We start from the raw sequence: 48370 nt of genomic DNA on the forward strand, positions 1-48370 counted from the left end.
GCGAAACACCGCGTCGCACATTCCGCAGCAGAGTCCGCAGCCAATGCAGGTATCCTGATCTACAAATGCTTTCACATCAATCGCTCCTTTTTTAAAATACGACTACCAGAAGCATCTTGAATGCTTCTTCTCCGTATACAGCGTGGGGGTGCCCGGCGGGCATGACAATGGACTCGCCTTCGTGCAGAAGGTAATCAACACTGTCGATTGTGATTCTGCCCACTCCGTCCAGGAAGGTAACAAAGGCATCTCCACCGGATTCATGGGTACTGATCTCCTCGCCCTTGGCAAAGGAGAACAAGGTGATGCTCAGGGCATCGTTCTGCGCCAGTGTTTTGCTGACCACTTGTCCTTCCTGGTAGGCGATCTGATCCTTCAAAACCAGCACCTCTGCCTGGGGGATGTTTTTCATTTTCATGTTCATTATTGTACCTCCTTAATGATAATTATGCGATAGTCTGTGGCTCCTAATACGCCTTCATATCTAGCGCTGTTGGGGAGGTGATCGAAAAATCCACATAGCCACACTTATTTCCCGGCTATTGAAATGATCTCCCCAAAGAGATAGATTTTACGTGTATTATTATATTACCTTATCCATAAGTTGTATGTTGTATTTACAACAAATTATTTTCTTATCCAAATCATCAGTGGGTGCTCGAACGGGTAAAATCCCTTGCATCCCCCCGGGATTTCTGCTAGAATCTTGGGTGATGACGGAGAAGGGAAGTGACTGCTGTGGTGCTTACCATCGATATTGATAATTCTACCACCAATGTGGGGCTTTTTGATCCGAATGGAAAGCTTCGCTTCCGTTCCGGTCTCACCACCAGCCGCAATCCTACCCGGGATCAGTGCGCCATCAGCCTAATGAACCTCTTTACACTCTATCACGCCGATTTGAGAGAGGTTTCTGGGGCAGTGATTTCCAGTGTGGTACCGTCTGTGACGGCTCACATGTCGGGCGCGGTGGAGCTTCTCACCGGAAAGGCGCCTATGCTCATGGGGCCTGGCATCAAAACAGGGCTCAATATCAAATCCGATCTCCATAATCAGTTGGGCTCTGATATTGTAGCCTGTTCTGTAGCTGCTATAGATCAATACCCCACTCCCATCATCATTATCGATATGGGGACAGCAGTCACCATGTCCTATCTTCACGACCGCACTTATGAAGGTTGCATGATCTTTCCCGGTGTTCTGGTGGCCCTGGATGCCTTGTCCGAGCGAGCGGCAGCCCTGCCGCATATCTCAGTAGAGCCCCCTGCTTCCATTTTCGGGCACAACACCGTGGATGCCATGCGCTCCGGAGTGATCTACGGCAACGCCAGTATGATTGACGGCATGATCGCCCGCATTGAGGAGCATGGCCAGCCTGCCGCTACTGTGGTGGCCACCGGTGACAGTGCACCGGAGATCCTCCATTTCTGCAAGCACTCCATTACATATAACGCCGACTTACTTCTCCAAGGTCTTTATCTCATCTACCGGAAGAATACCGAGGGGCGGCGGCGTTCCTGAAACGCACCTATTGTGGCGCCCACGTCCGGTCTCCGGATGGCGGGCGCCTCCGCATGTGTGGCCTTTTTTCCCAGAGCCCTTGCAATTCCAAAGCGGTCACTTTATAATGTTTCCAGTTAAGATGCAACTGGATTGGGAGGAGTCAGTCATGAAAGAATTGTCACAGATCGCATCTGCTGTACGGGCCTCAACTACATTGGCCATTGATGCCATGTTCAAACAGATGAAGGCCGACGGTATCGATGTGATCGGATTCGGCGCCGGAGAGCCCGATTTCCACACGCCGGATAACATAAAAGAGGCGGGCTATGCTGCCATTCGGGACAATTTTACCTGTTATACTCCCACTGCCGGCATCCCTGAACTGCGCAAGGCAGCCTGCATCCGTTTAAAAGAAGACTGTGGCTTGGACTATGCCCCGGCTCAAATCGTGATGGCTAGCGGCGCCAAGCACGCCCTCTATGGTGCCCTACATGCATTGGTGGACCCCGGCGACGAGGTCATCATCCCAGCTCCCTTCTGGGTGACCTATTTTGAGATGGTCCGTATGCTGGGCGCAATACCCGTTATCGTCACCGCAGAGGAATCCGCCGGCTTCAAGATCACCCCAGAGCAGCTGGCCGCTGCCGTCACCTCCAAGACCAAGGCTGTCCTCCTCAACAACCCCTCCAATCCCACCGGCATGGTGTACAGCAGGGAGGAGCTGCGGGCTCTGGCCAATGTGTGCGTGGAAAAGGACCTCTACATTGTCGCCGATGAGATTTACTACCGCCTGGTATACGACGGACGGACCTTCACCAGCATCGCCTCCCTGGGAGAGGATGTAAAGGAGCGGACCATCATCATCAACGGCGTCTCCAAATCCTATGCCATGACCGGCTGGCGGGTGGGCTATGCCGCTGCCCCTGAGCACATCGCCAAGGTCATGTCCAACTACCTCAGCCACTCCACCGGCGCCCCTTGCTCCATTGCCCAGAAGGCGGCCGCTGTGGCCTTGGGCGGACCGCAGGAGACGGTAGAGGAGATGCGCAAGGCCTTTGAGGCGCGCCGGAACCACCTGGTGGAGCGCATGAATGCCATTCCACGGGTAAGCTGCCTCAAGCCAGAGGGAGCCTTCTATGTGATGATGAATCTGAAGGAGCTACTGGGCAAGACCATTCATGGCGTGACCATCCAAGATGCTGACGACTTTGCCGACGCCTTCCTCAAATATGGCCTGGTAGCCACGGTACCCTGCACCGGCTTTGGCGCTCCGGACTTCGTCCGCTGGTCCTATGCCACCTCAATGGAGAACATCGACGCCGGTCTAGACCGGCTGGAGGAATTCCTGGCGGAATAAGCCGTTTCCACGCCCGACAGACGGGGAAACAATCAAACCAATGACTGGAGGTATGGCCAATGGGCCAGACAAATCGATACGAAAGTCCCCTTTCTTCCCGCTATGCCAGTGACGAGATGCTCTATCTCTTCTCTGCGGATAAGAAGTTCACCACCTGGCGCCGCCTGTGGGTGGCTCTGGCCCGGGCCGAAATGGAGCTGGGTCTGCCCGTGACGGAGGAGCAGGTGGCTGAGCTGGAGAGCCACATCAACGACATCAACTACGATGTGGCAGCCGCTGAGGAGAAGAAGCTCCGCCATGACGTCATGGCCCACGTCCACGCCTACGGTGCCCAGTGTCCCAAGGCCATGCCCATCATCCACCTCGGCGCCACCAGCTGCTATGTGGGCGACAATACAGACGTCATCCTCATGCGGGAGGGACTCCTCCTCATTCGGGACAAGCTGGTGCGTGTCCTCCACACTCTCTCCACTTTTGCTGACAAGTATAAAGCCCTGCCTATCCTTGGATTTACACATTTTCAGCCGGCACAGCTGGTGACAGTGGGGAAGCGGGCCACCCTCTGGATGAATGAGCTGCTCATGGATCTGGAGGAGGTGGAGCACCGCATCTCCACCCTGAAACTCCTGGGCTCCAAGGGAACCACCGGGACCCAAGCCAGCTTTTTGGAGCTCTTCGACGGCGATCACGAAAAGGTCAAGCTGCTAGAGGAAAAGATTGCGAAGGAAATGGGCTTTACAGCTGTTGTGCCCGTAAGCGGGCAGACCTATTCGCGGAAAATGGATGCCAATGTGTTGGCCACGCTCTCCGGCATCGCCCAGTCCGCCAGCAAGTTCGCCACCGACATGCGTCTGCTGTGCCACCTCAAGGAGGTGGAGGAGCCCTTTGAGAAGAACCAGATCGGATCTTCCGCCATGCCCTATAAGCGCAATCCCATGCGCTGTGAGCGGATCTGCTCCCTGGCCCGCTATGTAGTGGTGGACGCCCAGAACCCGGCCATCACTTCTGCCACCCAGTGGTTTGAGCGCACTCTGGATGACTCGGCCAACAAGCGTATCTCCATCCCGGAGGCCTTCTTGGCGGTAGACGCCATCCTCAACATCTATGAAAACGTCTGCGCAGGACTGGTGGTCCATGAGAAGGTGATTCACCGGCATATCATGGAGGAGCTGCCCTTCATGGCCAGCGAGAATATCATGATGGATGCGGTAAAGCGGGGAGGAGACCGCCAGCAGCTCCACGAGCGTATCCGGGTCCTTTCTCAGGAGGCCGGGAAGAATGTAAAGGATCTTGGCCTTACCAATAACCTCATCGATCTTATTGCAAATGACCCCCTCTTCGGCATGAGCCGGGAGGAGCTCACCGCCCATCTGGAGCCGGAGCGGTACATTGGCCGGTGCCCGGAACAGGTCGAGGAGTTTCTTCAGCATGATATCGCCCCCGTGCTGGCCAAATATCCGGAGGCCCTTCAGGGCAGCGATGTGGAGCTGAAGGTCTAATTTTTTAGGAAGGGGAATACTCTTATGGCTAATGCTGTGCGCCGGATTGGCGTCTTTACCAGCGGCGGCGATGCCCCTGGTATGAACGCTGTAATTCGTTCCGTAGTCCGTACCTCCATCCACATGGGCATTGAGTGTATCGGGATCCGCCGAGGCTACAACGGTCTGGTCCACGGAGACTTCGTGCCTTTGGATTTTGAGAGCGTCAGCGGCCTGAGCCGACGGGGCGGCACCATGCTCTACTCAGCCCGTAGCGAGGACTTCCGTGGAGAGGCCGGCCAGGAAAAAGCTGTGGCCACCTGCAAGCTCTTGGGTTTGGAGGGTGTCGTAGGCATCGGCGGCGATGGTACCTTCCGCGGCCTTCTGGAGCTCTCCCGCCGGGGGGTGGCTGTAGTGGGTGTCCCGGGCACCATTGACAACGACATTGCCTGCTCCACCTATACTATCGGCTTTGATACCGCCTGCAACACGGCGCTAGATTCCATCGACAAACTCCGGGACACCATGCAGTCCCATGAGCGGTGCTCGGTGGTGGAGGTCATGGGCCGCCATGCCGGACACCTTGCCATGTATGTGGGTGTAGCTTGCGGCGCCACCTGTGTGCTGGTTCCAGAGCGGGAGATTGACTTTGAGCGAGATGTCATCGAACCCATTCGTACCGCCCGGTTGGGTGGGCGGACCCATTTTATGGTCATCGTGGCCGAGGGTGTAGGCAGCGCCTATGACGTGGCCAAGAAAATTACCGAGGCTACAGCATTGGATACCAGAGTGACAGTCCTGGGCCATGTGCAGCGTGGCGGTGCCCCCACCGCCCGGGACCGTGTGGCGGCCACTTATATGGGCTATGAAGCTGTCCGTCTGCTGGCGGAGGGCAAGACCAATCGTGTGGTCTGTGTTCAGGGTGATACTTATGTTGACTACGACATCACAGAGGCCCTAAAGATGAAAAAGGGCCTTGATGAGCAAACCTATACCGTTATGCGTACCCTCACCGGGGTGGAATAAGCCTTCGGACCAAGACAAAACTGGACAATACAGCGGCGGATGGGACCGGAGAGGTCTCATCTGTCGCTGTTTTATTTTGGAAGGAGAGATGATCCCCTATGTTGGAGTTCAGCCTCAAACAACTGGAGGTCTTTGCAACTGTGGCCAGGGTAGGCAGCTTTACGAGGGCTGCTCAGGAGCTCTACCTGACCCAGTCCACTGTCAGCGCCCATGTCCAGGCGTTGGAGCATGCCCTGGGAGGTCCACTTTTCCAGCGCAACGCCCGCCGGCAGGTCTGCCTCACCTGGCAGGGAGAGTCTGCACTGCCCGTCGCGCGGGAGATCCTGGACCTCTGCCGCACCTTGGAAGGAATCATCCAGCCATATGAGGAAGGGGAGACCCTGCATCTGGCGGCCTCCACAGTGCCTGCCCAATGTCTGCTTCCCGGACTGATGGCTGGCTTCTCTAAAAAACGGCCGGGGTGCAGATTTCGTCTCCGGAAAGGGGATAGCGACCAGGTCCACAGGCTTTTGGAGGAGGGGAGCGTAGCCATCGGCTTTGCTGGCGCTGCTTTGGACTCGGAACGTTTTCTCTATGAACCTGTGCTGAGAGACAGGCTGGTGCTCATCACCGCAAACACACCCCGGTTCCGTACCCTGCGGGATCAGGGCGCGCTGGGAAGAGAACTGCTGGGGGAACCCATGCTCTGTCGGGAAGCCGGTTCCGGGACCCGACAACGCTTTGACGCCTATCTGACACAGATCGGGATAGAACCGGATGCACTCCATGTGGTGGCTCAGATCGACCAACCGGATGTCATCCTGGGCGCCGTGGCCTCCGGCCTCGGCGTATCGGTCTGCTCTGCGCTGGTGGCTCGGGATCGGCTGGAGCAGGGGAGTCTGCTCTCCTTCGAACTGGAGGATGAGGGGTGCTGCCGCAGCCTGTATCTGGTGACCCGTCGGGATCATGTCCTCACGGATCTGGAAACGTGCTTCTGCCGCTTTGTACGTGAAGGCGATTGGGATCGGCCCAATAATCGCTTATAACGATAAGATCCCCGCTCACTTCGTGTAAAAAACGATTGGCTATTTCCCGGTGCAATCAGTATAATGAGACTAGCGTTATTCTCGCAAAAGAATTGCGAAGAGAGTGAGGAGTGTATGAAAAAAATCAACTGGCTGGTGATATGCACCGGCGCCGTGGTGGGGCTGGCGGCTCTGCTGCTGACCGCTCTGGGCAACCCCGGCAACATGGGCTTCTGCATCGCCTGCTTCCTCCGGGACATTTCCGGCGCCCTGGGGCTCCACAGCGCGGCAAAGGTCCAGTACATCCGTCCCGAGATCATTGGTCTGGTGCTGGGTGCCGCCATCATGGCCCTGGCCGGCGGAGAATTCAAGGCTCGGGCTGGTTCCGCACCCGCCCTGCGCTTCCTGCTGGGCGGTATTGTCATGGTGGGGGCACTGGCCTTCCTGGGATGCCCTTTACGGATGGTCCTGCGGTTGGGCGGCGGAGACGTGACCGCCATTGCAGGTCTTCTCGGCTTTGTGGCAGGTATCCTGGCCGGTGTGGCCTGTCTGAAGAAGGGCTTCTCCCTGGGCCGGGCCTACAAAGTGAAAAAGCCGGAAGGCTTTGTCCTGCCCGGCATTATGGTGGGACTGTTGCTCCTGCTGCTGTTGGCTCCCGGACTGCTGAGGTTCTCTCAGGAGGGGCCCGGCGCCAGCCACGCCTTTTGGGCCATTGCTCTGTGTGCCGGGCTGATCTGCGGCGCTCTGGCACAGAAGAGCCGCCTGTGCATGGCCGGAGGCATCCGGGATACCGTGCTCTTCCGGGATTTCCACCTGCTCAGCGGCTTTGTCGCTATTTTCCTGGTGGTGCTGGTTGGGAACCTCCTGCGGGGCAGCTTCCAGCCGGGTCTGGCAGTGCAGCCGGTGGCCCATCACGACTATCTCTGGAGTTTTCTGGGCATGGCAGCCGCTGGCTGGGGCTCCATCCTGCTGGGCGGTTGTCCCCTGCGGCAGCTCATCCTGGCGGGGGAGGGCAATGGCGACAGCGCGGTCACCGTCCTGGGTATGATGGTGGGTGCCGCACTCTCCCACAACTTCGGCATGGCCGGCAACGCCGATGCCATGACGGACGGCGTATTCACCCCCGGCGGAGTGGGCATGGCCGGACGCATCGGTGTGGTGATCTGCCTGGTGCTGCTGGCAGTCATCTCGTTTGTCAATCTGCATAAGGAGGAGAAAGCATGATCGATGCCAGAGGATACGCCTGCCCCATGCCGGTGGTCATGGTGCAGAAGGCGGTGAAGGATGGAACTCCACAGCAGTTGGAGGTGCTGTTGGACAACCCCTGTTCCGTGGAGAATGTCACACGGTTTGCCGGCAACAACGGCTATGAGGTGGAGGTCCGTCCGGCGGACGATGACGAATACACCCTGGTGCTCACCCGAAAGTCATGAGCGTCTATGTGGCCACCTTCTATACCCACCTCAGTGCTCAACTGAGCAGCAAACGGCTCCGGAGTGCCGGATACAAAACGCGGATGATGCCGGTGCCCAGAGCCCTGAGCTCCTCCTGCGGTACCTGTGTTTGCTATGAGGGGGACGGGGGGCACCGGGAACTGCTGGATGCCGATGCCGAGGCGCTCTATGAGCTTCTACCATCTGGAGAATACAGCGTGCTCTGGCAGGATGAGGCACATATATAGAAAAATGGCGCTCTGCATCATACAGAGCGCCATTTTCTATATTGATTACATATCGGTGGTAAGGACTTTCTTCAGGCGGGCAAAGCGAGGGAGCGCGCTCTCCTTGGGACGGTCAGGTTCGCCCTGGATGAGGGGCAGAGCATAGTCAATGAAGGCCTGCTCTACACCGTTGCCGGCGGCGTTGATCCACTCCCGGGGTACCTTCTTCTCAAAGTTAGCCACGATGTCCAGGGGCTCCAGCACTGTCTCACAGGTGTACTTGCCACCGTCACGGGTGCACTTGAAGGCCACCATCTTGTCGGTGTTGCCAGCCACGGCGGCCTCCACGGCTACGCGGCCGGCCATTTTGGCCTCTGCCACGTCCACGTGGGAGGCCAGGTGGGCGCCACAGCGCTGGAGGAGGGAGAGCTCGATGCCACGGACCTTGGCGCCGGTCTTCTGCTTGATGATGTCGGCCAGCTTTACGGCCAGACCACCCAGCTGGGCATGGCCGAAGCCGTCAGTGGCAGAGGTCTCCGCCTCGGAAACGAAGCGACCGTCGGCGTAGTGGATGCCCTCCGACACAGCCACCAAGCACTTACCGGTCTTGTTGTAGATATCAGTGACATCGGCGATGAACTTGTCCATGTCGAAGTCCACCTCGGGCAGGTAAAGAAGGTCGGGGCCGCAGCCGGTGAGAGAAGCCAAGGCGGCGGAGGCGGCCAGCCAGCCGGCGTGACGGCCCATAATCTCGATGACGGTCACCATGCCGGTGTCATAAACATGAGCGTCCTGCCACACCTCAGCGCAGGAGGTGGCGATATACTTGGCGGCGCTGGCGAAGCCGGGGCAGTGATCGGTGCCGTTGAGGTCGTTGTCAATGGTCTTGGGGATACCCATGATGCGGCACTCGTAACCCACCTTCTGCATATACTTGGAGATCTTGTTGCAGGTGTCCATGGAGTCATTGCCGCCGTTGTAGAAGAAGTAGTGGACATCATACTTCTTAAAGATCTCCAGGATGCGCTGATAATCGGTGTCGTCCTTGTCGGGGTCAGCCAGTTTGTACCGGCAGGAGCCCAGGGCGGAGGAGGGGGTATTCTGGAGCAGCTCCAGCTCGGCGGGGTCCTCCTGGCCCATGTCATAGAGCTTATCGTCCAGCACACCCTTGATACCGTGGGCGGCACCCAGCACTCTGGTGATGCAGTCCGCCTTTAGGGCCGCCTGGATGGCACCCTGTGCGCTGGCGTTGATGACCGACGTAGGACCGCCGGACTGGCCGATGATACATGCTCCTCGAAGTTCGCTCATGTTTGGTCCTCCAATCATGAATTTTATCTGCTTTCTCGAAAAAACTTTCATCTGAAAGCTGTTTCGCCTGGAATATAATATCATAACCTCTTGCATTTATCAACTGTTGCTGGTAAAATCAATGTTGAAAAGAGAAGGGGAGTGCTTCCTCTTTTCCTGAACAATGATTTAAGGAGATGAGTCGTATGCCTCTGGTCACTTCCAAGGAAATGTTCGAGAAGGCCTACAACGGTGGTTATGCCATCGGCGCGTTCAACGTCAATAACATGGAGATCGTGCAGGGCATTACTGAGGCCGCCCGTGACCTAAACGCCCCCCTGATCCTCCAGGTGTCCAAGGGTGCCCGTGCCTACGCCAACCACACCTATCTGGTGAAGCTGGTGGAGGCTGCTGTTATCGAGTGCCCCAACATCCCCATCGTGCTCCACCTGGATCACGGTCCAGACTTTGAGACCTGTAAGTCCTGCATCGACGGAGGCTTTACCTCCGTCATGATCGACGCCTCCTCCAAGCCTTTCGAGGAGAATGTGGAGATCACCAAGAAGGTGGTCGAGTACGCCCACGACCACGGCGTGGTGGTGGAGGCCGAACTGGGCACCCTGGCTGGCATTGAGGACGATGTGAAGGTGGCCGCCCATGCCGCTTCTTACACCCGTCCCGAAGAGGTGGAGGAGTTCGTCTCCAAGACCGGCTGTGACTCTCTGGCCATCGCCATCGGCACCAGCCACGGCGCCTATAAGTTCACCCCCGAGCAGTGCACCCGGAATGAGAAGGGCGTCCTGGTTCCCCCTCCGTTGCGCTTCGACGTGCTGGAGGAGGTCTCTAAGCGCCTGCCCGGCTTCCCCATTGTGCTCCACGGCTCCTCCAGCGTGCCCCAGGAGTATGTGAAGATGATTAACGAGAATGGTGGAAAGATGCCCGACGCCGTGGGCATCCCCGAGGAGCAGCTGCGCAAGGCCGCTTCCATGTCCGTGTGTAAGATTAACATCGACTCCGACCTGCGTCTGGCCATGACCGGCACTATCCGTCAGTTCTTCAATGAGCATCCTGACAAGTTCGACCCCCGCGAGTACCTGAAGCCCGCCCGCGCCAACATCAAGGCTCTGGTGGCCCACAAGATCGTGGACGTGCTTGGCTGCGATGGCAAGGCCTGATCTATAAATTTCAAACGTAGAAGGAGGGAGGCGCACAGCGCCTCCCCCTTTCTTTAACATGAAAAGAGGGGGAGGCCGCCATGAGCGCAGCCCAGTTGAAGCATTATCTGAATGCCACCGGTATCCTGGCTTGCAACACCGACATCCACCTGCGCTGTCTGGAGGATATTGGCTGCTCCTGGGCTGACGCTGTGGAGCTGATTGAGAAAAAGGAGATCTTCCTCAGCAAAGTCTATCGGAAGCGCACGGTCTATTTGTCGCCCAAGGTCTACCACCTGTTCAAACAGTGTAGAGCACAGCGCCCCATGCCGGGGCCAGCACGGCGGCTCTATGAGATTCTCCAGGGCATTCCGTGCGGACTGGAGACCGGCGAGCTGCGGGAATTGGCCCAGATGGACCAGCGCACTCTCCTCACGGCTATGGATTTCCTGTTGGAGGAGCTCTACATCACCGCCGTGGGCAATGGCCGCTGGCTCAATCCCAACTGGTCTACCTACCGATACGGGACGGCGGAGCACTGGGAGGCTGCCGCCGAGCCCCGGTCGGAGGTGGAGGACCCCAGAGGGACCCTGATGGAATTCCTATCTTGGAGCATGCCGGAGGAGGAAATCCGTCGGCTAATCCGGTAAAATGAAAACGAGAGCACTGCGGGTCAAAACCGCAGTGCTCTCGTTTTTTGTCATTATAAGGCGCGGAACAGGTCCTCTGGGGTATCTATGATGGCAGAGGCGCCGTGCGCCATCAGAAAATCACGGCTCCGAAAGCCCCAGGAGACCGACAGGCAGGGGAGCCCGGCGTTGGCCGCCGTCTGGATATCCACGTCGGAATCCCCCACATAGACGCAGTGGTCCGGATGAACGCCCAATTCCGCAACACACAGGTCCACCAGATCCCGGGCGGGCTTCTTCTGCGCTCCGGGACGCTCGCCGATGGCAACAGGGAGGAGGCCACCAAAGTGCTCCCGGCAGAGCTCCTTTACCGCACCGTCGAATTTATTGGATACCACTCCCACTTTACAGTCATTGTTTTGCAGCTGTTTGAGTAGCTTCAGGATACCAGGATAGGGGGCGGTCTGATCCCGCATATGTACCATATAGTCTTTCTTGAACCACTCCAAGCAGTCCAGGGTCAGTGTTTCATCAGTGCCGGCTGGTACAGCCCGGCGGATGAGCTTCTCCACACCGTTTCCCACAAATTGTCGGACCTCATCCAGGGACCGTTGAGGCAGATCAAAGTGTGTCAGAGCCCGATTGGTACTGGCCGCCAGGTCATCCAGAGTGTTGAGCAGAGTACCATCCAAATCAAAAATCACTGCTTCGTAACGCATTGTGTTTCATTTCTCCTTTGTTGTGGCCCGGGTCAGCACTGGCGCATAGCATGATACAGCAATGAGAAAGGGTGAATGCCATGCCGTTGCCTATACTCCCATATGACAGGGAGGCTGCGCTCCGATATGCCCATCGCTGGGCGTACAGCCGGAACCCGGCCTATTATGATTATGAAAACCTGGGAGGAGACTGTACCAACTTTGCCTCCCAGTGTTTGTATGCCGGTACAGGCATCATGAATCTTACGCCCACCTATGGGTGGTACTACATCGACGCCAATCAGAAATCACCTTCCTGGACGGGTGTGCCTTATTTCTATAACTTCATTACCCGGAAGGAGGAGAGCAGGGGGCCGTTTGGAGTAGAGACCACCATTGACGGCATTGAGCCGGCGGATTTTGTCCAACTGCGATTTCGGGGCACCACCTTTGGACACACTCCGGTGGTGGTGGAGGTGGGTGACCCGCCCACGTTGGAAAATATCCTGGTGGCCGCCCATAGCTATGACGCCGACTTCCGGCCGCTGAGTACCTATTTCTTTGAGGAGATCCGGTATCTCCACATTTTAGGGGCTTATCCGCCAGAGTTCGCGCCGCCGCCCGGCCCGCCCGTACCCTGACCGCCGGCCTGTGGTTGTTTTTTCCGACGGACCTTGGAGAGTGGTGTGGCACTGGCCGCCATGCGCAACTCGGCGTTGTCTACGTGTGTGTAGATCTGGGTGGTGTTCAGGTTCTCGTGGCCCAGTACCTCCTGAAGGGTGCGCACATCCACGCCGTTCTGAAGCATCAGGGTGGCCGCCGTGTGGCGGAGCTTGTGGCTGGAGTAAAGGGATGCGTCCAGCCCGGCCTTTTTCAGGCGTTGTTTGACCATGTAATGGACGGCATCGGTGGTCATACGGGTGTGGCGGCGGGTCAGGAACAGAGCGTTCCGATCCACTGCGGCGCTCTGGCTGCGCTCGGCCAGCCAGTCATCCAGCGCGTCCCGACAAGCACCATTCAGGAAGATCATCCGCTCCTTGTTGCCCTTGCCCAGCACCCGTAGCTGCTCCTCGCGTACATCGGTTAGGTTGAGGCCCACCAGCTCCGAGATACGAAGTCCGCAGTTGAGGAACAGCGTCAATATACAGTAATCCCTGGCCCGGTTTGGCTCGTCCACAGCTTCCAGAAGCTGGATGCTCTCGTCCAGACTCAGATACCGGGGCAGTGATTTTTTGAGCCGGGGGGCGTCCAGGTCCTGCATGGGATTTTCACTGATGAGCTTGGCCTTGCTGGAGAGGTATTTGTAAAAGGAGCGGATGGCAGCGATTTTGCGGGCCCGGGCGGAGGGCTCTAGCCCAAAGCCGGAAGAGGGACTGTTGGCGTGCTTGAGCCGGTCACGGCTGAGGTAGCTCATGTAGCTGTATACGTCGCTGAGGGTGACGGAACGAGCCAGTTCCAAGTCCAGATCGTCGATGGAGATCTGGTCCAGTTCGGTGGTCCTGGGCACCAGACCACGTTCCAGTTTGATGTAACGGAAGAAGTTACGCAGGTCTAGATAGTATTCATCCACGGTTTTTTTGGAATGGCCCTGGATGGTCTCATGGTAGACCAGGAAGTCCCGCAGCAGCTTGGGTGCGTCCAATTTATAGTCATTTCGGTCCATAGCCTCCCTCCAACTCAACAAAATTTTTATTTTGTTGAGTATAGAGTAGACCCCCCTTTCGGTAGATGGCCCAGGAGACTTTTTGGCCTCCTGGGCCTGATGCTGTTGATTTCATGATCGTCTGTTGTTGGTGTTACATATTTTTTGATTGTGTTAGTCGTTTACGGTCCGTCTCAGGTCAGGACGGCGGCCAGGGCCTCCCGGATGTTTTTCACCCGGATGAGTTGCAGGCCGTCCGGCTCCTGGAACCGGGCGCTGTTCCGGGCCGGAATCAAACACTGTGTGAATCCCAGTCGGCACACTTCGCTGAGCCGTTGTCCAAGCGCGCTCACGGACCTCAGCTCGCCGGTCAGGCCCACCTCGCCGATGGCCGCCAAACTGCCCGGTACGCTCTTATCCCGAAAGCTGGACGCCATGGCGATGATGGCCGCCAGGTCGGCGGCTGGCTCGTCCAGGCTCAGGCCGCCGATGACGTTGATATAGGCGTCACAGCCGCTGACCATGAGCCCGCCCCGCTTTTCCAGCACCGCCAGGAGCAGCATAGCCCGGTTGTAGTCAAAGCCGTTGCTGGTCCGCCGAGCATTGCCGTAGCCACTGGGCGCCAGCAGAGCCTGGACCTCGGCCAAAATGGGTCGTACGCCCTCCATGACACAGGTAACGCAGGTCCCTGGTGTGTCCAGGGGACGCCCGGCCAGCAGGGTTTCCGACGGATTGGGCACCTGGGTAAGGCCGCTGTCGGCCATCTCAAAGACACCGATTTCATTGGTAGCACCAAAACGGTTTTTTGCCGCCCGCAGGATGCGGTAGGACATGTGGGGCTCCCCTTCAAAGTAGAGCACGCAGTCCACCATATGCTCCAGCACCTTGGGCCCCGCGATGGAACCCTCTTTGTTCACATGGCCGATGACAAAGACGGTGACCCCCTGCCCTTTTGCCAGCTGCATGAGAGCCATGGTGCACTCCTTGACCTGGGCCACGCTGCCCGGAGCGCTGGTGTTCTCCCCATGGTACATGGTTTGGATAGAGTCCACAATGAGCACGTCGGGCCGCAGCTCGGTCACCGATTCAAAGATGTCCTCCAGATCGGTCTCAGCCAGCAGATAGAGCTCGTCGCTCTCCACGCCCAGGCGGTCGGCCCGGAGCTTGATCTGCCTTTCCGACTCCTCGCCAGAGACGTAGAGCACTTTGGAGCTCTGGCACAGACTCTGGCAGATCTGGAGCATCAGGGTGGACTTGCCGATGCCGGGGGCGCCGCCCACCAACACCAGAGAGCCCTGGACCGCTCCCCCACCTAGTACCCGGTCCAGTTCGCTCAGTCCAGTCCGGAACCGAAGCTCGTCGGTAGTCTCTACCTCCCGGATGGGCTTTGGGCGGTTCAACGGCACGCCCCGGACGGCGCTTCTGGCCTGGGCCGGAGTGGAGCGCTTCTTGGGCTCTGCGGGCTGCTCCACCACGGTGTTCCAGCTACCGCAGGCGGGGCACTTCCCTACCCATTTTGGGGTCTCGTTTCCGCATTCTGTACAGTAAAAAACGGTTTTTGACTTCAAGATCGGTCCACTTCCCTTTCTATGCCCCCTCCTCAGGGACAGGTGACAAAAGAGCGCTGGCCAGAGCGGCGGCCAGCTTGGTCTGGTATCCGGGGTTACGCAGCAGAGCGTCCTCCTCCGCATTAGACAAGAACCCACACTCTACCAGAATGGCAGGACAGGTGACGTGGTCCATCAGATAGACGGCGCCGGGCAGCTTGGCCGCCTGCCTGGTATTCCCCGGATCCAACGCCCGGCGCAGGATCTCCTGAGTGTGCCGGGCCAGGGGCTGGCTGCTTTCTGCGTCGGCATAAAAGACCTGGGCACCGTGATAGCGGCCGCTGCCAGTATAGGTATTTTGGTGAATGCTTATCAGCAGCGCGTTCGGGATGGCCTCCACCCGCTCCACACGGTTGCGTAAATCAGAGGCCTTCTTCTCCCGCAGGGTCTGGGCCTCGGGATCGTGGAGGGAGATGTCTTCGGTGCGGAGAAGCACGGTATCTGCGCCATAAAGGCCCAGAACAGTGTCTAGCCGCAGGGCGATCTCCAGGTTGACGCCGCTCTCCACGGTTCCAGCAGGGGAAACGGCCCCTCCGTCCTCCCCGCCGTGTCCGGCGTCGATGACCACAGTGGTACCCCGGAGCTGAGCCGGCCCAGCCAGCGTGGGCACCGATGGCCCCGGCCGGAGCAGGAGACAAGCTGTCCCGGCGGCCAGCAGAAGGGCCGCCAGGCCGAAGATTGTCCTTCTACCCCACCAACGCGAAATTCTTCCCTCCATCTTCTTCATGATCGTACCCCCCCTCCCGGCAGTGTATGCCCGGAAAGGCGGCGGCATGTGTCAGGCAGGCTCGATAGCAACCGGTGCCGCCCGCTTGTTCAGGATTCGTTTAATGGTCAGAAGGTAAACCAGGACCGATACGGCCGTACCACCAAAGTCGGAGATGGGCCCAGTGAAAAAGACAGCCTGGGCACCAAAGTGTGCAGGAAGGACGAAGAGACTCACGAAATAGAGGCCCTTTCGCCAAAAAGACAAGGGCAGAGAGGCCCGGACCACACCCATGCCGGTAAAACCGTCCACAATGGTATACTGGACACCCAACGGAATCACACCCAAGGTAAAGATTCGGATGGCCCGGGAGGCCATGGCCACATATTCTGGATCACGGGTGAAAACGAGGACAAAGACCTGGGGGATCAGCTGGGCTACCAGGAAAAACACGGTGGTAAAGAGGATACATATCAGAACGATATATTTCTGAGCTTCCAGCACCCGGTCGGGGCGGCGGGCACCGTAATTGAAGCCCAAGATGCTCTGGGTCCCTCCAGTGATGCCGCCCAGGGGCATGGTGATCATCAGCATAAAGCTCTGCATGATGGTGGCGCAGGTGACCAGCATATCCCCCTCCCCTGCTCCTCCATAACGCTGGAGGATGGTATTCATGGCAATGATCATTACATTGTCCATAGCGATGATGATAAAGGAGGTTAACCCTACAGTTAGGATGGCACGAACCGTCCTGATGCGGTAACTGCCGAATGTGATGCGAACTGGAGGACGATGACCAAAGAGAAACAGGAGCACATAGGCGCAGGAGGCTATCTGGGAGAGCACTGTAGCCAAGGCCGCACCTTGAACCCCCATATCCAAGAGGAAGATAAAGACAGGGTCCAGCACGATATTGAGTACCGCACCCAGAAGAACGGAACGCATACCGGCGTTGGCAAAGCCCTGACATACGATAAACTGGTTGAGTCCGGAGGACATAAGAGCGAATACGGTACCCATAAGGTAGATGGTGATATAGGCGTCAGCATAGGGAAAGGTAACCGTACTAGCGCCAAACCACATGAGCAGATGTTCCCGAATGAGGAGGGATACAACGGTCAGGAAAGCCGATAGAACAAGCAGCATCAAAAAGCAGTTGGCAAGAATCCGTTCCGCTGCATCCCGATCTCCCTCTCCCAGCTTGATACTCATGAGAGGTGCACCGCCCACACCTACCAGGAAGGCAAAAGCCCCTACAACGGTTACGATAGGACCGCAGATTCCCACTCCGGCCAGGGCTGTGTCGCCAATCTCCGGAATGTTGCCGATATACATTCGGTCAACAATGCTATAGAACACACTGACGAACTGGGCCAGCATAGAGGGCAGAGCAACCCGCAGTACCAGGGGACGGATTGGATCTCTGCCCAGGTCATTTTCACGCTTCAAATCTCTCTCTCCTAAGTGAGTTTCTGGGACACTCCATTGAGCGGACCCCATTATACCATAGGCGGTCTGAAAAAGTAAACAGGGGCCAAGTGTAACTCTGGTGCATAGGATGGGATGGCGGGTTTTCCCGTCAAAGCGGGAGCCGCCAAAATCCAGCGAGGAGGAACATCCCGTGTACCCTGAACATGGAACTGAACCCGTACCCTGCGGGGATGCCTGTGGCATTCTGCCGTCCTGTGCGCCTCTGGCAGTACCCTATGTGCCGTTCCAGCAGACCGGCGCCAAGCGCTATGAGCAGATGGAAGCTTTAAGCAGTGGCACCCTCTACCCTGGTTTGGACCTTCCCTTCCGGGCAAAAAAGACCGCTGCCGCCGTGGCCGAGAGCCCTCTCACTCAGCTCCAGGCTCTGGAGTTTGTGGTCCAGGAGCTGGCCCTTTATCTAGACACCCATCCCTCTGATGGGGAAGCCTTTGCTCTCTTCCAAAAGTACACCGCTATGGAGCAGGAGGCCCGTGCTTCCTACGCAGCCGCTAACGGTCCTGTAATGAGGAGCGATGCTGCAGCCAGCAAGACCTATACCTGGCCTAAGGAGCCGTGGCCCTGGAATTCGGACGAAGGGAGAGGCTGACATGTTTTCTTATGAAAAAAAGCTGCAATACCCTGTGCATATCAAAAATCCCAATCCGAAGCTGGCCTCCTTTATCATCAGCCAGTATGGCGGACCGGATGGAGAACTGGGCGCATCTCTGCGCTACCTGAGCCAACGCTACGCCATGCCCTATCCGGAGCTCAAAGCTCTCCTCACCGATATTGGTACTGAGGAGCTGGGCCACCTGGAGATGATCGGCGCCATTGTCCACCAGCTCACCCGGGAACTCACCGACGAGGAGGTCCGGAACTGCCCCTCCTTTGCCCCTTATTTTGTGGACCACACCACTGGCATCTATCCCACAGCTGCCTCTGGAGCTCCCTGGAACGCTGCCGGTATCGGCGTGAAAGGCGATGTCATCGCCGACCTCACCGAAAACATGGCTGCCGAGCAGAAGGCCCGGGTCACCTATGACAACATTCTCCGTCTCAGCGACGATCCCGACGTCAATGACGTCATCCGTTTCCTCCGGGAGCGGGAGATCGTCCACTTCCAGCGCTTTGGCGAGGCAGTGCGCCTGGCCAAGGAGAAAATGGACCAGAAGAACGTCTACTTTACTAATCCAGCTTTCGATCGCTGAGAAATGGCACAGGCGGTGCGGAATATTTCCGCGCCGCCTGCTCTTTTATTGTTATTCTGGTACAACCGTCACATTTCTGGAACCTTCACTAGAGCCGCCACCACCACCGTAACTGCTACCGGAGGGCGGCGCAGTCGGCGGCGTGACAGACTCCGGATAGGCGGTGTGGATCTGACTGATCTTAGGCCCAGAACTCCATTATATTGTTATGATAGTTCCAAGGCAAACAGGGCCGCACCTAAAGCACCGTTGAGCTGTGCCTCACTAGAGATTTGTAGGGGTGCACCCAAAAGGCGCTGGATGGCTTCCGCTACGCCCTTGTTCTTGGAGACGCCGCCCGTCATCATATAAGTGGGCTCCCCGCCCAGCCGCTTGCACAGGGCGCAAGTCTTGGCCGCCACCGCCTCATTGAGACCGTGGATAATGTCGGCGGTGCTCTTGTTCTGGGCGATGAGGGAGACCACCTCCGACTCAGCGAAGACAGTACACATGCTGGAGATGGTAATGTCCTCTTTCCAGCTCAGACCAGCGGTGCTCATCTCATCCAGCGAGAGCTCCAGGGTCCGGGCCATGAGCTCCAGAAAACGGCCAGTTCCAGCGGCACACTTGTCGTTCATGATAAAATTCACCACGTTGCCGGTCTCGTCCACCCGAATGACCTTGCTGTCCTGACCGCCGATGTCGATGATTGTGCGCACCGTGGGGTCCAGGAAGAAGGCACCCTTGGCATGACAGGTGATCTCGGTGATCGACTTGTCACCCAGCTGGATAGCAGAGCGGCCATAGCCGGTGGTGACGGTAGCGGTGATGTCCTCCGGCTTCAGTCCAGCCTGGGTCAGGGCCGCCTCCATAGCCCGCTCTGCGCCCGCCGCGGCGCCAGCGCCGGTGGGCAGGATGACTTGCGCAACCAGATGCTTGTCCTGATCCAGAATAGCCACATCCGTACTGGTGGACCCGCTGTCGATCCCTGCAAAATATCCCTTCTTCACTTGTCCTCTCCCCTTCCTGGTCAGTGTGGTCTCCGGTGATAGGCTCTCCGCAAAGGCCTCCAGCCGGGTGCGGAGCTGCCCGCTGCTCTGTATGGTATAGTCGGACTCCAGCTTCAGCAGCGGCACGCCGCAGTCCTTGCGGAGCTTGGAGTACTCGAAGCCATAGTAGTCGCAGAACTTCACTGTATGATAGATGATGCCCCGCAGATCGGGCGACCGCCGTAGGCTCTCCCGGCCGGTCACATCGGTCATACGCATGCAGGGGACCTGCTCCAACAGGGCCTCGGCGTAGGGCTCCATGAGGGCCTCCAGGTCCGTTTCCTCCCCCTCTGGCGGCGGCACAAAACGGTCGTGGACACAGGTGTCGTTGCACACCGGCAGCGGCATAGACTCCGCCATGGTCTGGAAGAGCCTGTCCCCTACCCTGCCACCCATGACACTGAGGTAGGGGCCATCTGGACGCTCCGACGGGTGGAAGGCGGCTCGGAACCGATTGGGATCAAAGGTCGTTCCTTTATAAGTTGCGTAGGCCTCGGCCAGTCGGAGCAACTCCGCCTTTGTGCGGGCGGTAGCTCTGGGACCGCTGGTGTGGAGCATGTCCAGCAGGAACAAGAAGTCCATCTCACCCTTGGCGGCCAGAATGTCATAGACGCTGCGGATGGTGTCGCAGCAATTGACCAGCACCAGCTCCTTCACTTGCCCGGAGAAGCAGGCTTCTAGCACAGACTTGCCGAAGCCGCAGAGATTGGGATGCCCCATCTGGTCACTGAGAGAAAAGTTGTCCGGCATCTCGTCCAGGACCTGGCAGGTACCGCCCAAAGCCTCCAGCAGCTCCACCGGGGTGTATTTGCAGATATAATAGGTGGTGCTCATTCCTTGGACCTCCCCCCTGCTTTGAGCATCTCAACAAAAGCCTCCATCCGGGTGGCCAGCTGCCCCTCCCCGCCGTGGCTGCGGTCACAGCCATCTCCATCTAGAACCAGACAAGGAATCCCGGCGGCCTCAAAGCCCTGTTTGGCCAACTGAGCACCGCCCAGGGTGTGCTTGCAGCCCCAATGGCAGAACCACACGGCGCCGTCCGCCTTGACCTGACGGGCTGCGTCGATGCCCCGCTGGATGCGCCGCTCTACGGGACCGTTGAAGGCGGAGCAGACCACCCGCCGGGCCATGGCCCGGTAGGGGTCGTCATCCACGGGCCCCTCCAGCAGGCCCTCAAAGCACATGTCGCAGGCCACCACCTGAACCTGACGGTTGTAGTCGGTGACCTGACGCAGGGGCTGTACCCAAAAGGGGGTGGTGTGCATCCACACCAGCCGCATCCCCTGCGCAGAAGGAGCCTTCTCCGCCTCCTGGATACACCGGCGGGTATACGCCTCGGTTTCCGGAGTGCCCAGCAGAGTGTGGAGGGCAAAGGCAGAAAACATCTCGCCGGTGAGCTCCCCGATTAGCAGCTTGTCTGCGCGTAGGGTCATGTAGCGGTCGAACTGCTCCATGCTCCGCTGGCTCCGGGCCACTGCGGTCCGAAGGTCGTCGTCCTTTAGATTCTGGCCCGTCTCCTTCTCCATAAAACGGACCATCTCTCGGAGCTGGTCTGCTACATAGTCCACCGCCGGCTCGTCGGTTTCATAGGGCACGTCTACCACAAACTGGGGCACCTGAAAGTATTCCGCTAACCGGCGGAAGGTGAGCAGGTTGGCGTCGCAGGCCAGGGTGGTATTCAAAATGAACCGGGGCTTGGGCATAAGGCCTTTCTCCGCCGCACCGATGAAGATCCGGTGGTAGGAACAGAAGGTGTCCGGCAGCCCCTGACTCTCGGCGTAGTGCAAAAAGGACTGCTCGGCCTGAGTACCGGACAGAAAGCAGCCAAAACCCTCACAGGAGTATGGATAGAGTCCCATGACCTGCAATGGCTCACAGGGCAGGAACAGGCTGGCCATGGCGGAGCGCTCAGGGTGGACCAAGGGCAGCGTCATGGCCCGCATGGTCTGGGCCGCCACCATCCGAGCAGCAGGGCTGTCCTTCAGCCGGGGATCGTGGCGGATCTGCAGTTCCTTGGCCCGATAGCCTCTGGCCAGCCAGCGCCTGGCCTTAACGGGGTCCTTCTCACAGGTCTCCTGTACCCAGGCCCCAAACGACGTGACAATATCTCTCATAAACTTCCTCCCGATCTCAATCCCTCAGGGTTTGCAGACGCTGCAGGGGGTGTATCCCTGATCCAGAAGCTCCTGCCGGTCTCCCACAAAGTCCTGACGATTACTGGGGGACATGTCCTCCACGCTGGAGCAGGTGGGCAGATGGAATTTGCCGGAGTTGGTGTTGATGACATAAGCGGTGCCCCCGCTGGAGTTGGAAGTCTCCTGGGTTTGGGTATCCTTCCCCTCCAGCCAGCTGTTGCCGGTGGCGTAGTCGATGACGATCCCCGGCTGGACGTTGTAGGCGTAGACGCAGAAGCAGATGCCCTCGCCTCCGTCCTCCACGCTCAAGCCCTCCATGAGGACGCCCCGGGCCACCAGCTCATCTCCTTGAAAGATGGGGGTCACCCGGTAGAGCACATGATTTTCGGTCTCCTTGACGTAGTCGGCCACCTGGTTTTCAAAGGGCAGCATACCGTCTATGTTCAGATAGCGGGTGCCGGTGATGAGGTTCTTCTCATTGGCATTCTCGCCGGTGAGTTGGAATCCTATGAGGTGGCAACGATTGTAAAGGTATTTCCCATCCACAATGTCATACTTGACGGTCTGCCAGCCGGAGGGCTTCACCTGGCCGATGCTCCCCCGGTCCTCCGTGGGCATCAGGTCGATCCCCACATTGGCCCAGGCCACACCGCAGCGGCCCAGCGCGTCCAGATCGCTGTAGGTCTCATAGGAATTGGTGGTCACATCCTCCTGGGTGAAGAAGGGTTCGTTGTCGTTGACCGTCACATAGGGTTCGCCGTTGTAGGCGGGCAGGTCGTCCAAGGAGTAAGATACGGAAATAGAGGAAGGTGTTATACCTTCACATCCACTGAGCAGCAATGTACAGAGCATCGCCATGGCTAGTAGGATCGCTTGGATTCGTTTCATCGCTGGTAAACCTCTTTCGTGATTTTTTCATGGGAGTAGCCGGAGAAATCGCAGTTGGAGGCCAGCCAAAATCCCGCTTTCAGGTCCAGATCCAGCCACTGGTCGGCGGGGTAGACCCTATCCCACCGGTAGAGCACCAGAGCTTCGATCCGGTCCAGGTCGGGGGACAGGGGCGGGAACTCCATGAAACAGAGGGCTCCCTCCCCGGCCTGGCACAGAGGTGACTCAGATATTTGGATCACGGCCTCCGGCTCGATGAACTGCCGGGCGGAATAGGGGGTCATCCAGATCGGTTTCCCGGCGGCCATGGTCAAAATATCCGCCCGCACCGCCCGGTCAAGGCTCTGCCGACGCTGATGGAAGGCCATTCCATTCTTTTTGTCCACACACAGAAGCACGATCATATAAAACGCCCCTTTGACTGAAAATTGAGAAAACGCATGGGGCGTGTCTCGACTGAGACACGCCCCATGAGGGCTGTGACTACGTTAGGTGGAGCTCCCCTCCAGCAGGCTCAGAAGTTCAGCCTCCGTGAGCACGGGAATGCCCAGCTCGGCGGCCTTCTTGAGCTTGGAGCCGGCGGCCTCCCCCGCCACCACGTAACTGGTCTTCTTGGATACGGAGCCGGACACCTTACCCCCCTGGGCCTCAATGAGCTCTGTGGCCTCCTTCCGGCCTAGATGTTCCAGCGTGCCAGTGAGGACAAAGGTCTTGCCCGCCAGGGCCTCTCCCACCGATGCCTCGGTGCTGTCAAAAGACACACCGGCCTCCCGGAGGGTCTCAATGAGATGGCGGCTCTGTGGGCTCTGGAACCACTCCATCAGACTCTGGGCCGTGATGGCGCCGATGTCAGGCACGGCCGTGAGGGTCTCGGCGTCGGCGGCTATGAGGGCGTCCAAAGTGCCAAATCGGGCGGCCAGCACCTTTCCCGCCTTCTGCCCCACCTGACGGATGCCGAAGGCAAAGAGCAGGCGGCCCAAGCCGGCGGATTTGGATTTTTCAATGGCGGCGATCAGATTCTCGGCGCTCTTCTTGCCCATGCGCTCCAGCTGTTCCACATCCTCCGCCTTCAGATGGTAGAGGTCGCCGGGGCCCTTCACCAGGCCGGCACCCACCAGGGCCTCCACCACGGCAGGACCCAAGTGCTCAATGTCCATGGCGTCCCGGCTGGCGAAGTGGACCAGATGGCGTAGACGCTGGGCAGGGCATTCCGCGCCGGTGCAGCGGATGTGGGCGCCGTCCTCGTCCCGCTCCACTGGCGCGCCGCAGACAGGACAGGTCTTGGGCAGGAAATAAGGCTCGGTGCCCTCCGGACGCTTCTCTTTGATGACGGACACGATCTCGGGAATGATCTCCCCCGCCTTCTGGACCAGCACTGTGTCACCGATGCGAATGTCCTTCTCCGTGATAAAATCCTGGTTGTGGAGCGTGGCGTTGGTGACGGTGGTACCTGCAAGGCGAACTGGCTTTACAACCGCTTTCGGTGTAAGGACCCCCGTCCGGCCCACCTGGACCACGATGTCCTCCACAACGCTCTCCTTCTGCTCCGGGGGATATTTGAAGGCGGCGGCCCACCGAGGGAATTTTGCGGTGGAGCCCAGACGATCCCGGTCCGCAAGGTTGTTGACCTTCACCACCGCTCCGTCGATATCGAAGGGATAGCTCTCGCGCTCATCACCCATGCGGCGGATGCACTCTCCCGCGCTGGCAATATCGGAGCAGCTCTCATGGGGAATGACCTTGAAGCGCTGGCTCACCAGGTAGTCCAGGGACTCACTGTGGGTGGTGAAGGTCCGCCCTTCCGCCCACTGGACGTTGAAGACCCGGATGTCCAGCCGGCGCTGAGCGGCGATTTTGGGATCGTGCTGGCGCAAAGAGCCGGCGGCTGCATTCCGGGGATTGGCAAAGAGGGGCTTTCCCTGGAGCTCCGCCTCGGCGTTCAGTTCTTCAAAGACCTGACGGGGCATGAAGACCTCTCCCCGCACGATCAGCGAAGGCAGGGCCTCCGGCAGGCGCAGAGGGATGGAGCGGATGGTCTTGAGGTTTTCCGTAACGTCCTCCCCCACCAGACCGTCGCCCCGGGTGGCACCGCGGACAAAGATGCCATTTTCATACTCCAGAGCCACAGACAGGCCATCCACCTTGGGCTCCACGTCGTACTCCACCCCATCGGGCAGGGCTTCCCGTACCCGCTGGTCGAATTCGCCCAGCTCCTCCAGGGAGAATACGTCCTGAAGGCTCTCCAGAGGAACCCGGTGGACCACCTCGTCAAAGCCCTCGGCCACCTTGCCTCCTACCCGCTGCGTGGGCGAGTCCGGACTGGCCAGCTCCGGATGGGCGGCCTCCAGCTCCTCCAAACGGCGGAGCTTGTGGTCGAAGTCGTAGTCGCTCATGGCGGGGTTGTCCAATACGTAGTATTCATAGTTGGCCTGCTCCAGCTCACGGCGCAGGTCCTGGATTTCTTGGATCTCGTCCACGAAGGGATCACACCTTTACACAAGTGAATTTTGCTGCAAATCCGGGGGTGATGGCGCGCAGCAGCCGGTATAGCAGATAGCCGGCGGCAGCGCCCACCGTGTTGAGGATCAGGTCATCCAGATCGGTGCCCCGGTCGATGAACAGTTGGATGGTCTCGATGCTCAGAGAGGCTAGAAAGCCCGTCAGTGTGGAGAGCCACAGACTCCCCTGCCGCCAGAGCAGAGCGGTAAAAAAGCCGATGGGCAGAAACATTCCCACATTCCCCAGAAAAAGAAAGGCGCTCCAATAGCTGTGAAAATGGTAGGCGATGCCGCCGGGAAAGGGGGTCAGAAGCCGGGGTAGCTCCTCCGGGAGGCGTTGGAGCCGGGTAGAAAGTTCCTCCATGGTGGGATAGAAACTCCAGAAAGTAATCCCATCCGGCCAGCGGTTTGGGGCAATCACAAAGCTCCACAGATTGGAGGGAAAGATGGTCAGGGCGGCCAGCCCGGCACAGAAGAGGACAAAGACCAGAAGCGTTCCCTCCCGCAGAACCGGGCTTTTTAGGCCCCGGCGGGCCAGACAGTGGCGGCGGATAGGAAGCAGAACAAAAAACAAAACGGCACTGGCAAAGGCGCAGGGCAGCATCTGAACCACATAGCGGAACACATCGCCCGCCACTTCCTCCAAAACAGACCACATAGAATTGTTCCCTCCCAGGTTTTTTCTCATTCTAACACGTGGGAGAAGACTCTTTTTTAAAAAATACTTACGATCCCTCGCCATCCTGAATGGTCGGAAGCTCCACATAGGTATCCGGAACACTGCCCACGATGATAGTTTCGGCTACCGGGACCTGGGTGCTGACCTCGGCTGGCAAATCCCCTCCGGGGAGCAGGATATCCAGGTCAACCGTCACCTGCAGCAGGATCTGGTGCCGGGTCTGGTTAATGCCGGCATCGAAGAACTGGCTCTGGAACACGGCGTGGGCGGTCCCCACAGACATCACATCTACAGGCAGGTCAAAGCCCCGCCCGGAAAAGAAATTGATCCCTGTCAGGTTCCCCACCGGGATGGACAGGCTCTGGGCATCGATCTGATCCACCGCCGCCACCGCATCACTCAGAATACTGGTGCGCAGGTCGTTCAGCGCCGCCATATTACTGGTGAGAGCCGTGATACGGCCGGTATCATCCTTCTCCACGGTAATGAGGTCGCTGTAGGTGATGGCTCTGGACTGGATCTCAGCCGTAACGACACCATCCAGTAACTGGGTAACAGAATTGGTCACCTTAGCCTTCGCCATGGTCTCCACCACCGGTCGGAGTCGCAGCTCCAGGCTGAAAATGAAGCCCAGCGCCAGCAGGACACCGAAAAGCCCGGCCAGCCAGAGGTCCCTTCCCTTCCGGCGGGAACGACAGCGGCGAAATGGCCGACCATACCAAGCCCGCATAGCAGTCACCTCCTATGGCAACTCTATGCGGGCAATGGCTCGTATCAGTCCTGTAAAAGCTCCTCCACCGCCAGGAGTACGCCGGCCTTGCCGCTCTCATAGGTAAGGCCACCTTGGAGGTAGACGGTGTAGGGCTCCCGCATGGGAGCGTCGGCAGAGAGCTCAATGGAGGCGCCCTGAATGAAGGCCCCCGCCGCCATGATGACCTGGGAATCATAACCGGGCATGTCCCAGGGCTCTGGAGTCACGTAGGAGTCCACCGGGGCGCCCTTCTGGATGCCTTTGCAGAAGCGTTTCACGGCCTCGGGATTGCCCAGATGGATCATCTGGATGATGTCGTGGCGGACCGCCTGGGAGGAGGGTTCGGCCTCATAGCCCAGTAGCTCCATAATCCGGGCGGCAAAGACCGCCGTCTTCACCGCCTGCGCGGTGGTATGGGGGGCAAGGAAAAGTCCTTGATAGAGTAGACGGTTGTTGCCCAGCGTGGAGCCACACTCCCGGCCGATACCGGGGATCGTCATACGGTAAGAGGCCTTTTCGATGAGGTCCTTCCGCCCGGCCATATAGCCGCCGGTGGGAGCCAGGCCGCCGCCGGGATTCTTGATGAGGGAACCCACCACCAAGTCAGCCCCCACCTGGGTGGGCTCCAGGGTCTCCACAAACTCACCGTAGCAGTTGTCGACCAGGACGTCCACGTTGGGGTTGGCGGCTTTGATGACCCGGCACATCTCCCCAATATCCTCCACGGACAAGGACGCCCGGGTGGCATAGCCCTTGGAGCGTTGGATCATGACCACCTTCACGGTGGGGTCCTCCCGGACCATCCTGGCCATACCTTCCAGGTCGGGCTTGTCGTCAACCAATTCTACTTGTCGGTAGTTGATACCATAGTCCTTCAGCGATCCAAAGCCCTTATCCGTGATACCTATGACACCCTGGATGGTGTCATAGGGCGCCCCCACGGCGTAGACCAAGGTGTCCCCTGGCCGCAGGGCGCCGTACAGAGCGCAGGAGATAGCGTGGGTACCGTTGACAAAGCCGATACGGACCAGAGCGTCCTCCGTACCAAAGATGTCGGCGTAAATCTCCTCCAGCTTGTCCCGGCCCAGGTCGTCGTAGCCATAGCCGGTGGTGCCGGCAAAGTAGGCCTCCGCCACCCGATGCTTCTGAAAGGCCGCCAGGACCTTCTGCGTGTTTTCCTCTGCAATGGCGTCGATACGGGCGAACTGATCTCCCAGGTCGGCCTGAGCTTTCCGACCCAGTTCCCGGACACGGTCACTTATCTGTAATGGCATATTCCTTTTCACTCTCTGCTTTCCAATGGTTTTATACATTCATCTGACAAAAGGCTAAATAAAAAATCGTCATAGAGGATACCGTCTTTCTCATGGTGCTGCCGCAGGACCCCATCTCTCCGAAATCCGCAGGATTCCAGGAGACGGATCGATGAAAAATTAAACGCTCCGGTTTGGGCCATCACTTTATTGCAATCTTGATCCAAGAACAGCATGCGGCAGAAGGTCTGCAATGCGTACCTCATATACCCCTTTCCACGCCATTCTGGGCAGAGGTAATAGCCTATTTCCATACTGCGATTTCTAGGATTCCAATCTGACGCGGTCAATTTACCAATCAGATGTTTTTTATCAGAGGTCCACAGGCCCAAAATAACAGTATTTGGCTCATCCAGAGCTGACTGATACAGCTTTAGCTTTTCTTCCCTGCTCCGCAGACGGATGGGACGGCAGGTCATCGTATCAAAACCATCTTCATCCTCTAAGCTGCGCAGCCAAACCAGTTCTTCCGCTGAGATGGAATCCAGCACCACGTCCATAGTTACAGGCTTGCCTCAGCGAAGGCGGCCACCAGACGGGCGCAGGCCTCCACATCTCCCCGGTCCACCATCTCCTGGGGGCTGTGGGTGTAGCGGCAGGGAATGGAGATGCCTCCTGTGAGGACGCCCATCTTGCTGACGTGGATGCTGCCAGCATCGGTACCGCCGGCCTTGATCACGTCCATCTGAGCGGGGATACCCCGCTCCTTGGCCAGAGCCTCCAGCTTGGAGACCATCTGGGGGTGGCAGATTACGGAGGTGTCCATCACCTTGATGGCGGCACCTCCACCCAGCTTGCTGCTGCCAGTGTGCTTGCTTCCCAGCTCATCTGCGGAGACCGTCACATCCACGGCGATGCCGTAATCGGGGTCGATGGCATAGGCGGCGGTTTTGGAGCCCCGGAGCCCAACCTCCTCCTGGGTGGTAAAGACAAAGTACAGGTCATTGTCGCTATTCTGGAGCTCCTCCATGGCCATCAGCAGTACCAGGCAGGAGATGCGGTTGTCCATGTAGGGAGAGACCAGGCGGTCCCCTACGGCGTAGGTAGGGGTATCATAGACGGCGGTGTCGCCAATCTTGACCATAGCGCCGGCCTCATCGGCGTCATGGGCGCCGATGTCGATATAGAGGTCGTCCAGTGTCATATCCTTGGGGTCCACCGACTCACTGAGACAGATGACACCACGGACACCGTTCTTGAAGCGGACTGGGGTGGCTATGAGATCAGGGGCATGCAGCCCACCTACTTTGCCAAAACGGAGATACCCTTCCTTCTCGATATAGGTGACGATGCAGCCGATGGAGTCCATATGGGCGGCAAACATTACCCGGGACCCACTCCCCTTCTTGTGGGCGATGAGATTGCCCATGGTGTCCCGGCGGCACTCGTCCACAAAGGGCATGGCCAGCTTCTCCAGCACATCGGCCACCTCGGACTCGTCACCGGCAGGGCCATGGCAGGCATTGAGGGCCTGAAGCGTCTTCAAAAGATCCATACTGTTCTATCCTCCTGTATCACGAGGCCGCCATGGCTTCGATAAAATGTTTGACCAGCGTATGCGCATGGGTGAGATCCTGGCAGCAGATCACGCCGGACGGAGCGTGCAGGTACCGGACCGGAGTGGACACCGCCGCCACCCAGACGCCCTCCTTGGTCCGCTGGATGGCCGAGGAGTCGTTGCCGCCGGAGAGGTAGTTCTTGGTCTGCCACGGAATATCGTGCTCTTCCGCCAGCTCCCGCAGCTGCTCAAAGAGAGCACGGTCGTAGATGGTGCCGTTGTCCATGAAGGAGAGCACAGGGCCCTTTCCCAGGATGGCCACCCGACGGTGCTCATCAGTTCCGGGAAGATCGGCTGCCGTGGTTCCTTCCAGTACCAGGGCGATCTCCGGCGTGACGGAAAAGGCAGCGCCGAAGGCGCCCCGGGTGCCCACCTCCTCCTGAACGGAGAAGACGAAGGTACAGTCCATGGGCAACTCTTCCTCAATGAGCTTGAGCATGACGGCACAGCCAACACGGTCATCCAGGGCTTTGGCCTTGAGCATGCCGGAGCCGAACTCCACGGCGTCGCTCTCAAAGGCCACCAGATCACCCAGAGCCGTGACACGCTCGGCGTCGGCCCGGTCCTTGGCGCCGATATCGATATACAGGTCCTCAAAGTCGGGGACCCTCTTCTCCTCTTCGGTGCTGACCAGGTGGTAGGCCTTGAGTCCGATGGCCCCTGGGATGCGTCCCCGGCCCACGCTCACCCGCTTACCGATGACCACCCGGGGATCGATCCCGCCCACAGGGGCAAATTTCAGATAGCCGTCCTCGGTGATGTCGTTGACGATGAAGCCCACCTCATCCATGTGGGCGGTGAGCATGAGCTTGTTCCCCGTGTGCTTCTCCCCTTGCTTGAAAACGATGAGATTGCCCAGAGCGTCCACCCGCATGGAGGCGGCATAGGGCCGGCACCGCTCCATCAGGTAGTCACGCACCTCGTCCTCACCGCTGGAGACGCCGTTGAGGAGGCAGAGTTCCTTGACCAGGTTCAGCACAGTTCCTTCGCCTCCTTACCCAGGTTTTCCGCAAAGGCGGCCAGCAATGCCGCCGAGGATTCGATATCTGCTAAGTCCAGCACTTCAATGGGGCTGTGCATATACTTCAAAGGCAAAGAGATCACCGAGGTGGCGATCCCCTCTCGGACAATCTGCATGTGCCATCCGTTGGTGCCAGTGTGGCCCTCCATAACCTCCAGGTCGTAAGGAATCCCCAGGGCCTTGGCCTTGGACACCATACGCTCAGTCATCCAGCGAGTCATATTGGGACCGACGCCGATCTGAGGTCCGCCACCGGTACCGCTGCGCCGCCCCTTGGGATTGTCCGGTGTCTTGGCGTGGGTTACATCCACCGCCACGCAGCAGTCCGGGTGGAGGCTGTAGGTCCCCACCTTGGCGCCGGCACCGCCCACCTCCTCACGGGTGCTGCCCATGATGTAAAGATCTACATCCAGGGTTTTGTCCCGGAGGAGCTCCGCTGTCCGCAGCAGAATGGTAAAGCAGGAGCGGTCGTCCATGGATTTGCCGCAGACCTTACCGTTCATGAGATCAAAGCAACTGCCCCGGAATACCATGGGAGTGCCGATGGGCACCCGGCGCTGGGCCTCCTCCTGGCTCATGCCGATGTCCACCCGGAGCTCGTCGATGGGGATGGACTTCTTCTTGTCCTCCGCCTTGAGCACGTGGGGCGGCAGACAGGCCACCACGCCCAGAATGGGGGTATCGGCCAGCACAGTCAGCTCCCGGTCGGGCAGCATCCGGGGGTCCACCCCACCGATGGTGCGAAAACGGAGGAAGCCCTCCTCAATTCCGGTGACGATGAGACCAATCTCATCCAGATGGGCGTCCAGCAGCAGCCGGGGCGCACCGGGGCGGCCGCACAGCCGCACACCCACAGCGTTGCCGAAGCGATCCACGTTGGCCTCGTCCAGAAAGGGCCGCATCAGGTCGGCGGCCTGCATGGCCACCATGCGCTCAAAGCCGGAGGGCCCGGCCATGGCGCTCAGGCGGCCCAAAACTTCTCTTGTGTCCAAATATTCCACTCCTTTCCGCGGAAAACCGCGTTCTGCCCCGAGGGACTTAAAGTTCATAAACAATCTTTTTAAAAGCCTCGCCCCGCTGTGCAAAATTCTTAAAGTGATCAAAAGAGGCACAGGCCGGCGAGAGGATGACCACATCCCCCGGTTGTGCCATGCTGTGGGCGGCCAGGACGGCGGCGTTGAAGTCCTCGTACTTGGAGATGGGCGGTTCGCCGTGGTAGGCCGGACAGCTCCGGATGGCGTCGGCAATCCGGTCCGCCGTATCTCCGGTGAGGATGAGGTACTTCACATGCTCCACCACCTCAGGGCCAAGTACGTCGAAGGGGATGTGCTTGTCGTAGCCGCCGGCAATGAGGATGACCTTCTCCTTAAAGGAGCGCAGGCCGGCAATGGTACGGGAGGGGCTGGAGGCGATGGAGTCATTGTAGTAGCGCACGCCGTTGAGGGTGCGTACCAGCTCGATGCGGTGCTCCACACCGGCGAATTTGGAGGCGAAATTCCGGATCACCTGGTCGGGCACCAGCCCGTCCACGGCGGCAATGGCCGCCATGTAGTTTTCCACGTTGTGATCGCCGGGCAACAGGATGTCCTCCAGGGGGAGCACCAGCCGGGAGCCCTCCGGAGACACCACCCAGATGGCGTTGTCCCTCAGGCAGACGCCCTCGCTGAGGGCCTGCCGGCGGCTGAAGAATACCGCACGGCCCGGTGCGGACTCCGCAAAATTCCGGGTGATTTCATTGTCAAAGTTGAAGACGGCCCTTCCCTGTGGGGACTGATGGGTAAAGATATTTTCCTTTGCAGTGATATACTCCTCCATGGACTTATGGACGTCCAGGTGGTTGGGCGCCAGGTTGGTGACCACGGCGATGTCGGGGCTCCGGTCCATGGTCATGAGCTGGAAGGAGGAGAGCTCCAGTACGGCGTAGTCGTCGGGCTCCATGCCGTCCACGTCGGCCAGCAGGGGCTTTCCGATATTGCCGCCCACAAAGGTGTGATAGCCCGCCTCCCGGAGCAGGCTGGCGATGATAGTGGTCGTGGTGGTCTTGCCGTCACTGCCAGTGACGGCGATGGTGTGGCAGGGGCAGACCTGGAAAAACACCTCCATCTCGGAGGTGATGACGCTGCCCTTGGCCTGCGCCAGCAGTAGCTCCGGCACGTCGGGCCGCATGCCGGGGGTGCGGAGGATCACGTCGTGGTCCAGCCCCTTCAGATAGTCGGGGCCCAGCCGCAGCTCGGCACCCAGGCTCTCCAGCTCCTCGGTGAGCCCGCCGAAGTCCTCACGGCGATTCCGATCGCAGGCGGTGACCTTGATCCCTGCCCGCAAGAGCATCTTGATCAGTGGCGTATTGGACACGCCAATGCCGATAACGGCGACGGATTTTCCCTTGAGTCCCGCCAAATATTCTTGAATGGTGGTCGGCATAGCCATTTCCCCTTTCGGTTCTCCAGTCAGACGCAGCAGCAAACGGGCCGTCGGCACCGCACGCCAAGTCGTTATATATTATAGACGATAAATGTGAATATTTCAATCGAATTGACATCGGCCGATGGATGAGATATAATAACCATCTGCAAGTAAGCTGGACAGCCGCGTGGGCAGTGCCGAAAGGCCGTCCATGAGGAAAGTCCGGGCTCCGTAGGGCAAGGATAACGGATAACATCCGCCGGGGGCGACCCTAGGAAAAGTGCAACAGAGAGATACCGCCTTGTTGGCTCTGCGCCGACGAGGTAAGGGTGGAAAGGCGAGGTAAGAGCTCACCCGATGGCTGGAGACTGCCCATCGCTGTAAACTCTATCCGGAGCAACACCGTGGAGGGACATATGGCCGGCCCGGCCGTCCCATGGAGGTGGCTGGAACGCGTTGGCAACGGCGCGTCTAGATAGATGGCTGTCTTAAAGGACAGAACCCGGCTTACAGGCTTGCTTGCGATATGAGAGCCCGGAGCACAGCGCTCCGGGCTCTCTTTTTGATTTTTCAGAAATAAGCTTGACACTTCCCTTACGTCAGATGGTACACTTCTCTCAAAGGGAGGCATCAGCCATGAAGATGAAAGAAGTGTGTGCGGCCACCGGACTGACGGAACGGGCGGTGCGGTTCTATGTTCAGGAGCAACTGGTGAACCCGCAATCCCAGCGGCGGGGCGGCCGTACCTGGCTGGATTTTTCCGAGCCGGATGTGGAGCGGCTCCGAGCCATCGGGATCCTGCGGAAGGCGGGCTTTACCATCGATGAGATCCGCTCCATGGGACAGGACTTTCCAAACAATGCCCCCGGCGCCGCTTTCGCTCTGAGGCGCCGGCTCCAAGAGGCTATCGATGCCTCTGAACGGCTGAGACGCATTGATACCGCCCAAGCGGACGGCTTGGAGAGCTACGCCTCATTGCTGGAGGCTGAGGTAAAAGACCAGCCACTCCCGGACTATGACGGCCCCTGTACCCGTCATATAGACATCGACGCCTGGCACGACCGGGTGGAATGGCTGCTCATGCTGGGAGCGGTCTGGCTATTCTGGCGTCTTTACAACGGCGCAGTGGATCTCTTGTCCGACCGTTTTACGCTGCTGTCCATCGCGTTCTGGAATCCGTTGGTTTACTTCCTGCTCTTTGTCATCCTACCCTTGCCCATTGCGATAGTCCTGGGCAGCGGAGCGGGAAAATGGCTGTGCCGCCACTTTGAATATGTGCCATGTGAAGAAAAGAGCCTGCCAAATCGGCAGGCTCTTTTGATGTTTGCTCAATCCTGATCCCAGTTATGCCAGACGTTCTGCACGTCGTCATTCTCCTCCAGGAGGTCAATGAGCTTTTCCATATTCTTGATGTCTTCCTCATTTTCCAGCTTGACGTAGTTCTGAGGGACCATCTCCACGGCGGCTTGCAGGAAGGTGTAGCCCTTCTCTTCCAGAGCGGCCAGAACAGTGCCGAAGGCGTCGGGATCGGTGTAGATCTCAAAGGTCTCCTGTTCCGCCTGCATATCGTCGGCGCCGGCGTCCAGGGCATCCATCATGACGGTATCCTCGTCCAGGTCTTCCTTCTCGATGACAATGACGCCCTTGCGGTCAAAGGACCAGGACACACAGCCGGTGGCACCCAGGCCCTTGCCGTACTTGTCCAGTAGGTGACGGACCTCGGGAGCGGTACGGTTGCGATTGTCAGTGAGGGCATCCACGATAACAGCTACGCCGGAGGGACCATAGCCCTCGTACACCACGTTCTCGTAGCTGTCGGTGTTGCCGGAGCCCAGAGCCTTTTCGATGGTGCGCTTGATGTTGTCGTTGGGCATATTGGCCGCCTTGGCCTTGGCGACGACGGTGGCCAGACGGGAGTTGTTGTTGGGGTCGCCGCTGCCGCCCTGCTTCACCGCCACGATCATCTCGCGGGCGATCTTGGTAAAGATTTGAGACCGCTTCGCGTCGGCGGCGCCCTTGGTCTTCTGAATATTATGCCACTTGGAATGTCCTGACATTGGATTCGTCCCCTTCTAAATTCTCAAAAATGCTAAAATATTGTACCACAAAGGCAATTATTGTGCAAGCCCTAGCAGTAAGAAAATACCTCTCTGTGCCGTTTGGTAAGGGTGATCTCCATCTCAGGGAAGGCCTTGCGGAGCGCGTCGGCCAGAATGGGGCAGATCACATTCTCGGTAGGATAGTGTCCGGCGTCGATGAGGTTGAGGCCCATATCCCTGGCGTCCAGGAACTGGTTATACTTTACATCAGAAGTGACGAAGGTATCGCACCCCAAGGCCAAGGCCAGATGGCCCATGTCACCGCAGGCGCCGCCTCCCACCGCCACCCGCTGCACCGGACGGCCGGCGTCCACATACCGTACGCCGTTGGCCCCCAGCGCTTGCTTTACAAAAGCGGCATACTCTGCCGTGGAGGCGGGGGCGTCATCGGCGACGCTGCCCGCCCGACCGATGCCAATGGGACGGCCCAGTCGGTCGGTGCCAGAGGGCTCCAGCACCACGGTATCGCTGAGACCCAGCCGGGCGGCCAGGGCGTCGTTGACACCACCTACAGCGGCATCCAAATTGGTGTGAGCACAGATGGTGGCGATGCCCTTTTCCGTCATGGCCAGCAGAGTCCGGCCCACCGGGTCCCGGTCAGTGATGGATCTGGCGGGATGGAAAATCACCGGGTGGTGGGAGACGATAAGCTCGGCGCCCAGGGAGCCGGCCTCCTCCACCACCTCCTCGGTGATGTCCAGGGAAACCAGCAGGCGATTGACTTTCCGGTCACTCCGGCCCACCAGAAAACCGGCGTTGTCAAAATCCATCTGGGTATCAAAGGCCGCAAGGCCGTCCAGAAACTCGAATACGTCTTTTATAGCTGCCATTTGTCCCATTCCTCCTTCATCTGATTCAGCCCCGTCAGCACTTCTTCCAACTGAGGTAATTTCTCAAGATCACCCAGCCGTGTGGAGTTCCGCAGTCCCTCCACCATGTGCGCCACCCGGCCGGCAAGACGGTCTAAGTAGGATGCGCGCAGCGGCGACTCCATGCCGCGATACTGGCGCCCTGCCCACTCCTCGGCGGGTGTCAGCGGCACCATGGCGCCAGGGGTGGCGGTGATGATCACATAGATGGTCCTCCCCTCCCCCACCAGTGCCTCTTGGGTGATACGGAATCCGCTGCGCCATAGCCAGCTCCGCAACTCCTCCACCGAAGTCATGGGCTGGAGAAGAAAGGTGTGGCCTGCCGATGCTGCCCAGGGACAGGCTGACAAAATAGCGGCGATGGTCTCGCCGCCCATACCGGCGATGGCGCACACATCCACTTCCTCGCCCCGGATGGGAGCAAGCCCACCTCCCAGGCGGAAGGACAGCCGCTCCGTCAGGGCGTGGCGGCGGGCGGTCTCTCTGGCCTGTTCCAGTGGTCCCTCCCGCAGATCGCTGGCGATTGCGTTTTGGATGATCCCCTGCTCCAGCAGCCACACCGGCAGCCGGGCATGATCGGTGCCAATATCGGCAAAGCGGGCGCCCTCCGGTACCTGCCGGGCCAGAGAGAGCAGTCTGGGTGTCAGTTCAATGGGACGCACCCTCTTCTCCCCTTTCTGAATCAATTTTAAGCATAGAAAAACGGAGCGGCGGTGGCCGCTCCGTTTTGTGCTGCATCAGTTGGCGGCAGGAACCAGCGCGTTGATCTTCTCCAGCAGAGCGTCAACATCCACGCCATGGACCATGCAGGCCTGCTCCACGGTCTCGCCGCGGGAAGAGGGGCAGCCTAGGCAGTGCATTCCGATGGACAGGAACACGGGAGCGGTCTCCGGGGCAATGTCCAGGATGTCGCCAATGATGGTATCCTTGGTGATGGTAGCCATAAAAATAAACCTCCAAAAAGCTAGGATTTGGGTATGCTTTAGTATACCCCATTATTCCGCATTTTTCAATAGGAAATGTACGATTTCCCGCAAAAGAAAAAAGAGACGCCGCGAGGGCGTCTCTTTTTCAAGCCGTATGAAATTTAGCGGCCCTGCTCCTCCCGCATACGGGCGAAGCACTCGCTGCAGTAAACAGGACGATCGGACTTGGGCTCGAAGGGAACCTTCGCCTCGCCGCCGCAGGCAGCGCAGGTAGCAGTGAAGTACTCGCGGGGGCCACGGGCAGCGGCCTTACGGGCATCACGGCAGGCCTTGCAGCGCTGGGGCTCGTTCTGGAAACCACGCTCAGCGTAGAACTCCTGCTCACCGGCGGTGAACACGAACTCCTGGCCGCATTCCTTGCATACAAGTGTCTTGTCTTCGTACATGATCTTTTCCCTCTCTTTGACTGTTTGCCCAGGTCCGGAATAAACCGATCGTGCTGGGACTGATATATTGCGTTCAGCCTTCGCTGAAATCGCCGGAAGAAATGTGCCGTGCCACCTTGCGCCGAATGCGCTGCACGGCGTTGTCCACCGCTTTCGGGGACCGTTCAACCTGAACGGCAATCTCCGCATAGGAATAACCACGGAGAAAAAGCGTCAGGATCTTTGCCTCCAAACCGGATAGCTGTCCCTTGAGCGTCCCAAGACGCTCCCGGCGTTCCTCCCTGCTGATATACATGTCCTCAGGGTTTTGCAGAGGCGGCCGGGATGCGGTGAATGGATAACGGTCGGTGTTCCCATCAAAAAGAGGGGTTTCGTAAGAGACATAGTGGTTAAGCGGATCGTGCTTATCGCGGGTTGCCGCCCGAATGGCGGAAAGGATCCGATTTCGAATACAGGTCTCGGCGTAGGTCCGAAAGGTACTTCCCCTTTCGGGGAGGAACTCCCGGATAGCACTCAGCAGACCCAGCATCCCCTCTTGAATCAGATCCTCGCTGTCGCCACCCGCCAGAAAATAAGGCCGGGCACAAATCCGCACTAAGCGATTGTAGCGCATCACAAGGATCTCTTCCGCAATACGGTCACCTGAGGCAGCCCGCATGCAGAGGGTCTCGTCCGGAAGTGCATTTTGATCGGTGTCTGCTGATTTCATTCCAAGACTCCTTGCTTATTATAGGGCAAAAGCAGCTTAAATGTCAAGTATTTATGCAGATTATTTTGGCGGTTTCCATAAAATCAGAGGGTTTTTATGAGATTTGCCAATCTGTCGGCACAGGCCTGGGCAGTTGCCTCGGTCTCGGCCTCCACCATGACCCGGACCAGAGCCTCGGTTCCGGAGGGGCGTACCAGGATACGGCCGTTGCTGGCCAGGCCCTTCTCCTCCGACCCAATGGCCGCCTTCAGTGCAGGGGAGGCCATGATGGCCTGCTTCTGGGCGTTGTCGGCCACAGCCACATTGACCAGCACCTGAGGGTATTGGCGACAGTCGGCCACCAGCTCAGAGGCCTTATGTCCGGAGGCCTTGAGGATGCTCAGGAACTGGAGGGCTGTGAGCTGTCCGTCGCCAGTGGTGGCGTGCTTGAGGAAGATGGTATGGCCGGATTGCTCTCCGCCCAGGACATAGCCGTCCTTGAGCATCCGCTCCAGCACATTCCGGTCACCCACGTCGGTACATACCGCCTGCATGCCGTTCTCCGCCAGGAAGCGGTGGAGCCCGATATTGGACATAACGGTGGCCACGATGGTGTTACCTGGCAGCGCTCCCTGCTCCTTGAGGTAACGGCCGCATGCGGCCATGATCTGATCGCCGTCGATGGGGGCACCCTCCTCGCTGACGGCCAGGAAGCGGTCGGCGTCGCCGTCAAAGGCCAGGCCCAGGTCGTAGTTGCCCGCCTTTACCATAGCGGCCAGGCCCTCCAAATGGGTGGAGCCGCAGTTGGTGTTAATGTTCACGCCGTCAGGATCGGCATTGATGATGTCGCAGTGGAGACCGTCAAAACGGTCAAAGAGGCTGGGAGCGGTGGCGGAGGAGGCGCCGTTGGCGCAATCCGCCAGGATGCGCAGGCCGGAGAACCCGGCCGGGACGGTGGACACCAGATGGTCGATATAATCATTCCGGGCACTCTCATCGGCATAAATGACCTTGCCGATGCCATCATGGGTCTTGAGGGGGATCTGCTCCACCGCACCGGAGAGGATCAGATCCTCGATCTGGCCCTCCAACTCATCGGAGAGCTTGAAACCCTGGCCATCGAAGATCTTGATGCCGTTGTGCTCGAAGGGGTTGTGGGAAGCTGAAATGACCACACCAGCGTCAGCCTTCCGGTCCACGGTCACCCATGCCACGGCAGGGGTGGGGATGACGCCCAGATGGAGCACGTCGGCTCCGGCGGAGCACAGACCAGCGGTGAGGGCGCCCTCCAACAGATCGGAGGAGATTCGGGTGTCCTTGCCAATGGCGACCAGGGGCTTGCGCCCCTCCTCTCCCCGGAGGACCTGGGCCGTGGCCAGGCCCACCTTATATGCCAGCATGGCATCCAGCCCAGCGTTGACCACGCCGCGGATACCGTCGGTCCCAAACAATTTACCCATATGTGATTACCTCTTTCTTCCGAAATCGTCAAAATGCCGCTTGAGCGCCCGCTCTACGGGGAAAATACTGCATACCAGAACTGCTGTCTGTATCAGTGCGACAGCAGCACACCAGAGGCCCACCGTACCGGCCTCTCTGCCCAGCACCGGCAACATGGCGATGATGCTCATCGGCATCAGGATTAGTCCCAGCTGGAACCACAGTCTGCCGCAGGTGCGGTGGGCAAAGTCCCAGGTAGACTGGTTCTTCATGGACCGGGCGGTGCGGTAGCCGTACAGGCCGTTGATGGTTTTGGGCGGTCTGGTCAGAAAGCGCCATCCCAGGAGAAGCATAACGACGGGGATCAGCAGATCCATGCAAAGGCAAAATAGCCAGAACAGCATGGGTACGCACCTCAGAAGCTCAGTTGGTCCATACCCATCCCGCCAGGGATAGACAGGCCCAGGTGCTCATAGGCTCTCCGGGTGACACAGCGCCCCCGTGGAGTCCGTGTGAGAAAGCCCATCTGCATGAGATAGGGCTCATACACGTCCTCCAGGGTAACGGCCTCCTCGTTGATGGTGGCGGCCAGGGTCTCCAGACCTACCGGACCGCCGCCGTAGTGCTCAATGATGCTGCGGAGCATCCGCCGGTCGATGGCGTCCAGACCCAGGTGGTCCACCTCCAGGGCGGTGAGGGCCTCGTCGGCCACCTTGCGGGTGATGACGCCCCCCGCCTTCACTTGGGCAAAATCCCGGACCCGCCGCAGCATCCGATTGGCGATTCGGGGTGTACCACGGCTGCGCTTGGCGATCTCCATGGCGCCGTCCGCCTCAATGGGCACCTCCAGGATGCCCGCCGACCGGGTGACAATGCGGGAAAGCTCCTCCGGCGTGTAGAGTTCCAGCCGCAGGGTGACGCCGAATCGGTCACGCAGAGGGGCGGAGAGCTGCCCTGCCCGGGTGGTGGCGCCGATGAGGGTAAATTTGGGCAGATCCAGCCGGATGGAGTTGGCGGACGGCCCTTTGCCGATGATGATGTCGATGGCGAAGTCCTCCATGGCGGGGTACAGGATCTCCTCCACCGAGCGGTTGAGCCGGTGGATCTCGTCCACGAAGAGAATATCGTTCTCCGCCAGGTTGGTGAGGAGGGCGGCCAGGTCGCCGGGCTTCTCGATGGCCGGGCCGGAGGTGATGCGGATGTTGACCCCCATCTCGTTGGCAATGATACCGCTGAGGGTGGTCTTGCCCAGACCGGGCGGGCCGTGGAGCAGTACGTGGTCCAGGGGCTCGTTGCGCATCTTGGCCGCCTGGATAAAGACCTCCAGATTGCCCTTGGCCTTCTCCTGGCCGATATACTCCCGAAGGGTCTTGGGGCGCAGAGAGCCCTCATTCTCGTCGTCCCGGGTGAGGGACGTGGTCACCAGGGGGGCTTCCGTCTCAAACCCGCCGCTGTCAGAAAAATCAATGCTCAAAGTTTCACTTCCCTTTCAGGAACCAGTTTCATGAATCCGCAGATATACTTCCGGCAACTCCTCAGGCTCCGGTGGACGGGTCTGGTCGCGCAGTGCTTCTGTGCAGGCGCTGAATATTCGATAGTTGCGGCGGGCTGTCTCCAGTGGGACCTCGTTGTAATCTCCAATTTCCTTTGGGTGCTCTGCTGCCCAGGAATCGTCTGTCCAACAGCAGACCGGACAGAGTTCGTAGCTTCCTATCGGCATGTGCAGTGTATAATTGCCGCAGCAGGGACACGGGCGCCTCTCTCCCGCTACTCCTTCGTTTCCCATGGGATCAGGCTCCGGTCTCCAGTCGTCCAGCAGCTCCGCCACACAGTCCAGAAAAGCGCCCTCCCCCAGGGTATTGATCTTGAAGAGCACCGCCTGGCTGCCGCCGGAGGTGATGGCGGACAGGAAGAGGCGTTCGCTGTCCTCCACCAGTGTGAGATTGAGACTGACCCGGTTTCCGCCAATCACGCTGTACCGCTCATAGACCCGGACGGCGCAGCGCAGGCCGCCGGCGCTCTGGTAATCGCTGCCGTCCTCGTAACTGGCCGAGGCGCTGCCGTTGAGGATGCCCCGGTGGAGGTAGTCCAGCAGTTTGTCAAAGTCTCCGGTGAGATACCGCTCCAGCTTGGCCACCGAGGCTCCCCCTTCCCTATCCCTTCACCATTTTTTTAAGGGCCTGTTTGATGATCTCCTCCAGGCTCAGGGCATCCAGGTCGATGCCCTTGAGGGCCACGCCAATCTCCGCTGTGGAGTAGCCCAGCACCGCCAGGGCGGCGGCAGCCTCGGAGGACTTGTTCTCCGGGATAACGGTGACGCCGGTGCCTCCGTAGCTCTCCCCGCCGGGGGTGATCTGTCCCTTGGCCAGCTTATCCTTCAGCTCCAGGATGACCCGCTGGGCGATTTTTTTGCCGATGCCGGGGGCTACGGTGAGGGCCTTCTCGTCCCCGGTGATGATACTCATGGCCAGAGTCTCAGGGGTGCTGGAGGAAAGGATGGACAGGGCCGCCTTGGGCCCTACGCCGGACACCCCGATAAGAAGCTGGAAGCAGTTGCGCTCGTCCTCCGTAAAGAAGCCGTAAAGCTCCATGGCGTCCTCGCGGACGTTCAGATAGGTGTAGAGCCTGGCCGTCTCACCTTTTTTCAGCCGGGCCAGGGTGTTGTTGGTGGTGCGGCAGGCGTAGCCCACTCCCCCGCAGTCGATGACCGCCAGATAGGGCGCCAGATGGGCCACGGTTCCGTTGACATAGTAAAACATGGTGTTACCGCCTTATTTATGTAGGTTCTAGCCTCTGCTGCGCACGGCGTACCGCCCGCCGCCCGGGGTGGCCGGGTCCAGAGCGGCCAGCCGAGAGGTGGCCGACCGGGCGTGACAGAGGGCGATGGCCACCGCGTCGGCGGCGTCATCCGGTTTTGGGACAGACTGGAGGCCCAGGAGCCGCTTGGTCATCTCCATGACCTGCCGCTTCTCCGCCTTGCCGTAGCCCGCCACCGCCTGTTTGACCTGGGAGGGCGAGTACTCGAAGATGGGGACCCCCGCCCGCTCCGCCGCCGTCAGGATGACACCCCGGGCCTGGGCCACACCGATGCCGGTGGTCACATTGTTGTTAAAAAAAAGCTCTTCCACCGCCATGGCCTGGGGCCGGAAGACGGACAGAAGCTGGGCCATGTCGTCCTCAATCTGGAGCAGCCGGGCCGGCAGCGGCTGCCCTGCCGGCGTGGTGATGGCACCGCAGCGCACCAGTCGCTGGCGCCCACGTTCCGATTCCAGAATCCCGAAACCGACAATGGCAAAGCCGGGATCGATGCCTAAAATGATCATGGTACCCTCCAAAGGTTATACATATTTTATTGTACCACGGCAGGTGGACCGACGCAACCAGGAAAACTTCCTCTGGCAAGATAGAGCGCCCGGACGTTTGTCCGGGCGCTCTATCTTTTAGAAGGAAAGGATCCCTGAGCATCCTCATGTTTTATATTATGCGCGGGGGTGGGCCTTGATATACACGTCCTTCAATTTTTGATTCACCAATTGGGCATAAATCTGGGTAGAAGAAATGTCAGCATGTCCCAGCATCTCCTGAATGGAGCGCAGGTCTGCCCCATTTTCCAGCAGGTGGGCGGCGAAAGAGTGACGCAGAGTGTGGGGGGTGATCTCCTTCTGGATACCAGCCTTCTCCTGGTAGTGCTTGATGATCTTCCAAAAGCCCTGCCGGGACATGCGCTTTCCGGTCATATTCACAAAGAGGGCCGGCTCGTCAGGGGACTCTAGGAGCTGGGGACGCACGTTTTTCAGATACTCGGAAAGCGCTCGGATGGCGGCGGCGTACAGAGGGATGACTCGTTCCTTGCTTCTCCCCTTCCCGGCACAGCGCAGAAAACCACCGGACAGGTTCAGATCACCCACATTGAGGTCGATGAGTTCGCTCACCCGGATGCCGGTGGCATAAAGAAGTTCCAGCATGGCATGGTCACGGCAGCCCTTGGGATCGGTTCGCTCCGGCTGCTCCAGAAAGAGCTCCACCTCTTTGCTGGTCAGGATCTGGGGCAGCTTTCGCTCCACCCTGGCCGGTGCTACACCCCGAGCCGGATTGGAGGCCGCTTCCCCTGCTCGGATCAGGTAACCATAGAATGATTTGAGCGATGCAGCCGCTCTGGTCACAGTAGACACAGACTTACCCCGGCTGGTGAGGTAGCGAACATATCCCTCTACGTCCGGCTGGTTCACTTGGGTGAGCACCAGTCCCTCCTGGGCACAGTATTCCGCGAACTGCCGCACGTCCCGCAGATAGGAGCTCAGAGTGTTTTCGGAGGCCTTTTTTTCTGTCCTGAGATAGGCCTCATAGCCATTGATCTCATCCATCCGATCTCCTACCTTCTCTCAAATCGTAAAATCAAAAGAGCTCTGCCACGGAGGCCAATAAGGCCGGCACCGCCCAACATTCCAACGCGGCGGAGAGCGACAAGGCGGCGGCACACAGCCCGCTGCGCACCCAAAAAATCCGCCCCGGTAAGGACGGTGGACTCTTTCCGCCCACCAGAATCCGTCCGGCCAATTCCATGGCAGAGAGCAATCCCTGAACGCCCAGTAGAAACAGGGCGGGCATAGAAATGAGTCCTGTAAAACCGAACGCGAAAAAGGCTAAAATAGCACCGGCGCCTCCAAAGATACGTACAAAAGAAGACACCGCAAAGGAGAGAAGAAACCCGCGCACCGCAAAGATGGCCGGGATACCGATCACCCCCAGAGCCGTAAAGCTGAGCAGCAGGGTGAGCAGCGGCCAGCGGACTGCCTCCCAAATGGCGGCCGCCGGTTCCGGCGGAGTGGTAGTTCCGGTCTTGGCCGCTGCCAGGTAAGCCTGGAGATAGGTGCTCAGGCTCTCCTGCCCCTCTCCTCCTACCTGAGCCGCCAACAAAAGCCCCACCAGCGCCCCGACAGCAAACGCCACAGACAATACTGACAGAGCAGGTGTTATCCCGCCCGGCGGCATATCCCAAAACCCGACGATTCGCTTTCTCAATGCCCTCACCCCTTGTGGAAAGCATATGAGACAAGCGTATCAAATAGGAGGATTATTTTCCGAGCTCTTTTGAGCGCCGGGTACAGCGGTCCATGGCATCCAGCATCAGACCATCGAAATCCCGTTCCTCAAAGGCAGAGAAAGAGGCCAGCGTGGTCCCACCAGGGGAACACACCTGGCGGCAAAGCTCCTCCGGAGTCTTTCCGGACTCCAGGAGCAACCGGGCGGAACCCTCCATGGTTTTCGCTGTGAGCGTCAGGGCCGTCTGGGCATCGATGCCCACGGAGACCGCCCGACGGACCATCACGTCGGCCATACGGAAGAACCAAGCCGGTGAAGAGCCGTTGACGTTGATGATGTCATCCATCTGCTCCTCTTTGATGACCGCCACAGCACCAGCGGCGGAAAAGAGGCTCAGGACCGACTGGAACAGCTCGGCTGGCACATCCTCTGCCTGGGCCACCGCTGTGGCGCCTACACCCACCATCAAGGGGGTATTTGGCATGGCACGCACCACCAAGGCACCGGGCAGAGCCCTCCGCAGTGCGTCAGAAGAGATGCCAGCGGCAATAGAGACCACACACTTTCCGGCGGTTAGACCAGCCATCTCCGGCAACACATCCGGGAACATCTGCGGCTTTACGCCCAGAACGATAAGATCGGCCTGTTCTGCCACCTGTGCATTGTCCGTGGTAGTGCAGACCCCTTCGGCAGCAAAGGGCTCCAGCTTTTCTGCATGCCGGTTGGAGAGCCATACCTGATTCGGCATCACAAGCCCCTGTCCCAAAACGCCACGCAGGATAGCGCCGTTCATATTCCCGGCACCAATGAAGCCCAACACCTTATTCTCAAATCCGGCCATGTCGTTGGCCTCCTTATTGTTGTTATTTCTAAAAAATGCCTGACAAAGGGACCGTCACCCGGTCCCTTCGACAGACATTACTATAAACTCCATCGCATCACATTGCAATGACTTGACAGGATATTTTTTCATTTTTGTTGATTATGACAACATATTATGTAAAATAAGTTATGTAAACATATGGGTGGCAGGCGGTGGAAAAGTACTTCCATATCTTTAGATAGCGCTATATATAGATTGTTAGTATTTATTTATATCTATATATGGCGTTTACAGTTGGTATATCTTCCGAGCGGACTATACGATATACAAAATGTAATCAACAATTCTCACCCAAACAACAGACAACTGACGAACCCTGCATAAGGGTTGACACTCCGTCCAATTATGTCATCCTCCACTCCTCCCTGCTTCACCTTCTGCGCCGCTTCTTTTTCGGACCGGCGCACAGGAGACCAGCGGCAGCTCCGCCGCACAGACAGCCGGACAAAAGCCCCAGTCCCCCCTGATCTATGGATACTGTGTCGGCAAAGAACAGCAGGCCACCCGTGAGGAGCAAAAGAAAAAAGGCGCCACCCGCCGCCAGCCCGGACAGAAGCGCCCGGCTGCCACAGCGTTTTACCGTCAGGACACCACCGGAGAAGCCCCCCAGCACACAGGCGACGATAGCCAGCTTATCCATGGAGGTCTCTCCCAGCCAGCCCTTGGAAATGCCGATCGAACAGAGCAGAAGAACTGCTAAACACACCGCCAGGGACAATAGGCCGCCAAGCAGAACGGCGGTCATGACCTGGAGCCATCTGACACCCTGCTCCTCCCCTGCTTTGCGCATAAAAACACCCTCCTCGCATCGCTTCTGATGAAGCCTATGCGAAGAGGGTGCTTGTCATGCTATGGAGTTAACTCACTTGGTGGTCTCAGTGGTCTGTGCGCCCTTGGTAGAGATAGCCCACTTGGCAAACTCCACCCGGACCCGGTCGGCGCTGGTCTCAATAACGATACTCTCTTCCTTGACCGCGCAAATGGTACCGATGATGCCGCCGATGGTGGTGACCTCATCCCCGATGGTCAGCTCACTGCGCATCTTTGCCAGCTCTTTTTTCTTCTTGTTCTCAGGCCGGATCAGCAAGAAATAGAAGATGGCCAGCATGACCACCAGCATACCGATCGTAGACATCCATTCCAAAAGACATTACCTCCAAATGATTGATTCCTGCTTCGTTTCAGGCTATGCTTGGACAGCTTTATATATTATACAGTCAACCGCCGTTTTTGACAAGTCTTTTGTAAAATTTATACTCTCTGTTCCAATCTGGTGCTATACTCAGCCCGGAAGTCTGCAAAGCACCCCTGGTCCAGGGCTTCCCGGATACGGCGGGTCAGCTCATTGTAGAACCAAAGGTTATGGAGCACCGCCAAGCGCATGCCCAACATCTCCCCCGCCACAAAGAGGTGACGCACATAGGCCCGGGAGAAAGAGCGGCAGGTGGGACAATTACAGGTTGGATCAATGGGGCGATCATCCAGCTTGTACTTCTCATTTTTGATGTTGAGGGCGCCGTCCCAGGTAAAGAGTTTGGCATGGCGGGCGTTTCTGGCAGGCATGACACAGTCAAAGAAATCCACACCGCGGGCCACGCCCTCGATGATGTTGGAGGGCGTGCCTACGCCCATGAGATACCGGGGCTTGTCCGCCGGCATATAGGGCTCCACCGCCTCAATGATGTCGTACATGGTCTGAGTAGGCTCACCCACTGCCAGGCCGCCGATGGCGTAGCCGTCGCAGTCCAGCTTAGCGATCTCCTTCATGTGCCAGATCCGCAGGTCGGGATAGGTGCCGCCCTGGTTGATACCGAAGAGCATCTGATGGGGATTCACAGTGCCCGGCAGAGCATTGAGCCGGTCGTGCTCAGCCTTGCATCGCTCCAGCCAGCGAAGAGTGCGCTCACAGGAGGGTTTTACGTACTCATAAGTGGCAGGGTTTTCGATACACTCATCGAAGGCCATGGCGATGTCAGAGCCCAGATTGGACTGGATGCGCATGGACTCCTCCGGGCCCATGAAGATGCGCCGGCCGTCGATGTGGGAGGCGAAGGTGACGCCCTCCTCAGTGATCTTCCGCAACCCGGAGAGGGAAAAGACCTGGAAGCCGCCGGAGTCTGTGAGGATGGGTCCATCCCAGTCCATAAACTTGTGCAGGCCGCCCATCTGCCGCACTACGTCGTCGCCAGGGCGCAGGTGGAGGTGATAGGTGTTGGAGAGCTCGATCTGGCAGCCGATCTCTTTGAGATCGTGGGCCGAGACCGCGCCTTTGATGGCCCCTTGGGTCCCCACGTTCATAAAGACCGGGGTCTGAACCATTTCGCCGTGGGCACAGGAAAACTGGCCGCGCCGGGCACGGCCTTCGGTTTTGATGACTTCGAACACGCAAAAACTCCTATTCTTCCGACCGGAATTGGATGTCCGGTCCTATTTTCATTGACAACAGATGCCATTATAACAGAAGACTGCCGGTTTTACAACACGCAGAAGGGAGCGGTCCGGTCATGCAGGCCGGACCGCTCGACAAATTCAATGATATGGGAGCGAATTTACCAAGGTTATGCCCAATTCCAGTTCGTCATCATCGCTTTTGCCGGTTTCGGTAAATCCAATTTGGCGATATAGTCTATATGCCGCTTCATTTTGGGGATTACAGGTAATTAAAACGGTTTTTGAACTTCCAAAGGGTTTTGAGGCAATGTATTTGAGCACTTCCAGCAACGCACCTTTCCCGTACCCCTTCCCCTGAAAAGCGCGATCGATCATCATGTGCCAAATATTATATACTTCTTCATCATAATCATAGATGACCATTACATATCCAACCATTTTTTCTTCTGCATATATGCCAAATGGCACGCATTGGCTGTAATAGACATACGCTTGTGCGAGACTGCGAATCGGATTTGAAACGTACTTCTCTTGTCCCACCGCAAGTTCTAAATGGAAGCAATCAATGAAATTTGACGCATCGATTTTCTTTAAGGTAATGTTACTCATAGCTTTCCTCCATCAATAGGAGGGTTAACTTAGAGCCACCCTCCAGCTTATATAGTTTCGAATATCTTTCATTGTCATAATGAACAACCCCTTTTCAATTTTAGTATCTATTATAAACACAGAGAACCTGTGGAATCACACCTTTTATTCACCATTAATCTAGGGAACCTCTGAATAAAAGCCTTTATCCTGTTTCTACTCAATGTATTAGCCGCCATTTGCGCTTGGTTAAGGTGATTTCAGTGCAAAATAGCCATTATTTATCTGCTT

Annotated in this window: 54 protein-coding genes and 1 other RNA gene (1 of these 55 running past the window's edge); 15 read left to right on the forward strand and 40 right to left on the reverse strand. The window is 58.4% G+C overall.

The window, feature by feature from the left end; genetic code table 11:
• Both ACTNBK_RS03580 and ACTNBK_RS03585 read right to left on the reverse strand, forming a co-directional pair.
• Positions 1-75, reverse strand: partial view of a ferredoxin gene (locus ACTNBK_RS03580; protein ID WP_441143678.1) — the start only. Its footprint begins 114 nt before the window's first position; the window shows 75 of its 189 coding nt (coding positions 1-75); its start codon is at positions 73-75; its stop codon lies off the left edge, out of view.
• A gap of 16 nt (positions 76-91) precedes the next feature.
• Positions 92-424, reverse strand: a complete 333-nt coding sequence (locus ACTNBK_RS03585; protein WP_441143680.1) for a cupin domain-containing protein — start codon at positions 422-424, stop codon at positions 92-94.
• Positions 425-738: 314 nt separating this feature from the next.
• Here ACTNBK_RS03585 and ACTNBK_RS03590 point away from each other — a divergent pair, with 314 nt between their 5' ends.
• From ACTNBK_RS03590 to ACTNBK_RS03625, 8 genes are all read left to right on the forward strand, one after another.
• Entirely contained in the window at positions 739-1521 is a 783-nt protein-coding gene (locus ACTNBK_RS03590; RefSeq protein WP_441143682.1) for a type III pantothenate kinase, read from the forward strand.
• A 148-nt stretch (positions 1522-1669) separates the two neighbouring features.
• A complete protein-coding gene (locus ACTNBK_RS03595; protein ID WP_441143684.1) occupies positions 1670-2860 on the forward strand; it encodes a pyridoxal phosphate-dependent aminotransferase in 1191 nt (396 codons plus the stop codon).
• 59 nt (positions 2861-2919) lie between these two features.
• Positions 2920-4359 carry an adenylosuccinate lyase gene (gene purB / locus ACTNBK_RS03600; RefSeq protein WP_441143686.1) on the forward strand — a complete coding sequence of 480 codons (1440 nt, stop codon included), beginning with the start codon at positions 2920-2922 and terminating at the stop codon, positions 4357-4359.
• A gap of 24 nt (positions 4360-4383) precedes the next feature.
• Positions 4384-5364: an ATP-dependent 6-phosphofructokinase gene (locus tag ACTNBK_RS03605; RefSeq protein ID WP_130850046.1), complete on the forward strand. Its 981-nt coding sequence runs from the start codon at positions 4384-4386 to the stop codon at positions 5362-5364.
• Positions 5365-5462: 98 nt separating this feature from the next.
• The gene (locus ACTNBK_RS03610; protein ID WP_441143688.1) at positions 5463-6389 is read left to right on the forward strand and encodes a selenium metabolism-associated LysR family transcriptional regulator; all 927 of its coding nucleotides are present in this window, start codon (positions 5463-5465) and stop codon (positions 6387-6389) included.
• Between the two features lie 114 nt (positions 6390-6503).
• Positions 6504-7592, forward strand: a complete 1089-nt coding sequence (yedE, locus tag ACTNBK_RS03615) for a YedE family putative selenium transporter (protein WP_441143690.1) — start codon at positions 6504-6506, stop codon at positions 7590-7592.
• Complete coding sequence (locus ACTNBK_RS03620; RefSeq protein WP_441143691.1) at positions 7589-7801, forward strand: sulfurtransferase TusA family protein; 213 nt, start codon at positions 7589-7591, stop codon at positions 7799-7801. The genes yedE and ACTNBK_RS03620 overlap by 4 nt, the downstream gene beginning before the upstream one ends.
• A gap of 8 nt (positions 7802-7809) precedes the next feature.
• On the forward strand, positions 7810-8049 hold the full coding sequence (locus ACTNBK_RS03625) for a DUF3343 domain-containing protein (protein ID WP_441143693.1): 240 nt from the start codon (positions 7810-7812) through the stop codon (positions 8047-8049).
• 45 nt (positions 8050-8094) lie between these two features.
• On the opposite strand, the gene ACTNBK_RS03630 is transcribed toward ACTNBK_RS03625, so the two are convergent.
• Entirely contained in the window at positions 8095-9339 is a 1245-nt protein-coding gene (locus ACTNBK_RS03630) for a 6-phosphofructokinase (RefSeq protein WP_441143694.1), read from the reverse strand.
• Between the two features lie 185 nt (positions 9340-9524).
• Between ACTNBK_RS03630 and fba the strand changes: the two genes are divergently transcribed.
• Positions 9525-10493 carry a class II fructose-1,6-bisphosphate aldolase gene (fba, locus tag ACTNBK_RS03635; RefSeq protein WP_441143696.1) on the forward strand — a complete coding sequence of 323 codons (969 nt, stop codon included), beginning with the start codon at positions 9525-9527 and terminating at the stop codon, positions 10491-10493.
• 80 nt (positions 10494-10573) lie between these two features.
• The gene (locus ACTNBK_RS03640; protein WP_441143698.1) at positions 10574-11122 is read left to right on the forward strand and encodes an AlkZ-related protein; all 549 of its coding nucleotides are present in this window, start codon (positions 10574-10576) and stop codon (positions 11120-11122) included.
• 53 nt (positions 11123-11175) lie between these two features.
• On the opposite strand, the gene ACTNBK_RS03645 is transcribed toward ACTNBK_RS03640, so the two are convergent.
• Positions 11176-11820: an HAD family hydrolase gene (locus tag ACTNBK_RS03645; RefSeq protein ID WP_441143700.1), complete on the reverse strand. Its 645-nt coding sequence runs from the start codon at positions 11818-11820 to the stop codon at positions 11176-11178.
• 80 nt (positions 11821-11900) lie between these two features.
• Between ACTNBK_RS03645 and ACTNBK_RS03650 the strand changes: the two genes are divergently transcribed.
• Positions 11901-12440 carry an amidase domain-containing protein gene (locus ACTNBK_RS03650; protein ID WP_441143702.1) on the forward strand — a complete coding sequence of 180 codons (540 nt, stop codon included), beginning with the start codon at positions 11901-11903 and terminating at the stop codon, positions 12438-12440.
• Here ACTNBK_RS03650 and ACTNBK_RS03655 read toward each other — a convergent pair.
• The 4 genes from ACTNBK_RS03655 to ACTNBK_RS03670 form a co-directional block, all read right to left on the reverse strand.
• Positions 12395-13462: a tyrosine recombinase XerC gene (locus ACTNBK_RS03655; RefSeq protein ID WP_441143704.1), complete on the reverse strand. Its 1068-nt coding sequence runs from the start codon at positions 13460-13462 to the stop codon at positions 12395-12397. The genes ACTNBK_RS03650 and ACTNBK_RS03655 overlap by 46 nt on opposite strands.
• A 173-nt stretch (positions 13463-13635) precedes the next feature.
• On the reverse strand, positions 13636-15009 hold the full coding sequence (gene radA, locus ACTNBK_RS03660) for a DNA repair protein RadA (protein ID WP_441143706.1): 1374 nt from the start codon (positions 15007-15009) through the stop codon (positions 13636-13638).
• A 19-nt stretch (positions 15010-15028) separates the two neighbouring features.
• A complete protein-coding gene (locus ACTNBK_RS03665) occupies positions 15029-15775 on the reverse strand; it encodes an N-acetylmuramoyl-L-alanine amidase (RefSeq protein WP_441143708.1) in 747 nt (248 codons plus the stop codon).
• Positions 15776-15826: 51 nt separating this feature from the next.
• Positions 15827-17203, reverse strand: a complete 1377-nt coding sequence (locus ACTNBK_RS03670) for an MATE family efflux transporter (RefSeq protein WP_441143710.1) — start codon at positions 17201-17203, stop codon at positions 15827-15829.
• Between the two features lie 172 nt (positions 17204-17375).
• Here ACTNBK_RS03670 and ACTNBK_RS03675 point away from each other — a divergent pair, with 172 nt between their 5' ends.
• Positions 17376-17831 (forward strand): spore coat protein CotJB, encoded by a 456-nt coding sequence (locus ACTNBK_RS03675; RefSeq protein WP_441143712.1) that lies wholly within the window; start codon positions 17376-17378, stop codon positions 17829-17831.
• Between the two features lies 1 nt (position 17832).
• Positions 17833-18432 (forward strand): manganese catalase family protein, encoded by a 600-nt coding sequence (locus ACTNBK_RS03680; protein ID WP_441143714.1) that lies wholly within the window; start codon positions 17833-17835, stop codon positions 18430-18432.
• Positions 18433-18638: 206 nt separating this feature from the next.
• Here ACTNBK_RS03680 and ACTNBK_RS03685 read toward each other — a convergent pair whose 3' ends face one another.
• From ACTNBK_RS03685 to murD, 13 genes are all read right to left on the reverse strand, one after another.
• Positions 18639-20294 (reverse strand): acyl-CoA dehydratase activase, encoded by a 1656-nt coding sequence (locus ACTNBK_RS03685; RefSeq protein ID WP_441143716.1) that lies wholly within the window; start codon positions 20292-20294, stop codon positions 18639-18641.
• Complete coding sequence (locus ACTNBK_RS03690) at positions 20291-21574, reverse strand: 2-hydroxyacyl-CoA dehydratase subunit D (protein ID WP_441143718.1); 1284 nt, start codon at positions 21572-21574, stop codon at positions 20291-20293. Before ACTNBK_RS03690 ends, ACTNBK_RS03685 begins: the two co-directional genes overlap by 4 nt.
• 24 nt (positions 21575-21598) lie before the next feature.
• A complete protein-coding gene (locus ACTNBK_RS03695; protein ID WP_441143720.1) occupies positions 21599-22483 on the reverse strand; it encodes a DNA/RNA non-specific endonuclease in 885 nt (294 codons plus the stop codon).
• Positions 22480-22887, reverse strand: coding sequence for a hypothetical protein (locus tag ACTNBK_RS03700; protein ID WP_441143722.1), 408 nt, complete (start codon positions 22885-22887; stop codon positions 22480-22482). The genes ACTNBK_RS03695 and ACTNBK_RS03700 overlap by 4 nt, the downstream gene beginning before the upstream one ends.
• 84 nt (positions 22888-22971) lie before the next feature.
• A complete protein-coding gene (gene ligA, locus ACTNBK_RS03705; protein ID WP_441143724.1) occupies positions 22972-24960 on the reverse strand; it encodes an NAD-dependent DNA ligase LigA in 1989 nt (662 codons plus the stop codon).
• A 7-nt stretch (positions 24961-24967) separates the two neighbouring features.
• Positions 24968-25639 (reverse strand): VanZ family protein, encoded by a 672-nt coding sequence (locus tag ACTNBK_RS03710; RefSeq protein ID WP_441143726.1) that lies wholly within the window; start codon positions 25637-25639, stop codon positions 24968-24970.
• 67 nt (positions 25640-25706) lie between these two features.
• A complete protein-coding gene (gene yunB / locus ACTNBK_RS03715; RefSeq protein ID WP_441143728.1) occupies positions 25707-26390 on the reverse strand; it encodes a sporulation protein YunB in 684 nt (227 codons plus the stop codon).
• A 44-nt stretch (positions 26391-26434) separates the two neighbouring features.
• The gene (locus ACTNBK_RS03720; protein WP_441143729.1) at positions 26435-27685 is read right to left on the reverse strand and encodes an aminotransferase class I/II-fold pyridoxal phosphate-dependent enzyme; all 1251 of its coding nucleotides are present in this window, start codon (positions 27683-27685) and stop codon (positions 26435-26437) included.
• 8 nt (positions 27686-27693) lie between these two features.
• A complete protein-coding gene (locus ACTNBK_RS03725; RefSeq protein WP_441143730.1) occupies positions 27694-28224 on the reverse strand; it encodes a GNAT family N-acetyltransferase in 531 nt (176 codons plus the stop codon).
• A 2-nt stretch (positions 28225-28226) separates the two neighbouring features.
• A complete protein-coding gene (locus ACTNBK_RS03730) occupies positions 28227-29219 on the reverse strand; it encodes a M42 family metallopeptidase (protein ID WP_441143731.1) in 993 nt (330 codons plus the stop codon).
• Between the two features lie 19 nt (positions 29220-29238).
• A complete protein-coding gene (locus tag ACTNBK_RS03735; RefSeq protein ID WP_441143732.1) occupies positions 29239-30261 on the reverse strand; it encodes a M42 family metallopeptidase in 1023 nt (340 codons plus the stop codon).
• Positions 30255-31295, reverse strand: a complete 1041-nt coding sequence (locus tag ACTNBK_RS03740; protein WP_441143733.1) for a M42 family peptidase — start codon at positions 31293-31295, stop codon at positions 30255-30257. The genes ACTNBK_RS03735 and ACTNBK_RS03740 overlap by 7 nt, the downstream gene beginning before the upstream one ends.
• 46 nt (positions 31296-31341) lie before the next feature.
• On the reverse strand, positions 31342-32724 hold the full coding sequence (gene murD, locus ACTNBK_RS03745; RefSeq protein ID WP_441143735.1) for a UDP-N-acetylmuramoyl-L-alanine--D-glutamate ligase: 1383 nt from the start codon (positions 32722-32724) through the stop codon (positions 31342-31344).
• A 149-nt stretch (positions 32725-32873) separates the two neighbouring features.
• Between murD and rnpB the strand changes: the two genes are divergently transcribed.
• Together rnpB and ACTNBK_RS03755 are read left to right on the forward strand one after the other, a co-directional pair.
• Positions 32874-33232: RNase P RNA component class A (rnpB, locus tag ACTNBK_RS03750), an RNA gene on the forward strand.
• Between the two features lie 110 nt (positions 33233-33342).
• Positions 33343-34044, forward strand: coding sequence for a MerR family transcriptional regulator (locus ACTNBK_RS03755; protein WP_441143737.1), 702 nt, complete (start codon positions 33343-33345; stop codon positions 34042-34044).
• Here the strand turns inward: ACTNBK_RS03755 and ACTNBK_RS03760 are convergent.
• The 19 genes from ACTNBK_RS03760 to ACTNBK_RS03850 form a co-directional block, all read right to left on the reverse strand.
• Positions 34035-34763, reverse strand: a complete 729-nt coding sequence (locus ACTNBK_RS03760; protein WP_441143739.1) for a YebC/PmpR family DNA-binding transcriptional regulator — start codon at positions 34761-34763, stop codon at positions 34035-34037. The genes ACTNBK_RS03755 and ACTNBK_RS03760 overlap by 10 nt on opposite strands.
• Before the next feature lie 71 nt (positions 34764-34834).
• Positions 34835-35635, reverse strand: a complete 801-nt coding sequence (locus ACTNBK_RS03765; protein ID WP_441143741.1) for a Nif3-like dinuclear metal center hexameric protein — start codon at positions 35633-35635, stop codon at positions 34835-34837.
• Complete coding sequence (locus ACTNBK_RS03770) at positions 35623-36336, reverse strand: tRNA (adenine(22)-N(1))-methyltransferase (RefSeq protein WP_441143743.1); 714 nt, start codon at positions 36334-36336, stop codon at positions 35623-35625. Before ACTNBK_RS03770 ends, ACTNBK_RS03765 begins: the two co-directional genes overlap by 13 nt.
• 75 nt (positions 36337-36411) lie before the next feature.
• Entirely contained in the window at positions 36412-36618 is a 207-nt protein-coding gene (locus ACTNBK_RS03775; protein WP_294512239.1) for a DUF1858 domain-containing protein, read from the reverse strand.
• 143 nt (positions 36619-36761) lie between these two features.
• The gene (locus ACTNBK_RS03780; protein ID WP_204741194.1) at positions 36762-37046 is read right to left on the reverse strand and encodes a zinc-ribbon domain containing protein; all 285 of its coding nucleotides are present in this window, start codon (positions 37044-37046) and stop codon (positions 36762-36764) included.
• A gap of 73 nt (positions 37047-37119) precedes the next feature.
• Complete coding sequence (locus ACTNBK_RS03785) at positions 37120-37755, reverse strand: sigma-70 family RNA polymerase sigma factor (RefSeq protein ID WP_441143745.1); 636 nt, start codon at positions 37753-37755, stop codon at positions 37120-37122.
• A gap of 83 nt (positions 37756-37838) precedes the next feature.
• Entirely contained in the window at positions 37839-39194 is a 1356-nt protein-coding gene (glmM, locus tag ACTNBK_RS03790) for a phosphoglucosamine mutase (protein ID WP_441143747.1), read from the reverse strand.
• A gap of 6 nt (positions 39195-39200) precedes the next feature.
• Positions 39201-39578, reverse strand: a complete 378-nt coding sequence (locus ACTNBK_RS03795; RefSeq protein ID WP_441143748.1) for an SdpI family protein — start codon at positions 39576-39578, stop codon at positions 39201-39203.
• An 11-nt stretch (positions 39579-39589) separates the two neighbouring features.
• Positions 39590-40648 (reverse strand): Holliday junction branch migration DNA helicase RuvB, encoded by a 1059-nt coding sequence (gene ruvB, locus ACTNBK_RS03800; protein WP_441143750.1) that lies wholly within the window; start codon positions 40646-40648, stop codon positions 39590-39592.
• Between the two features lie 15 nt (positions 40649-40663).
• The gene (locus ACTNBK_RS03805) at positions 40664-41311 is read right to left on the reverse strand and encodes a DUF6054 family protein (protein ID WP_441143752.1); all 648 of its coding nucleotides are present in this window, start codon (positions 41309-41311) and stop codon (positions 40664-40666) included.
• Positions 41312-41327: 16 nt separating this feature from the next.
• Positions 41328-41933: a Holliday junction branch migration protein RuvA gene (ruvA, locus tag ACTNBK_RS03810; protein ID WP_441143753.1), complete on the reverse strand. Its 606-nt coding sequence runs from the start codon at positions 41931-41933 to the stop codon at positions 41328-41330.
• A 27-nt stretch (positions 41934-41960) separates the two neighbouring features.
• A complete protein-coding gene (gene ruvC / locus ACTNBK_RS03815) occupies positions 41961-42497 on the reverse strand; it encodes a crossover junction endodeoxyribonuclease RuvC (protein ID WP_441143755.1) in 537 nt (178 codons plus the stop codon).
• Positions 42498-42653: 156 nt separating this feature from the next.
• Complete coding sequence (xerD, locus tag ACTNBK_RS03820) at positions 42654-43538, reverse strand: site-specific tyrosine recombinase XerD (RefSeq protein WP_441143757.1); 885 nt, start codon at positions 43536-43538, stop codon at positions 42654-42656.
• 31 nt (positions 43539-43569) lie between these two features.
• The gene (locus ACTNBK_RS03825) at positions 43570-44205 is read right to left on the reverse strand and encodes a hypothetical protein (RefSeq protein ID WP_441143759.1); all 636 of its coding nucleotides are present in this window, start codon (positions 44203-44205) and stop codon (positions 43570-43572) included.
• Positions 44206-44248: 43 nt separating this feature from the next.
• Complete coding sequence (proC, locus tag ACTNBK_RS03830) at positions 44249-45058, reverse strand: pyrroline-5-carboxylate reductase (RefSeq protein WP_441143761.1); 810 nt, start codon at positions 45056-45058, stop codon at positions 44249-44251.
• Between the two features lie 412 nt (positions 45059-45470).
• On the reverse strand, positions 45471-45890 hold the full coding sequence (locus tag ACTNBK_RS03835) for a TIGR04086 family membrane protein (protein WP_441143763.1): 420 nt from the start codon (positions 45888-45890) through the stop codon (positions 45471-45473).
• Between the two features lie 72 nt (positions 45891-45962).
• On the reverse strand, positions 45963-46235 hold the full coding sequence (gene yajC, locus ACTNBK_RS03840; RefSeq protein WP_441143771.1) for a preprotein translocase subunit YajC: 273 nt from the start codon (positions 46233-46235) through the stop codon (positions 45963-45965).
• Between the two features lie 116 nt (positions 46236-46351).
• Positions 46352-47485, reverse strand: coding sequence for a tRNA guanosine(34) transglycosylase Tgt (gene tgt, locus ACTNBK_RS03845; RefSeq protein WP_441143765.1), 1134 nt, complete (start codon positions 47483-47485; stop codon positions 46352-46354).
• Between the two features lie 144 nt (positions 47486-47629).
• Positions 47630-48100 carry a GNAT family N-acetyltransferase gene (locus ACTNBK_RS03850; RefSeq protein WP_441143767.1) on the reverse strand — a complete coding sequence of 157 codons (471 nt, stop codon included), beginning with the start codon at positions 48098-48100 and terminating at the stop codon, positions 47630-47632.
• Positions 48101-48370 lie beyond the last annotated feature (270 nt).

The organism is Intestinimonas sp. HCP28S3_D6, from assembly GCF_052065695.1.
In the GTDB taxonomy this organism is placed as follows: Bacteria; Bacillota; Clostridia; order Oscillospirales; family Oscillospiraceae; genus Intestinimonas.

Coding starts and splice junctions, on each gene's coding strand:
- ACTNBK_RS03585 (WP_441143680.1), bottom strand. CDS start 424: ATGAACATGAAAATGAAAAACATCCCCCAGGCAGAGGTGCTGGTTTTG.
- ACTNBK_RS03595 (WP_441143684.1), top strand. CDS start 1,670: ATGAAAGAATTGTCACAGATCGCATCTGCTGTACGGGCCTCAACTACA.
- purB (WP_441143686.1), top strand. CDS start 2,920: ATGGGCCAGACAAATCGATACGAAAGTCCCCTTTCTTCCCGCTATGCC.
- ACTNBK_RS03605 (WP_130850046.1), top strand. CDS start 4,384: ATGGCTAATGCTGTGCGCCGGATTGGCGTCTTTACCAGCGGCGGCGAT.
- ACTNBK_RS03610 (WP_441143688.1), top strand. CDS start 5,463: ATGTTGGAGTTCAGCCTCAAACAACTGGAGGTCTTTGCAACTGTGGCC.
- yedE (WP_441143690.1), top strand. CDS start 6,504: ATGAAAAAAATCAACTGGCTGGTGATATGCACCGGCGCCGTGGTGGGG.
- ACTNBK_RS03620 (WP_441143691.1), top strand. CDS start 7,589: ATGATCGATGCCAGAGGATACGCCTGCCCCATGCCGGTGGTCATGGTG.
- ACTNBK_RS03630 (WP_441143694.1), bottom strand. CDS start 9,339: ATGAGCGAACTTCGAGGAGCATGTATCATCGGCCAGTCCGGCGGTCCT.
- fba (WP_441143696.1), top strand. CDS start 9,525: ATGCCTCTGGTCACTTCCAAGGAAATGTTCGAGAAGGCCTACAACGGT.
- ACTNBK_RS03640 (WP_441143698.1), top strand. CDS start 10,574: ATGAGCGCAGCCCAGTTGAAGCATTATCTGAATGCCACCGGTATCCTG.
- ACTNBK_RS03645 (WP_441143700.1), bottom strand. CDS start 11,820: ATGCGTTACGAAGCAGTGATTTTTGATTTGGATGGTACTCTGCTCAAC.
- ACTNBK_RS03650 (WP_441143702.1), top strand. CDS start 11,901: ATGCCGTTGCCTATACTCCCATATGACAGGGAGGCTGCGCTCCGATAT.
- ACTNBK_RS03655 (WP_441143704.1), bottom strand. CDS start 13,462: ATGGACCGAAATGACTATAAATTGGACGCACCCAAGCTGCTGCGGGAC.
- ACTNBK_RS03665 (WP_441143708.1), bottom strand. CDS start 15,775: ATGAAGAAGATGGAGGGAAGAATTTCGCGTTGGTGGGGTAGAAGGACA.
- ACTNBK_RS03680 (WP_441143714.1), top strand. CDS start 17,833: ATGTTTTCTTATGAAAAAAAGCTGCAATACCCTGTGCATATCAAAAAT.
- ACTNBK_RS03685 (WP_441143716.1), bottom strand. CDS start 20,294: ATGAGCACCACCTATTATATCTGCAAATACACCCCGGTGGAGCTGCTG.
- ACTNBK_RS03690 (WP_441143718.1), bottom strand. CDS start 21,574: ATGAGAGATATTGTCACGTCGTTTGGGGCCTGGGTACAGGAGACCTGT.
- ACTNBK_RS03695 (WP_441143720.1), bottom strand. CDS start 22,483: ATGAAACGAATCCAAGCGATCCTACTAGCCATGGCGATGCTCTGTACA.
- ACTNBK_RS03700 (WP_441143722.1), bottom strand. CDS start 22,887: ATGATCGTGCTTCTGTGTGTGGACAAAAAGAATGGAATGGCCTTCCAT.
- ACTNBK_RS03710 (WP_441143726.1), bottom strand. CDS start 25,639: ATGTGGTCTGTTTTGGAGGAAGTGGCGGGCGATGTGTTCCGCTATGTG.
- yunB (WP_441143728.1), bottom strand. CDS start 26,390: ATGCGGGCTTGGTATGGTCGGCCATTTCGCCGCTGTCGTTCCCGCCGG.
- ACTNBK_RS03720 (WP_441143729.1), bottom strand. CDS start 27,685: ATGCCATTACAGATAAGTGACCGTGTCCGGGAACTGGGTCGGAAAGCT.
- ACTNBK_RS03725 (WP_441143730.1), bottom strand. CDS start 28,224: ATGGACGTGGTGCTGGATTCCATCTCAGCGGAAGAACTGGTTTGGCTG.
- ACTNBK_RS03730 (WP_441143731.1), bottom strand. CDS start 29,219: ATGGATCTTTTGAAGACGCTTCAGGCCCTCAATGCCTGCCATGGCCCT.
- murD (WP_441143735.1), bottom strand. CDS start 32,724: ATGCCGACCACCATTCAAGAATATTTGGCGGGACTCAAGGGAAAATCC.
- ACTNBK_RS03755 (WP_441143737.1), top strand. CDS start 33,343: ATGAAGATGAAAGAAGTGTGTGCGGCCACCGGACTGACGGAACGGGCG.
- ACTNBK_RS03760 (WP_441143739.1), bottom strand. CDS start 34,763: ATGTCAGGACATTCCAAGTGGCATAATATTCAGAAGACCAAGGGCGCC.
- ACTNBK_RS03765 (WP_441143741.1), bottom strand. CDS start 35,635: ATGGCAGCTATAAAAGACGTATTCGAGTTTCTGGACGGCCTTGCGGCC.
- ACTNBK_RS03775 (WP_294512239.1), bottom strand. CDS start 36,618: ATGGCTACCATCACCAAGGATACCATCATTGGCGACATCCTGGACATT.
- ACTNBK_RS03780 (WP_204741194.1), bottom strand. CDS start 37,046: ATGTACGAAGACAAGACACTTGTATGCAAGGAATGCGGCCAGGAGTTC.
- ACTNBK_RS03785 (WP_441143745.1), bottom strand. CDS start 37,755: ATGAAATCAGCAGACACCGATCAAAATGCACTTCCGGACGAGACCCTC.
- glmM (WP_441143747.1), bottom strand. CDS start 39,194: ATGGGTAAATTGTTTGGGACCGACGGTATCCGCGGCGTGGTCAACGCT.
- ACTNBK_RS03795 (WP_441143748.1), bottom strand. CDS start 39,578: ATGCTGTTCTGGCTATTTTGCCTTTGCATGGATCTGCTGATCCCCGTC.
- ruvA (WP_441143753.1), bottom strand. CDS start 41,933: ATGTTTTACTATGTCAACGGAACCGTGGCCCATCTGGCGCCCTATCTG.
- ruvC (WP_441143755.1), bottom strand. CDS start 42,497: ATGATCATTTTAGGCATCGATCCCGGCTTTGCCATTGTCGGTTTCGGG.
- xerD (WP_441143757.1), bottom strand. CDS start 43,538: ATGGATGAGATCAATGGCTATGAGGCCTATCTCAGGACAGAAAAAAAG.
- proC (WP_441143761.1), bottom strand. CDS start 45,058: ATGGCCGGATTTGAGAATAAGGTGTTGGGCTTCATTGGTGCCGGGAAT.
- ACTNBK_RS03835 (WP_441143763.1), bottom strand. CDS start 45,890: ATGCGCAAAGCAGGGGAGGAGCAGGGTGTCAGATGGCTCCAGGTCATG.
- yajC (WP_441143771.1), bottom strand. CDS start 46,235: ATGTCTACGATCGGTATGCTGGTGGTCATGCTGGCCATCTTCTATTTC.
- ACTNBK_RS03850 (WP_441143767.1), bottom strand. CDS start 48,100: ATGAGTAACATTACCTTAAAGAAAATCGATGCGTCAAATTTCATTGAT.